At 43.8% G+C, this 57,671-nt stretch carries 46 protein-coding genes and 2 pseudogenes (1 of these 48 running past the window's edge); 22 read left to right on the forward strand and 26 right to left on the reverse strand.

The genetic code is table 11. The annotated features are described in order from the left end of the window. The 4 genes and pseudogenes from AACR75_RS02870 to AACR75_RS02885 all read left to right on the forward strand — a co-directional run. On the forward strand, positions 1–1,065 hold a 1,065-nt coding region (locus tag AACR75_RS02870), incomplete at its 5' end, for a fructose-specific PTS transporter subunit EIIC (RefSeq protein WP_047688603.1). A gap of 141 nt (positions 1,066–1,206) precedes the next feature. Then, on the forward strand, positions 1,207–1,584 hold the full coding sequence (locus AACR75_RS02875; RefSeq protein WP_231564175.1) for a hypothetical protein: 378 nt from the start codon (positions 1,207–1,209) through the stop codon (positions 1,582–1,584). Positions 1,585–1,637: 53 nt separating this feature from the next. Next, complete coding sequence (locus AACR75_RS02880) at positions 1,638–2,321, forward strand: DedA family protein (RefSeq protein ID WP_026028609.1); 684 nt, start codon at positions 1,638–1,640, stop codon at positions 2,319–2,321. Positions 2,322–2,726: 405 nt separating this feature from the next. Continuing rightward, a pseudogene (locus tag AACR75_RS02885) lies at positions 2,727–5,144 on the forward strand (M16 family metallopeptidase); the annotation flags it as partial. A 75-nt stretch (positions 5,145–5,219) separates the two neighbouring features. Here the strand turns inward: AACR75_RS02885 and AACR75_RS02890 are convergent. From AACR75_RS02890 to AACR75_RS02905, 4 genes are all read right to left on the reverse strand, one after another. Beyond that, entirely contained in the window at positions 5,220–6,314 is a 1,095-nt protein-coding gene (locus AACR75_RS02890; protein WP_231564176.1) for a S1 family peptidase, read from the reverse strand. Between the two features lie 128 nt (positions 6,315–6,442). After that, complete coding sequence (locus tag AACR75_RS02895) at positions 6,443–7,429, reverse strand: trypsin-like serine protease (RefSeq protein WP_017050015.1); 987 nt, start codon at positions 7,427–7,429, stop codon at positions 6,443–6,445. A 77-nt stretch (positions 7,430–7,506) separates the two neighbouring features. Continuing rightward, on the reverse strand, positions 7,507–8,640 hold the full coding sequence (gene gcvT / locus AACR75_RS02900) for a glycine cleavage system aminomethyltransferase GcvT (RefSeq protein ID WP_197056790.1): 1,134 nt from the start codon (positions 8,638–8,640) through the stop codon (positions 7,507–7,509). Between the two features lie 291 nt (positions 8,641–8,931). Beyond that, a complete protein-coding gene (locus AACR75_RS02905; RefSeq protein WP_047688609.1) occupies positions 8,932–9,555 on the reverse strand; it encodes a helix-turn-helix domain-containing protein in 624 nt (207 codons plus the stop codon). Between the two features lie 392 nt (positions 9,556–9,947). On the opposite strand from AACR75_RS02905, the gene AACR75_RS02910 reads away from it, so the two are divergent. The 3 genes from AACR75_RS02910 to gcvP all read left to right on the forward strand — a co-directional run bounded on the left by AACR75_RS02910 (position 9,948) and on the right by gcvP (position 14,654). Continuing rightward, positions 9,948–11,255, forward strand: coding sequence for a serine hydroxymethyltransferase (locus tag AACR75_RS02910; RefSeq protein WP_017043957.1), 1,308 nt, complete (start codon positions 9,948–9,950; stop codon positions 11,253–11,255). Positions 11,256–11,312: 57 nt separating this feature from the next. Further along, positions 11,313–11,693 (forward strand): glycine cleavage system protein GcvH, encoded by a 381-nt coding sequence (gene gcvH / locus AACR75_RS02915; RefSeq protein WP_013868476.1) that lies wholly within the window; start codon positions 11,313–11,315, stop codon positions 11,691–11,693. 81 nt (positions 11,694–11,774) lie between these two features. Then, complete coding sequence (gene gcvP, locus AACR75_RS02920) at positions 11,775–14,654, forward strand: aminomethyl-transferring glycine dehydrogenase (protein WP_047688611.1); 2,880 nt, start codon at positions 11,775–11,777, stop codon at positions 14,652–14,654. Positions 14,655–15,081: 427 nt separating this feature from the next. On the opposite strand, the gene trpS is transcribed toward gcvP, so the two are convergent. Together trpS and soxR are read right to left on the reverse strand one after the other, a co-directional pair. Beyond that, positions 15,082–16,104 carry a tryptophan--tRNA ligase gene (gene trpS / locus AACR75_RS02925; protein ID WP_047688613.1) on the reverse strand — a complete coding sequence of 341 codons (1,023 nt, stop codon included), beginning with the start codon at positions 16,102–16,104 and terminating at the stop codon, positions 15,082–15,084. 296 nt (positions 16,105–16,400) lie between these two features. Further along, on the reverse strand, positions 16,401–16,838 hold the full coding sequence (gene soxR / locus AACR75_RS02930; protein ID WP_047688832.1) for a redox-sensitive transcriptional activator SoxR: 438 nt from the start codon (positions 16,836–16,838) through the stop codon (positions 16,401–16,403). A 100-nt stretch (positions 16,839–16,938) separates the two neighbouring features. Between soxR and AACR75_RS02935 the strand changes: the two genes are divergently transcribed. Beyond that, the gene (locus AACR75_RS02935; RefSeq protein WP_047688616.1) at positions 16,939–17,355 is read left to right on the forward strand and encodes a RidA family protein; all 417 of its coding nucleotides are present in this window, start codon (positions 16,939–16,941) and stop codon (positions 17,353–17,355) included. A 67-nt stretch (positions 17,356–17,422) separates the two neighbouring features. Next, entirely contained in the window at positions 17,423–18,322 is a 900-nt protein-coding gene (locus tag AACR75_RS02940; RefSeq protein ID WP_047688618.1) for a DMT family transporter, read from the forward strand. Positions 18,323–18,437: 115 nt separating this feature from the next. Here the strand turns inward: AACR75_RS02940 and AACR75_RS02945 are convergent, their stop codons facing one another. Further along, complete coding sequence (locus tag AACR75_RS02945; protein ID WP_047688620.1) at positions 18,438–19,340, reverse strand: DMT family transporter; 903 nt, start codon at positions 19,338–19,340, stop codon at positions 18,438–18,440. A gap of 113 nt (positions 19,341–19,453) precedes the next feature. Here AACR75_RS02945 and AACR75_RS02950 point away from each other — a divergent pair, with 113 nt between their 5' ends. The 3 genes from AACR75_RS02950 to AACR75_RS02960 all read left to right on the forward strand — a co-directional run bounded on the left by AACR75_RS02950 (position 19,454) and on the right by AACR75_RS02960 (position 22,252). Then, entirely contained in the window at positions 19,454–19,945 is a 492-nt protein-coding gene (locus tag AACR75_RS02950) for a MarR family winged helix-turn-helix transcriptional regulator (RefSeq protein ID WP_017045337.1), read from the forward strand. A 487-nt stretch (positions 19,946–20,432) separates the two neighbouring features. After that, positions 20,433–21,155: a ParB-like protein gene (locus tag AACR75_RS02955; RefSeq protein ID WP_047688624.1), complete on the forward strand. Its 723-nt coding sequence runs from the start codon at positions 20,433–20,435 to the stop codon at positions 21,153–21,155. A gap of 266 nt (positions 21,156–21,421) precedes the next feature. Next, complete coding sequence (locus tag AACR75_RS02960) at positions 21,422–22,252, forward strand: TerC family protein (RefSeq protein ID WP_047688625.1); 831 nt, start codon at positions 21,422–21,424, stop codon at positions 22,250–22,252. A gap of 67 nt (positions 22,253–22,319) precedes the next feature. Here the strand turns inward: AACR75_RS02960 and AACR75_RS02965 are convergent, their stop codons facing one another. Continuing rightward, positions 22,320–24,020 carry a methyl-accepting chemotaxis protein gene (locus AACR75_RS02965; protein WP_047688627.1) on the reverse strand — a complete coding sequence of 567 codons (1,701 nt, stop codon included), beginning with the start codon at positions 24,018–24,020 and terminating at the stop codon, positions 22,320–22,322. Between the two features lie 548 nt (positions 24,021–24,568). On the opposite strand from AACR75_RS02965, the gene AACR75_RS02970 reads away from it, so the two are divergent. Genes AACR75_RS02970 through rsgA form a run of 3 tightly spaced genes read left to right on the forward strand, consistent with a single transcriptional unit; the run spans position 24,569 to position 27,056 of the window. Beyond that, a complete protein-coding gene (locus AACR75_RS02970; RefSeq protein ID WP_047688629.1) occupies positions 24,569–25,747 on the forward strand; it encodes a MerR family transcriptional regulator in 1,179 nt (392 codons plus the stop codon). 10 nt (positions 25,748–25,757) lie between these two features. Next, positions 25,758–26,009: a hypothetical protein gene (locus AACR75_RS02975; protein ID WP_047688632.1), complete on the forward strand. Its 252-nt coding sequence runs from the start codon at positions 25,758–25,760 to the stop codon at positions 26,007–26,009. 9 nt (positions 26,010–26,018) lie between these two features. Then, positions 26,019–27,056, forward strand: a complete 1,038-nt coding sequence (gene rsgA / locus AACR75_RS02980) for a ribosome small subunit-dependent GTPase A (RefSeq protein WP_047688634.1) — start codon at positions 26,019–26,021, stop codon at positions 27,054–27,056. Between the two features lie 462 nt (positions 27,057–27,518). Here the strand turns inward: rsgA and AACR75_RS02985 are convergent, their stop codons facing one another. From AACR75_RS02985 to pnuC, 4 genes are all read right to left on the reverse strand, one after another. Continuing rightward, positions 27,519–27,650 (reverse strand): hypothetical protein, encoded by a 132-nt coding sequence (locus AACR75_RS02985; RefSeq protein ID WP_269413153.1) that lies wholly within the window; start codon positions 27,648–27,650, stop codon positions 27,519–27,521. A 36-nt stretch (positions 27,651–27,686) separates the two neighbouring features. Continuing rightward, positions 27,687–28,367 carry a Crp/Fnr family transcriptional regulator gene (locus tag AACR75_RS02990; RefSeq protein WP_047688636.1) on the reverse strand — a complete coding sequence of 227 codons (681 nt, stop codon included), beginning with the start codon at positions 28,365–28,367 and terminating at the stop codon, positions 27,687–27,689. A 115-nt stretch (positions 28,368–28,482) separates the two neighbouring features. Next, the gene (locus AACR75_RS02995; protein ID WP_047688639.1) at positions 28,483–29,214 is read right to left on the reverse strand and encodes a nucleoside phosphorylase; all 732 of its coding nucleotides are present in this window, start codon (positions 29,212–29,214) and stop codon (positions 28,483–28,485) included. Then, positions 29,211–29,951: a nicotinamide riboside transporter PnuC gene (pnuC, locus tag AACR75_RS03000; protein ID WP_047688642.1), complete on the reverse strand. Its 741-nt coding sequence runs from the start codon at positions 29,949–29,951 to the stop codon at positions 29,211–29,213. Before pnuC ends, AACR75_RS02995 begins: the two co-directional genes overlap by 4 nt. A gap of 469 nt (positions 29,952–30,420) precedes the next feature. On the opposite strand from pnuC, the gene AACR75_RS03005 reads away from it, so the two are divergent. Both AACR75_RS03005 and tyrS read left to right on the forward strand, forming a co-directional pair. Continuing rightward, positions 30,421–31,221 (forward strand): response regulator transcription factor, encoded by an 801-nt coding sequence (locus AACR75_RS03005; protein WP_047688647.1) that lies wholly within the window; start codon positions 30,421–30,423, stop codon positions 31,219–31,221. A gap of 92 nt (positions 31,222–31,313) precedes the next feature. After that, positions 31,314–32,563 (forward strand): annotated as a pseudogene (gene tyrS / locus AACR75_RS03010) (tyrosine--tRNA ligase). 308 nt (positions 32,564–32,871) lie between these two features. On the opposite strand, the gene AACR75_RS03015 reads toward tyrS, so the two are convergent. The 8 genes from AACR75_RS03015 to AACR75_RS03050 form a co-directional block, all read right to left on the reverse strand. Beyond that, positions 32,872–34,065, reverse strand: coding sequence for an acetate/propionate family kinase (locus AACR75_RS03015; RefSeq protein WP_026028183.1), 1,194 nt, complete (start codon positions 34,063–34,065; stop codon positions 32,872–32,874). A gap of 329 nt (positions 34,066–34,394) precedes the next feature. Next, positions 34,395–35,156 carry an iron chelate ABC transporter ATP-binding protein VctC gene (gene vctC / locus AACR75_RS03020; protein ID WP_047688650.1) on the reverse strand — a complete coding sequence of 254 codons (762 nt, stop codon included), beginning with the start codon at positions 35,154–35,156 and terminating at the stop codon, positions 34,395–34,397. 6 nt (positions 35,157–35,162) lie between these two features. Continuing rightward, on the reverse strand, positions 35,163–36,113 hold the full coding sequence (vctG, locus tag AACR75_RS03025; RefSeq protein ID WP_047688834.1) for an iron chelate uptake ABC transporter permease subunit VctG: 951 nt from the start codon (positions 36,111–36,113) through the stop codon (positions 35,163–35,165). A gap of 22 nt (positions 36,114–36,135) precedes the next feature. Beyond that, positions 36,136–37,071, reverse strand: a complete 936-nt coding sequence (gene vctD, locus AACR75_RS03030; RefSeq protein ID WP_047688653.1) for an iron chelate uptake ABC transporter permease subunit VctD — start codon at positions 37,069–37,071, stop codon at positions 36,136–36,138. 27 nt (positions 37,072–37,098) lie between these two features. Beyond that, positions 37,099–38,010: a siderophore ABC transporter substrate-binding protein gene (locus AACR75_RS03035; protein WP_026028180.1), complete on the reverse strand. Its 912-nt coding sequence runs from the start codon at positions 38,008–38,010 to the stop codon at positions 37,099–37,101. Positions 38,011–38,205: 195 nt separating this feature from the next. Then, a complete protein-coding gene (locus AACR75_RS03040; protein WP_047688656.1) occupies positions 38,206–39,387 on the reverse strand; it encodes a DUF3103 domain-containing protein in 1,182 nt (393 codons plus the stop codon). A 239-nt stretch (positions 39,388–39,626) separates the two neighbouring features. Next, the gene (locus AACR75_RS03045; RefSeq protein ID WP_052190329.1) at positions 39,627–42,071 is read right to left on the reverse strand and encodes a M9 family metallopeptidase; all 2,445 of its coding nucleotides are present in this window, start codon (positions 42,069–42,071) and stop codon (positions 39,627–39,629) included. 189 nt (positions 42,072–42,260) lie between these two features. Beyond that, positions 42,261–43,022, reverse strand: a complete 762-nt coding sequence (locus tag AACR75_RS03050; RefSeq protein ID WP_047688658.1) for a class II glutamine amidotransferase — start codon at positions 43,020–43,022, stop codon at positions 42,261–42,263. Positions 43,023–43,528: 506 nt separating this feature from the next. Here AACR75_RS03050 and AACR75_RS03055 point away from each other — a divergent pair. Next, positions 43,529–43,774, forward strand: a complete 246-nt coding sequence (locus tag AACR75_RS03055) for a hypothetical protein (protein ID WP_017043657.1) — start codon at positions 43,529–43,531, stop codon at positions 43,772–43,774. A 199-nt stretch (positions 43,775–43,973) separates the two neighbouring features. After that, entirely contained in the window at positions 43,974–46,730 is a 2,757-nt protein-coding gene (locus AACR75_RS03060) for an immune inhibitor A domain-containing protein (RefSeq protein ID WP_047688660.1), read from the forward strand. Between the two features lie 73 nt (positions 46,731–46,803). Here the strand turns inward: AACR75_RS03060 and AACR75_RS03065 are convergent, their stop codons facing one another. The 3 genes from AACR75_RS03065 to AACR75_RS03075 form a co-directional block, all read right to left on the reverse strand. Beyond that, the gene (locus AACR75_RS03065; protein WP_047688663.1) at positions 46,804–47,664 is read right to left on the reverse strand and encodes a lipase secretion chaperone; all 861 of its coding nucleotides are present in this window, start codon (positions 47,662–47,664) and stop codon (positions 46,804–46,806) included. A 69-nt stretch (positions 47,665–47,733) separates the two neighbouring features. After that, positions 47,734–48,675 (reverse strand): lipase family alpha/beta hydrolase, encoded by a 942-nt coding sequence (locus AACR75_RS03070; protein WP_017049996.1) that lies wholly within the window; start codon positions 48,673–48,675, stop codon positions 47,734–47,736. A gap of 265 nt (positions 48,676–48,940) precedes the next feature. Continuing rightward, positions 48,941–51,163 carry a leukocidin family pore-forming toxin gene (locus AACR75_RS03075; protein WP_047688665.1) on the reverse strand — a complete coding sequence of 741 codons (2,223 nt, stop codon included), beginning with the start codon at positions 51,161–51,163 and terminating at the stop codon, positions 48,941–48,943. Positions 51,164–51,667: 504 nt separating this feature from the next. Here AACR75_RS03075 and AACR75_RS03080 point away from each other — a divergent pair. Then, a complete protein-coding gene (locus tag AACR75_RS03080) occupies positions 51,668–52,918 on the forward strand; it encodes an SGNH/GDSL hydrolase family protein (RefSeq protein WP_017048200.1) in 1,251 nt (416 codons plus the stop codon). A gap of 39 nt (positions 52,919–52,957) precedes the next feature. Here the strand turns inward: AACR75_RS03080 and AACR75_RS03085 are convergent, their stop codons facing one another. Further along, positions 52,958–53,413, reverse strand: coding sequence for an Lrp/AsnC family transcriptional regulator (locus AACR75_RS03085; protein ID WP_026027548.1), 456 nt, complete (start codon positions 53,411–53,413; stop codon positions 52,958–52,960). A 149-nt stretch (positions 53,414–53,562) separates the two neighbouring features. On the opposite strand from AACR75_RS03085, the gene AACR75_RS03090 reads away from it, so the two are divergent. Beyond that, on the forward strand, positions 53,563–54,516 hold the full coding sequence (locus AACR75_RS03090; RefSeq protein WP_026028600.1) for a DMT family transporter: 954 nt from the start codon (positions 53,563–53,565) through the stop codon (positions 54,514–54,516). On the opposite strand, the gene yegD is transcribed toward AACR75_RS03090, so the two are convergent. Continuing rightward, positions 54,507–55,859, reverse strand: a complete 1,353-nt coding sequence (gene yegD, locus AACR75_RS03095) for a molecular chaperone (protein WP_017045097.1) — start codon at positions 55,857–55,859, stop codon at positions 54,507–54,509. The genes AACR75_RS03090 and yegD overlap by 10 nt on opposite strands. 107 nt (positions 55,860–55,966) lie before the next feature. Further along, entirely contained in the window at positions 55,967–56,224 is a 258-nt protein-coding gene (locus tag AACR75_RS03100; RefSeq protein WP_017045096.1) for a hypothetical protein, read from the reverse strand. A 346-nt stretch (positions 56,225–56,570) separates the two neighbouring features. On the opposite strand from AACR75_RS03100, the gene emrD reads away from it, so the two are divergent. Beyond that, positions 56,571–57,671: the 5' portion of a multidrug efflux MFS transporter EmrD gene (gene emrD / locus AACR75_RS03105; protein WP_013868437.1), read on the forward strand. 105 nt of this gene lie beyond the right edge of the window; only the first 1,101 of its 1,206 coding nucleotides appear in the window; it begins with the start codon at positions 56,571–56,573; the stop codon falls past the right edge of the window.

Here is a 57,671-nt window from a genome sequence, read left to right on the forward strand (position 1 = left end):
TCAGCGTCTAATAATAATCAAACCGAAGAGAAAAAAGGGGTGTACAAGCACCTGATGACTGGGGTATCTCACATGCTTCCTGTCGTAGTCGCGGGTGGTTTGATCATCGCACTCTCTTTTGTGTTTGGTATTGAAGCGTTTAAAGAGCAAGGCACATTGGCGGCAGCGCTGATGACCATTGGTGGCGGTTCAGCCTTTGCATTAATGATCCCTGTCATGGCGGGTTTTATTGCGTTCTCGATTGCTGACCGTCCGGGGCTTGCTCCTGGTTTGATTGGCGGGATGCTGGCAAGCTCTACCGGAGCCGGTTTTCTTGGCGGTATTGTGGCCGGTTTCATTGCAGGTTACGCCGCTAAATTCATTGCAGATAAAGTCTCCTTACCTCAATCGATGGAAGCGCTAAAACCAATCCTCATCATTCCATTTGTGGCGAGTCTCTTTACTGGCTTGGTGATGATTTACATCGTCGGTGGCCCTGTATCGAGCATCATGGCTGCAATGACTGAGTTCTTAAACAACATGGGCTCAGCCAACGCCGTACTTCTGGGTGTAATCCTAGGCGCGATGATGTGCTTTGACTTAGGTGGGCCGATTAATAAAGCAGCGTATACCTTTGGTGTTGGTCTACTTGCTTCGCAAACTTACGCACCAATGGCCGCTATTATGGCTGCGGGTATGGTGCCAGCGTTAGGTATGGGCCTTGCGACTTTCCTTGCCAGAGACAAATTCGAAGCCGGTGAACGTGAAGCGGGTAAAGCCTCATTTGTACTAGGTTTATGCTTTATCTCTGAAGGGGCAATTCCATTTGCAGCGAAAGATCCAATGCGCGTTATCCCAGCTTGTATGGCAGGCGGCGCGTTAACGGGTGCACTGTCTATGTTGTTTGGCGCGAAATTAATGGCTCCGCACGGCGGCTTATTTGTCCTACTGATACCAAATGCGATTACACCTGTACTGATGTACCTAATCGCGATTGCGGCTGGTACGGCGGTGACTGGCTTTGGTTACGCCTTCCTTAAAAACCGCGCAAAAGCGAGCGAGAGCTCAACCGCGGCAGCAATATAATTTGCATCATTAATATCTAACCATCATGAGTGAGCAGCAGCGGTGCTCACTTTTTCACGCTTTTCCAGGGCTAAAATTCCTTTACACGCACCGCTGACACGCCGCATACTCACCCTCAGTTTAAGTAGCCTCGCGATAGTTATGATCCACTCATTGATGTTTGCCTTCTTGTTTAGCTTATTGAGCCTGTTCTCCTCGCTCAACCTCAATGCTACACAAAGCTTTTCGGCGAGTGAGTCTACGACAATCCAGCATGTTCGTTTTTCCAGTCATCTATTTTTTGTTGATCGTGATGCAGCGATATTAACCACAAGGCATGAAACGCCACGAGTCAGTGGGCTTCGGTTAATCTCAGATGACGACGAAAAGACGAGCGCAGAAACTACCCTACTTTCTTACATTCTCAGTACCACTGCGTTTGTCGTCATTTGTTCTCTGTATATAGGTCAATCAACTCACGTTTTTGTGCGTAAAGCACTGCAATTTTCCAACCTGTATTCACGCTTCGCCCACGCTTAACACCTTTTTCAATCGGACCAATTATTACTATTTACTGATTGAGGAAGCTTGTTATGAATACTTTTTTGTCTATTTTCTCTGCCTTATGGCATCAAGATCTGTTTGCGCTACAACAGGTCGATCTGTCGTTACTTTACCTCTGCATTGGGTTACTTATCTTCGTTGAAAGTGCATTTATTCCAGCAGCGCCACTGCCTTGCGATAGTGTGATTGTACTGTGTGGTAGCCTTGCGGCCGTTGGGGTACTCAACCTTTATGCCATTATTGGCGTGCTGGTTTTTGCTGGTTGGCTGGGCAGTGCGATCGCCTTTTATCAAGGCCACCAACTTAAAGAGTGGCGATTAGTCTCAACTTGGCTCAACAAAGTCTCAGAAAAACAGTGGCGCACTACCGATAACTTGATCCAAAGGTATGGGCTACTGGCCATGTTCATGGGGCGCTTTCTGCCGGTAGTTCGTTCTTTGCTGCCTATGGTAATGGGGCTGCGTAATGCAGTAACACCAACACGCTTCCTGCTCGTCTCACCACTGAGCGCGCTGGCGTGGATTCTGTTTTTGGTCGGCTCAGGCTTAGGTATTTCTCTTTTGCCCGATAAGCTTGCCAAAATAGCCAATCATGCGTTGATATTAGCACCACTGATGACACTGTTGATCGCTATCTCAACGGTACTGGTGGGTTGGTTAATGCGTAAACGTTCACTGCAAAAAGCCCCTCGTATCAGTGAAGAAAGCCAGTAGATCACCGAACTAATCTCTCAGCAGTGTGAAGCTAATGCTTCCACTGTTGAAGAAATTAGCCAGCCTCTCTGTTTTATGGTGTTAGCTGACGTGTTAGAGATATCCAATACAAAGGTGGGTAAACTATTCAAAACCTAACACTACCGTTACACAATGTAATTAATAACATTCATTGTTACGAAAAAATTGAAACTTCTTTCTCAAAACCTGAGTTGACAGTCACATTCCCCAAAATAATTCAAACCTCATGACGTATATTGCCACCAAATACATGTCGAGGTTGTTATGAAAATATATCGTCTACTATTCGTTAGTTGCTTATTTCTGTTGGGATGTGCTTCAAATCAAGCATTCACTCCGATCAAAGAAGATCCCTATTGGGCGAGCGCCGAGCTGGCCAATGGCATGAAATACCACATTTATCCCAATCAAAAAGAACCCATTTCCATCCGCTTGATTGTTCACGCAGCCGCATTTCAAGAAAACAATCAGCAACAGGGCTACGCTCATTTTCTTGAGCATATGGCTTTTAATGGCAGCGCTCATTATGCCGGAAATGATGCGATCAAAACCTTTGAGCAATCGGGGGTCAGTTTTGGCCCTGACATCAATGCTTATACTGCTTATCAAGAAACGGTTTACAAACTGGATTTACCCGATAACCAAGCGGTAGAGCCAGCTCTGGTCTGGTTTAGAGATATTGCCGATGGTATAGAGCTTACTCCTACATCGGTTGAAAATGAAAAACGCGTGATCATGGGCGAGTTTCGTTTTTCACGTAAAGAGGAGAAGAGCTACGCTCAAAACGTTTATGAGCACATGATTGCTAATACTTTATATGCGCAGCATGATCCCTTGGGCACCAAAGAGAGCGTGAACCAAGCGACAGCCGAAGGGATTGCCGATTTTTACCGCACTTGGTATCAGCCACAACTCACCGAAATCGTTATCGCTGGCAATATCACATTAGAGCAAGCCACGGCATTGATAGAAAAACATTTCGCGAGCTGGGAAAAAGGCAGCACACCAATGCCGACTAGAAATCACAGCATTACGGCCAATAATACAGATTTTGTGGGTTACATTGGTGCCAATGACTCACCGAACATTAGCCTATTCATCGACCGTGGCGAGCAAAAAATAGCCAGCCGTGAACAACAAGCCCAGTGGTGGCTCGATGATATCGCCCAGCAACTGATACAACAGCGGTTATCCAGCAATTTTAGTGATGCCAACCTTCCGGCACTTTGGATTTATTCCCAAACTATCCCGTTTGAAACCCAGCGCTATTCGTTTGCAGAGGTCGGGTTTCCAGTGGACTCAAGAGAAGCATCGCAAAATCTCTTCTTCTCCACACTTGCTGCACTGCGTGATCATGGTGTGAGTGAGCAAGAGTTTCAGGCGATTTTCCGTCAGTATCAAGAGATGCTAGCGAACTTCGATAACAATTGGCAAAAAGCCACCGCGATAGATTTAGTCGAAGAAAAAACGCTGGCGCGCACGTTGGATCAACCGATCCAGTCACATTTAGACCGACGTTCGACGTTAACCGAATTTATCTCGACCACCAACAGTGCCATGCTCGATAAACACCTTCGCAAATTATTGTCTAGCGACTACCAGATCAATATTGGGCTGGATAAAAGTGAAGACAAAGAATTAGTCGTCGCGACACTGCCAACACTCAAAACCCTGTTTGCCCAAAAAGGACAGCCACCGCTATTGCAAGAGGTCAATCAAGCTTTTGTAACACCTACGCAGATAGGTGCTATTTTGTCGGAATCTCAACCTCAAGAGCCGATGGATATCACCACTTGGACGCTAAGTAACGGTGTTGAAGTGTGGTATCGCAGAGACACTAACGCAGGGGAACAAGTGTATGCCTCTTTGGCAAGCCTTGGTGGTAAAGCAAGCTTAGAGCCCGATTTGCGTAAAGCTTCTGAAGTGCTTATTCCGAGTGCCATACGCGGTGGAATTGGTAACTTTAGCGGCTCTCAGTTGGATAATCACCTGAGAAGACACGGCATCATATTGAATCCCTACATCGACTTTACGTCGCATGGTATCAGCCTTGAATCATCTAAAGATGAGTTAGCCGAAGCGTTTGCGGCCCTTTATACGGCGATGACAGCCATCAACATCGACGACAGCCATCTGCAGTTAACAAAACAAGAGTTTAAGCAAAATCGAGATACTTTTCTTCGCTCACCCATTGGCCAGATGGCGCTCGCCATTAATCGCAATAGCTATCTGCCGGACACCACTCATTGGTTATACGAAGGATCGGACATCAATACGGTGAGTGTTGAACAACTGATGCAAACCCATGATGATCTCTTTAAGAAAAATAGAGGCTTTAAACTCTTTATTACCGCAGACATTAAACCTGCCGAACTGAAACCGCTATTGCGTACCTATGTAGCGTCATTAACCTTCAGCTCTGCACCTGAGGTCGATTATCGCATTGATTATCGCGCAGACTTTCAGCCTCGAATCGACATGGCGATCAACGATGAAAAAAGCAGTGCCTATCTTGCCAGAGTGATCAGTAACGACCCGGAACACAAATCGGCTACTACTATCTTCATGGATGATATGTTGTGGCGTGTGGCAAACCGCCGCATGGTGAGTCAGGTGCGTGAACAGCTAGGGTTGGATTACGCTCCCAATGCTTTTTCGGTTTCAGCCGATAGTGAACCACATAACGATTGGCTATTTAGCGTGGATATTTCATCCAATGATGTCGATATCGCAGAGCAAGCCATTGATAAGCTGATTGACGGTTTATCCGTCGAAATAACGGAAGAGGAAACGCTCACCGCAGCAAAACAGTTGATTGCCGATCTCAAACCACTCAAAGACGACCCCAAGCAGATGAATTGGTTTATTCAACGTTATTCACTGCACGGGTACGGCATCGATGCGTTGTTTAACATAGAGCAAACGGCAAACCGAATCACCGCACAAGAGATGACGTTGAGAGCCAAGCAAATTTTTAATCACCACAACAGACGAACCAAAATTATTATGCGCCCGAAAGCGAAATAACAGCAGTAGAGTCAACCCTAGGATACTCAAACTGCCACCGCTCTCCTCTTGAGGGGCAACAGTTTGAGTATCAATCAGAACACGTACCCCATTTTGAGTGGCAACATAATATTTAGGCGCCTCTGCCCCTGTAAGAACGCGCTGAATCCAGCTCTGATAATCATAAAGCTCCGTAAATACCGAGGTGATCGGTTGGTTAGTATCGCCACATAGTGAAGGCCCAAAGCTGGTTAAACCAATTTGAATGTATTGCGAGCCATTAAACCAATAGACAGGCCCACCGGAATCGCCAGAACAGGTGGAGTTTTTATATGCACCGCTTACCGCACCATCAAAACAGATCTGCTTTGAGGTCAGTGCCGAGCCATAAAAAGCGCTACAGACGGCATTACTAACAAAAGTGAGGGTCGTTTCTTGCAACTGCTTATTAGCATTCGGGACATTACCCGCCACGTAGCCATTCCCAATCGCTTTGTAATTATTGCCAGCAGGGTAATCATTATTTAACTGAGTATTGAGTAGCGCAGAATAGTCCGCCACATTGAGCGGTGTTTCGAGCTTGATAATCGCAATGTCATCACGCCAGAGTGCGCTGGACGAATTGATGTAAGTACTGGGGTAATAAAAAGCCGCCGCGCGCGATATCTGGATATTCCCGTAGGGGAAATCGGCCACATTATCCAACTGAGGCACTACCACTGTGTAAAGCATGGTATCTTTTTTACCGTAGATACAATGAGCTGCCGTCAAAATAAACTGTGAATTGATAATACTCGCCCCACAAAAACTGTTGGTACTATACTGAGCGCTGCTTTGATATAAAAGGCTAGCAAAAGAAGGGTAAGTGGCACTGCTGGTATCCGAACCATTCACAATGTAAGGCTGGAAATCAACCGCATAAGCATTTGCTGATAGCATCGCACTGAACAGTATCCATTTGTACATCCATCACCTCGTCACTCATCTAGAAAGATACGCGTGTATCACTTTCAAGTTTAGCGCCCTAAGTGGAACCTGCTCAAAAAAGGCAATAAAAAAGCGACCTAAACAGGTCGCTCGAAATCAATAAGGGTTCAACGTCTACGAATGAAAGGAATAAACATCAACAGTAAAGACCACCAGCCGAATGAACCGCCACTGTCAGAAGGTGGGTTTAAATAAGCTTGGCGTTTCGTTTCTGTTGCGACAAATTTTGGTGGTTCAGAACCAAGCAGAACACTCTCAATCCAAGTAGAATAGTCAAGGATTTCTGTAAATACAGACGTTGAACCAATTAGCGGATTAGGGTCTCCACACTTGGTAGTTGGCCCGAAGCTGGTTATACCAACTTGGATATAGTTACCGCCAATATGCCAAAATAACGGCCCCCCAGAATCGCCCTGACAGGTTGCATTTTCAAGCCCCGTAGAACCTATCACTCCTTCCATACATAAATTAGTGTCCGTGGTGGAAGTGTAATTGCAATATACATTAGGCACATAGGTTAAATTAGTTTTCTGTAGATACGTTTTAGTATCAATATTAGAAGAGGTATTACCATGCCCAACGGCAATAAAGGTTTCACTTGATGAACGATAAGTACTATCAGAATTTGCGGTAGGCCGCGTTAAGTAGTCAGCAGACGACACCATTGTCAAAGGTGTTTCAAGCTTGAGGATCGCAATATCATCCAATAAAGTGGTGTTGTTATAAGTTGATGGGTAATAGATCTCCGCCACTCGCGCTTTTTCTAATATGTTGTATGGAAAGTTTGTTTCAATTTGCAGCTTAGGTACAACAGAGGTGAAAAGCTGATTTGCACTATTACCATAAACACAGTGCGCAGCCGTCAATACGTATTGGTTATTGAGCAACGAAGCACCGCAATAGCTTCCTCTTCCATACGAACCGTTATAATCAATTTGATCAAAAAACAAGCTCGCTATAGAAGGAAACTCCGTCACGCTTGCATCCGTACCGTTTACTATGTAGGGCTGAGCATCAACGGCGAACACATTGCCAGAGACGGCGAGCGAAGATAAAAGTACTACCCATTTGTTCATCATGTCATTCCTTATCACTTTGAACCCAGATAGTACTTAATCCGTTATCGATATGAAACATCTTTAAATGCGCTTTTATTACATTTTATGATGCTTTAGCCGCGATAATAACGCTGAGCCACAAACGGCATTTTCTCAACCACCATAGGCAGCATTTTTCCGCGCACATCAGCAAAAATTTCTGTGCCTATCGCTGATAAATCAGCTCGGATATAGGCCATAGACACGGGCTTGCCAGCCGTCGGTCCCGCTGTACCACTGGTCACTACGCCTATATGCTGGCCATCGGCATCAAATAGCTCAGTGCCTTCACGTACTGGCGCTTTAGTTAAACCCACTAAACCTACACGTTTACGTGCAACATCTTTGCTTTCGATCTGCCCAAGAATAATGTCGGCACCCGGAAAACCACCCGCACGCTCACCTTCAGCACGACGCACTTTGCTTATCGCCCATAACAAGCTCGCTTCAACTGGCGTTGTGGTGGTATCAAGATCATGCCCGTAAAGACATAAACCACACTCTAAACGCAGTGAATCGCGCGCGCCCAGACCAATCCATTCCACTTCTTCATAAGAGGTCAGTTTACGCGCCAATGCTTCGGCCTGCTCTGCTGGTACAGAAATTTCATAACCATCTTCACCGGTATAACCACTTCTGCTGACAATGCATTGAGCACCGTCGATGTCCATTAGCTGAATATCCATAAAGTGCATCGTCATCACTTGTGGTTGCAGGCGAGCTAACACTTCAGCGGCTTTTGGCCCTTGCAGCGCTAACAGCGCGCGATCGTCAATGACTTCGAGCTCAACACCTTGTGGCAAATGTGCTTGTAGATGAGCAATATCTTGTGCTTTACAAGCCGCATTAACCACAACAAACAGATGATCATCAAGGTTAGCAACCATCAAGTCATCCATGATGCCACCTTGTGCATTGGTGAAAAAGGCGTAACGCTGCTTGCCTGCTGGTAAGTCAATAATATCGACCGGAACCAATGACTCCAATGCTTGCGCGGCATTGGCTCCATGCAAACGAAGTTGGCCCATATGCGAAACATCAAACAAACCAGCCGCCTCGCGAGTATGCAAATGCTCTTTCTTTACCCCTAATGGGTACTGAACGGGCATGTCATAGCTAGCAAATGGCACCATTTTCGCTCCAACTTCGATGTGCAGCGTATGTAAAGGAGTAGTGAGTAATGTTTGATTTGCATGTTCTTGAGTCATTTTTATCTCCATTTCAGCCGACCCAGCAGGGAATTCACCACCAAATTTTGGCTATTATGTCCAAAGAAGAGGAAACCATGTTTCCAATAGTGAACAAGAATGCGCCCGTTCGGACGGATTAACAAGTTCAAAACAAGATGAATTGTCAAAATTAACAACCCAATCACAATTAAAAGTCGCGAGATGCTTAGCATCGCCTGAGCTAAAAGTGATTAAAAGCACACTACAGAGGGCAAAGCCAACAAATAGCAAACGATTGCTGTCACTATAAGAAACTTCGCGTTTTCACACTCATTTTGCCGTAACCCACAAAATCAATGCATCCTCTTCGCTGGCAGAGACCAGCATGTGCCCCATGTTAGCGTCGTAATAAACGCTATCACCTTCCGCCAATCGAACCGGTTCATAAAATTCGCTATAGAACAAAACTTCACCCGTGAGGATCAACAAAAACTCCTCACCATCGTGACGAACCCAGTCACTGTACTCTTCAAATGCACGAGCTCGCACTCGGCTTTTAAACGGCATCATCTTCTTATTAGAGAGCTGCGTGGCGAGCAATTCATGCTCGTAAGTTGGGGTGGGATGCGGTTTACCCTGACCAATACGAGAAATATCCCTACGACCTGTTGCCACAATTTTCTTTGGTGGCTCAAATAGTTGAGGCATATCTATCTGCAATCCATGAGCGAGTTTTTGCATCGCTTGGTAGGTTGGAGAAATCTGTTCGTTTTCGATTTTACTCAATGTAGATCGAGCTAACCCTGTCCGCTGGCTCGCCTCTTCTAGCGTAATCCCAAGCTTAGAGCGGATCTCTTTAATACGTTGCCCAAGCTTAAGCGGTTCGATCGTTTGTTCACCAGTTTCCTTGGCCAAGGTCAACGATGGGTACTCATCATAAATGTCTTCAGACATGCTTTCCCTCGATTGTTATCTTCCTGATTTCGGCCATCATTGTGGCATAAAGCCAACGCAAGGTTAAAGAGGCTGCACGTAAATAAAGCGTGCTCTTGCTTACAAAAAAAGAAACCATGTTTCCTATAGGAAATTTTTGATTGATTGTTTATAAGTCAAAGAGTATGTTACTGACTTGTTAGATAAAGAGATGCGGTTTACCACTTATTGCGGTTAGGGATTTAACAAGGTTTAAGTGGCTTTTCACCCCGTATTGTTGGGGTTGCAATCCAGTTTAAGGATAACTGACACTCTGCTTTGTTGTCGCCTAACGGCTTAACGATAAGGCAGCCACTAAAAAGGAATGACGGAATGTTTAGCCAATCCGTCGGATTATTGGAAGGTCATCTACCATGAATGCCAACGTGAACAAAAGTTACCCCAACCACTGCCTTGAGAGCTTTTTCTCAACCAACCTTGCTGCCACTGATGATGCTGTCTTTGCGGGTATTCAAGCCGAATACGTGCGCCAAAATGAACAAATTGAGCTGATCGCCTCAGAAAACATCGTTTCAAAAGCCGTTATGCAAGCGCAAGGTACTTGTCTCACCAATAAATATGCAGAAGGCTACCCCGGCCGTCGCTATTACGGTGGTTGCGAACACGTTGATACCGTCGAAACCATTGCGATTGAACGTGCAAAATCCCTATTCCATTGTCAATACGCCAACGTGCAGCCGCATTCAGGCGCACAAGCTAATGGCGCGGTGATGCTGGCTTTACTGCAACCGGGTGACACGATTTTAGGTATGTCTCTGGATGCCGGAGGCCACCTCACTCATGGCGCTCGGCCTGCCCTCTCTGGTAAGTGGTTTAATGCAATTCAATATGGTGTCGATAGCACGACCTTAGAAATCAATTATGATGATGTACGCAGCCTCGCGTTAGAGCATCAACCAAAAATGATCATTGCGGGCGGCTCTGCCATTCCTCGCGTGATTGATTTTGCCAAATTCCGAGCCATTGCTGATGAAGTGGGCGCGCTCTTAATGGTCGATATGGCGCATATTGCCGGATTAGTCGCCACTGGTGCTCACCCAAGCCCATTGCCGCATGCCCACGTTGTCACGACCACCACACATAAAACCTTGCGCGGCCCACGAGGCGGTATGGTTTTGACCAACAGTGAAGAGATCAGCAAAAAAATTAACTCGGCGGTTTTTCCCGGCCTGCAAGGTGGCCCGTTAATGCACGTAATTGCGGCCAAAGCGGTAGCACTAGGCGAAGCGTTAGGCCCTGAGTTTCATCGTTATATTGATTCGGTGATCGATAACGCAAAAGTTCTCGCCGAAGTATTGCAAACTCGCGGTTGTGACATTGTGACTGGCGGGACTGACACTCATCTCATGCTTGTTGATCTTCGCCCTAAAGGGCTGAAGGGGAATATCGCCGAACAAGCATTAGAGCGTGCAGGAATCACATGTAACAAAAATGGCATCCCATTTGATACCGAGAAGCCTATGATTACTTCGGGTATTCGTTTAGGTACGCCAGCTGGAACCAGCCGTGGTTTTGGTCGTGAAGAATTCAAACTCATCGGTGAGTGGATTGGCGATGTTCTCGATGGCCTTGTTGTGAGCCCAGAAGGAAACAGTGATGTTGAGCAACGTGTGCGCAAACAAGTTAAAGCGCTGTGCCAACGCTTCCCACTCTACCAATAGCCTTTTTAAATTAAACACAAGTTCAAATCAATACGATACTTTTTTGGAGATAAAGCAATGGACAATACACTGAAGTTTGCAGATAGCCACGAGTGGGTGCGCGACAACGGTGACGGCACAGTGACCATCGGTATTTCTGAGCATGCGCAAGAGATGCTTGGTGACGTCGTGTTTGTTGACCTACCTGAAGTAGATACAGAAATTGATGCTGGAGACAGTTTTTCTCTGGTTGAATCTGTCAAAGCCGCTTCAGATATTTACGCACCGATTACAGGTGTCATCGTTGAAATCAACGAAGAGTTAGAAGATAGCCCAGAACTCATCAACGAAGAACCGTATGAAGGTGGCTGGATTGTGAAAGTGAAGATGTCTGATGCTTCTGAACTCGACAATCTAAAAAATGCAGAAGAGTACCAAAACTCTATCGAAGAAGATTAATTAGCCCATCACGGATCAAAGCTGCCCAGCATGGGCGGCTTTTTTTTAAGGTCGCACACGATCTTTGAAAAGGTAAAGGAAATGACTGAATTACTTCACAGCCCACTGCTTAGCCAGTTAAGTACCGAAAATGAGTTTGTTGCACGCCACAACGGACCCAACTCAGCCGATCAACAAAAAATGCTCAACGCGATTAACGCCGAAAGCTTAGCCGCGTTAATCGAACAAACCGTTCCTGCGCAAATTCGTTTAGAAAGCCCAATGTCCCTTGCTGCGCCTAAAAGCGAAGCCGATATGCTCAGCTCGATGAAAGTATTTGCCAATCAAAACCAGATTAAACGCACGTTCATTGGTCAAGGTTACTACAACACCTTCACGCCGAACGTCATTTTGCGTAACGTACTGGAAAATCCGGGCTGGTATACGGCTTACACGCCCTACCAGCCAGAAATCTCTCAAGGTCGTTTGGAGTCGCTGCTTAACTACCAACAAATGGTGATGGATTTAACAGCAATGGATATTGCCAACGCGTCGCTGCTCGATGAAGCAACGGCCGCTGGCGAAGCAATGACACTGTGTAAACGCGCAGGAAAAAGCAAAAGTAACGTCTTTTTTGTGGCGGACGATGTTCATCCACAAACCATTGAAGTAGTAAAAACTCGCGCTGAATTTATCGGTTTTGAGGTACAAATCGGCGCACTCGACTCATTGCCTGAACAAGATGTGTTTGGCGCGCTGCTGCAATACCCAAGCACCACAGGTGAAGTGCGTGATTTAAGCGACCTGATTGCTAAAGCGCAAGCCAATAAAATCTTGGTTACTGTTGCCACGGATTTACTGGCCAGCACCTTGCTGAAACCAGCAGGTGAAATGGGCGCGGATGTCGTGATTGGCTCGGCTCAACGTTTCGGTGTCCCTATGGGTTACGGCGGCCCACACGCCGCCTTTATGGCCACGCGTGAAGCGCACAAACGCACTATGCCCGGCCGCGTGATCGGCGTGTCGATTGACGCCAAAGGTAACCCAGCACTGCGCATGGCAATGCAAACTCGCGAGCAGCACATTCGCCGCGAAAAAGCGACCTCGAACATCTGTACCGCGCAAGCCCTGCTGGCTAATATGGCCTCGTTTTATGCGGTCTATCATGGCGCAGAAGGGTTGCGCACCATTGCGCGCCGTACTCATCATATGACAGCAATTCTAGCGGCAGGCTTAACTCAAGCGGGCTACGAATTGGTGCACAACAGCTTCTTTGACACGATTACCTTAAAGAGTGCCGCTCAAACTCAAGCGCTCTACGCAAAAGCGCAACAAGCCGACATCAACTTACGCCGCTTTGATGACCAATTGGGCATCAGTTTGGATGAAACCACCACCACAGCTGATCTTAAAGCCCTGTTTGCGGTTTTCGATATTAAGCAATCGGTAAGCGCGCTGTCGGCAGAAATCGCCGCCAACGAATTTGCAGCGATTCCAGAACAGTGCCGTCGTCAATCTCGCTTCCTAACGCATCCTGTGTTCAACACCTATCACAGCGAAACGCAAATGATGCGTTATTTGAAAAAACTTGAGAATAAAGACTTTTCATTAACTCACGGCATGATCCCGCTTGGCAGTTGCACCATGAAACTGAACGCCGCAGCCGAGATGATCCCTGTCACTTGGCCAGAATTTGGTTCAATCCACCCATTTGCACCGAAAGAGCAAGCCGCAGGTTACGCTGCTCTCGCTAAGGATTTAAAAGAAAAGCTCTGTGAAATCACAGGCTATGATGCCTTCTCGCTACAACCAAATTCTGGTGCTTCTGGCGAATATGCAGGACTTGTAGCGATTCAGCGCTACCACAAAAGCCGTGGTGAAGAGCACCGTAACGTCTGCTTAATTCCGAGCTCAGCACACGGCACCAACCCTGCAACCGCTTCAATGGTTTCGATGAAGGTGGTGGTCGTGAAATGTGATAATAACGGCAACGTTGATATCGCAGACCTCGCAGACAAAATTGAGAAGCATAAAGAGAACCTCTCTAGCATCATGATCACTTATCCTTCAACGCACGGCGTTTACGAAGAACAAGTTAAAGAAGTGTGTAACATGGTTCACGCCGCAGGCGGCCAAGTTTACCTTGATGGTGCCAACATGAACGCGCAAGTTGGTTTGACCAATCCAGGCTTTATTGGCTCTGATGTTTCTCACCTCAACCTGCACAAAACATTCTGTATTCCACATGGCGGCGGCGGCCCAGGTATGGGGCCGATTGGTGTAAAATCTCACCTAGCGCCTTTCCTACCGGGACATATTGAAGGGGGAGTTGAAGGCAGCGATCACGCAGTATCTGCGGCCGATTTAGGCAGCGCTTCTATTTTACCTATCTCATGGGCTTATATTGCCATGATGGGTGCAGAAGGCTTAACCACGGCTACTCAAGTCGCTATTTTAAATGCTAACTATGTGATGGAAAGACTGCGCCCACACTACCCTATTCTTTACCGTGGTAGTAACGGCCGCGTAGCGCACGAATGCATTATTGACATTCGTCCGCTTAAAGAAGCGACCGGTATCAGCGAAGAAGATATTGCTAAACGTTTGATGGATTATGGCTTCCACGCACCGACGATGTCATTCCCTGTTGCTGGCACCTTGATGATTGAACCAACCGAATCGGAAGACTTAGCCGAATTGGATCGCTTCTGCGAGGCGATGATTGCGATTCGCGCCGAAATGGAGAAAGTTCAATCAGGCGAATGGCCATTAGCCGACAACCCGTTAGTGAATGCGCCGCATACACAATCGGATCTCGCAAGTGATGCATGGGCTCACCCATATTCTCGTGAAACGGCTTGCTTCCCATCCGCTCATACTAAGGCATCAAAATACTGGCCAACCGTGAGCCGTGTCGATAACGTATACGGTGACCGTAACCTTGTCTGCTCATGCCCAAGTATCGATAACTACCAAGAGTAGGTGCTAACGTTGATAGCTCGTCGTCACAATTTATGATCATCTTTTAGGTTGTGACTGACTTTATTATCAATATTAAATAATAAAGGCGAACTGAGAAGTTCGCCTTTTTGTTAGGCTGTAAAACGATTTTTGGACAAAGGTAAGTTACGAAGTGCCCACAGTGAAGGTTCTGGACAAAACTGTTTTAGCAAACTTCATCCATTATCATAAATGACATACACCCAACGCTCACGAAACTAATTCCCTCTTATCGTGGAGAACCACACTTAATACGACTTCAGGTCGTACGGACAGAAATGGGGTTACCGACACGAACTATTTCCACTAAATTCGCATAATTTAAACTATAAAGAATATAGGAAATAGCTTCAACCTCGAGAGTTTCACCTAATGATCTTCTTGAAGTTGGCTATTGAAAACAAATTATTCAGAAAATATTTAGTCCAAAGATATCTTTAACATCAAAAAGTACTTCCGTTGTTTTATCTCTAGAGATTTTGCTTCCCTTCACTAAAATATCAACCAGTTGAGCCTTATCACTTAAAAACTCAGCTCTTCTTTCCCTTATTGGTCTGAGCATATCTTGTAAGCATTCCTCTAATACTTTTTTTGTTGTTCCATCTCCAAGTCCGCCACGTTGATAATGTTCTTTTAGTTGGTTGATATGATTTTGATCAGGGTGAAATGCATCGAGGTAAGTAAATACGATATTGCCTTGAATAGCACCAGGATCTTCGATTCTTAGGTGGTTAGGATCGGTATACATAGACTTTACTGCAGCAGAGATCTCTTTTTCAGTAGCGCCAAGATTAATGGTATTTCCCATCGTCTTAGACATCTTATTTTTACCATCTGTGCTAGGTAAACGTGATGCGTTGCTTAACAAGGGTCTACACTCGTTCAAAACGATTCGTCCTGCTAATAAATTAATCTTTCTAACTATCTCATTAGTTTGTTCAAGCATTGGCAACTGGTCATCCCCAACTGGAACCAATGTTGCGTTAAAGCCAGTAATATCAGCTGCTTGAGATACAGGGTAGATTAAAAAACCAGCCGGAATTGATCGTTCAAAGCCTTTGCTTTGTATTTCACTTTTGACCGTTGGGTTTCGCTCTAATCGACTGATTGTCACAAGATTGCTGTAGTACATAGTCAATTCAGCAAGAGCAGGGAGTTGTGATTGAAGACAAATTGTAGTTTTACAGGGATCGATACCAACAGCGAGATAATCCGCGACGACATTAAGAATATTAGATGATACTTTCTTCGGATTGTGAGCATTATCAGTAAGACCTTGCATATCAGCAACAAGAACTGTTTGCTCGTGAATATCTTGTAAAGCGACCCGTTGTTTTAAAGAGCCGACATAATGCCCCAGGTGCAATGGGCCAGTAGCTCTATCGCCAGTTAAAATTACTTCCGATTTTTCAGTGTATTGACTTGTATTCATTCATATATCTCCTAGTAAAAATAGATCGCTACTGGAGATACAAAAGAAATTACAGTCTCAGCTACCTTCCAGCAGCTTAAGAATGTAAAAATTCCGCGCCGCTCTAAATAGAGCGCCACCAGAAAAATAATGACGAAGGCGTTGAAATGTTTTTCATTTTTGCAACTTATCAACAATTCTTTTGAAAATCAACTTTATAGAAGAGCGGTTTCTTATCGATAAACTTAGGTAAACACAGTTATCAGAGAAGGAAATTGAAACGCTTTAATAAAAGTAGTGGGTTGCCTAATGTATAATCAAATGATTCTCTGCGCCCCTTGCCCTTGCTGATTAAGATTGTCTTCTGGATTAATTAGGTGACATTTCTTCATACTCAGGCAGCCACATCCGATACATCCTGAAAGATTGTCTTTTAATAATTGGATTTTTGCTATTTTATGGTCGAGGTCTTGCTGCCATTTATTTGCAACTCTCTCCCAATCTCGCTTTGTGGCCGCTTGATTCATTGGTAAGGTGCTTAACTCTTTTGCTATTTCTTCTAATGTAAACCCTACAGATTGAGCCACTTGAACGAGTGCAATTCTACGTAGCATCGAAGGTAAATAACGGCGTTGATTACCATTGGTTCGAAAGGAAGCAATTAAACCTTTAGCTTCATAAAAGCGTAAAGCCGATGCTGCTACACCACTACGTTCGGCTAGATGTCCAATAGTTAGATAATCATTTCTGCTCACAGTTATTTCAACTTTTGTCAAATTATCGCTTTACTTCAAGTTAACTTGAACTTTTATACTCCTGCTTACTTTTGAATTCAACGTATAAAAGGTCATTATTATGCTAAAACTAAAGCCAGTCTTCCATAATCCACCAGAGATTTTTAATCCAACACCATTTGGTTTTTGTCATACAGTGAAGGCACCAAGCAAAGGAGAGCTAGTTTACATTTCGGGCCAAAGTGGTGGTGAAGGTATTGAACATAAGCTTAGTAGTGATTTTCTTCATCAGACTTGCATTTTATTATCAAACCTAGAGATTGCGCTTAATGCCCATGAGCTTAGTTTTGAGGATGTTCTAAAGATCACTGTCCTTATTGTTGATCATGATAGTGAAAAGCTGAATATTTGGAGTAAAGAGATGCAAGAACGTTGGCCGTTAGATACGTTGCCCGCAAGCACCTTAATTCCAGTACCTAAGTTAGCTCTTGACGGCATGCTAATTGAGGTTGATGTTATTGCATTTAAGTCAGCTTGACTATAGCACTATATTTAAGAGCTCTTTTTTGACACCGAAAGCTTATTGATTGTATTGGGATTTTACTATGCTTAAAAACTACTTAACTCTGCTCGCCATTGGGCTGATTTGGGGATCACAATTTATTTTTCAAGAGAATGCACTAGAGGCATTCAATCCAGTATGGATAGGTACATTGCGTGCAATATTCGGTGCAATCACTTTGTTTATTATCTGTCGGGTCATGCGAATTAGTAGTGATAGTAAACAGTGGCTACTTTATGCTGTCATTGGTTTACTTGAAGCAACGATTCCTTTCATTCTTATACCTTTTGCTCAAAAAGAGTTGAGCAGTTCAGTAACAGCGATATTAATGGGTACACTACCTTTTTATGCACTGCTTCTTGCTCCTGTGTTTATAAAGAATGCTAGGATTAGTAAAGGTAATCTGCTAAGTGTCATCGTGGGTTTTAGTGGTTTAGTTGTCCTTTTTTACCCAGATTTAATGTCAACATCTTCGAGAGTTAGTCTCATTAGCATCCTAGCAGTATTATTTGCTGCGATATGCTTTGCTATTGCTTTGCTCCTGCTCAACCGAGTTAAAGAAGAACATCCCCTGATAGTGGCAAGAAATGTTCTTTTTATGGGGAGTATTCAATTAATTATAATTTCTCTCACCACAACGATGACACTGACACAAAAATCGCCACCTTTGAGCGCCTTTACTGCTGTGATCTATCTTGGTGTGATGTGTGCGGGAGTGGTTTATTATCTCTACATGATGAGTATCAAGAACGCAGGCGCTGTTTTTACTTCGATGACTAATTATCTTGTGCCTGCGATAGGCGTATTAATCTCCGCGCTGGTTACTAATGATAGTATTCAGACTACATCATGGCTGGCTCTTGGGATCATTTTATCTGCTCTTCTAATGAATCAAATGGCTGCAAAGCATGACCAGAAAATGCAGTCAGAGCCTTTGGAATAGATATAGAGCCGTGAATAAAAAATGGACCATAATAATTCACAGTCAATAGAGGGGCAGACTGAGCGCTAGTAATGATCCATTACAATGTGGTTCTTATATAATTGTAATCTTCATATTAGTTCCTTTTTAAAAGTAAATTATTAGCTTTATCAGATGACGAATTTGTACGAGGGGCTGCCAAAGCGATAGCAACTAGGACAAACATTGCCCCTAATAATTGAAGCCAAGTTAAGGTTTGATCGAGAATGAGATAAGCCAACACACATGCAGATACGCTACTGAGAAAACCGAGAAAAGAAACGGTAACCGGTGGCAGCTTTTCTATTCCTCGAAACCATAAGGAGTAGCCTAAAATTGCGCCTATTACACTCAGATACAGATATCCAATATAATTTGACAAACTTAAATGTTCAGGAAGCCCTTCAACCCATAAGGCCACTGGCAGCAGCATGAATCCACCAAAAAGCAGTTGCCAACCGGTGAAACTCAATAAAGTTATCTCTCTAGGTCTTTCCCATTTTTTTGTTAATACAACCCCAGAAGCCATACTTAATGTACCAATAAAAGCAACAACAACTCCTAATAAATTGATCTGTACAGCACTGTTGATGACCAGCAAGACAATACCTGAGATTCCAACCACACTAGCCCAAATTTGACGCGATGATAGCTCTGATTTTAGCCACTTCCAGCTTAGTAGGAGTACGAACATAGGCTGGATAGACATCACTATCGACGCCATCCCCCCAGGTAGATAAGTCGCAGCAAAGAATAGACAGTAGAAAAACAAGCCAATATTTAAAAAGCCAAGTAACGCAAGACGGCTCAGCCACTTGCTATCAGGTAACGTCTTGCTAATTAAGACTAGAAACAAACCTGCCGGCAAAGCTCGAATTGTTGATGCGAGCAACGGCGACTCCGCTGGCAACAACTCAGTGGTAACAATATAAGTACTTCCCCAGACAATCGGCGCTATAGCGGTTAAACCGATTGTCCTTATCTGATGTAATCCTTTCATAATGATTCCTTAAAATTAAAAATATCTCTTGTGAAAGATACTTTCTTTAAAGTAATAGATGTTTAACTTACGATCAAGTATCTTTTTAGTAAGATATTTATAGGAGAGATAAAATGTCATTGGATAATGTCGATTCCATTTTGATTCAGTGGAAAAGTGTCAGACCCGATCTGGACTGTTCTTCTATGGGAGTCATTGGACGTTTACGTCGAACCAGTAATGTCTGGAAGAATAAAATGGATAAGGTGTTTAAAGAACATGGGTTAAGCAGCATCGAGTTCGATATTTTAGCAACGATGCGTCGAAGCGATCCTTCCGGTATTACACCAACAGAGTTATATAAGACACTCATGCTTTCTTCAGGCGCTGTAAGTACGCGTTTAGATCAGTTAGTAAAAAAAGGATTGGTAGGGCGTATTTATAGCGAACACGACCGGCGAAGCTGCAAAGTCACTTTGACCTCAAAAGGTGTTAAGTGTGTTGATACTGCGTTAAACGATCATGTTGAAAACATGGATAAAATGCTGAATGTATTGACTAAAAAAGAACAAGATCAACTTGCCGATTTACTACGCAAGGTATTGATTTATGAGGAAAACGAATAAAGAGAATTTTGGGGGTTGTAGTGGATATCACATGTTTCAGCAAACTATATCGCTCATCATAACTAGCATACTCTCAACGCTCACGAAACTAATCCCCTCCCCTTCAAGGGGAGGGGTGTTTCTTGGTTGGTTGCTAGCAGCACCCCCTCCTAACCTCCCCCTGAAAGGGGGAGGAACATAATGGGGCAAAAGTGTGTTGACGGCTCGCTAATCACTCTACTCTGAAACACACTCCAAATGGTAAACGTTAATGCATTCATTCAAAGTTATAACTTTACGACCTCACTGTAACCCTTTGATTTTTATCAAACTACATACCGACTGATAAATTCTCCAACACCTTATCGATGTTTTCTGTACCGTTAGGCTTCAAACTCCTACAATGCAAGGCAGAGGGTCGGTGAAGGCTAAACTTTCACTTTTACATATTGAATACTCAACAATGCATTTGATTGCATTGGTACCGTCATCATTCAAAAGGAATAGTATGTTGAGCAAAGGATGGATATTGCTTGCCGCCGCAATCATCAGTCAGGGAGCATGGGCACTCGCTCCTTGCGGGACAGACAGTGGCATAGGGGACTGGTGCAGCCTGGATATTAATCAGCTACACCCCACTCAGGCCGGGGTTGGTCAACAACAAGTTGATAAAACACAAGCCAAACTGGCGACAAAAAGCCCAGCACAACTTAAAAAGTACATGAAAAAGAAAAAGATTCCGGTAATCGTAGATGCTGATGGCCAGTATTGGTTGGTTGACCGACATCATCTGACTAAGGCGCTTTGGCAGCAAGGTGTGAAAGAGGTGACCGTCCACATCCTTGCTCACCTCGACAACAAGGAGAATTTTTGGCAAGACATGCAAGGCAACCACTGGACATGGCTGCGCGATGAAAAAGGAGCCCCGCTAACTCCCGATCAATTACCTGTACACATAAGTAAGCTACCCGACTACCCCTACCGCTCTTTGGCAGGTGAACTACAAGATGCCGGTTATTACAGCAAGCATGAACAGGTTTATTTTGTTGAGTTTGCTTGGGCTAGCTGGCTTGGGGAGCAAATGAATTGGGTGCCGGTCAATGCGAGTACGCTCCCAGAACGACTCGAACAAGCTGCACAACTGGCATGTAGCTCAGCCGCTAAGGCTCTGCCTGGTTACCCCGGAGAACAGTGTTCAACTATGCGCCACCTCATCAACACGGCAAACTAAGGTTCTATCGCAAAGCGAGATTTAAATAAGACTCATCATTTTGAAGATACAATTAGCCTGCGAGCGAACAAATAGCTCGTAGGGCGTTGTTCGATAAGATGAATATGTATTTTGTTACAAATCGCCCTCTTGTCTTGTGGTTCAGTCAATGATTTACTGTCGCTTCCTTAGCAACAGAGGCTTTTATTGACAATGGACGACCCCTTCAGGCGACCAATATTTACTGATCCCCCCCTTCACCGTGCCCCCTTATTTAAGGAGGCCACATGTTAGAACTCTTCCTACTACCCGAAACTTGGGCGATATTTGCCACACTGCTTGCTTTAGAAGTGGTTCTTGGCGTTGATAATGTAGTGTTCATTTCCGTCTTGTGTGAACGGCTCCCCGTTCAGCAGCGGCCGCTTGCGCGTAACTTAGGCATTTTGTTAGCGGTTATCGCTCGGATTGGTTTGGTTTTTTCTATCAGTTGGCTGATGTCGTTAACTGCACCGATAGTCGTTTGGTTTAGCAACGAATTATCTGGACGAGATTTTATCCTCATCTTCGGCGGTGCTTTTCTGTTATTCAAAGCAGCAAAAGAGTTGTGGAACTGGCTAATGCCTGATGAGCATTCACATACAACGACAGTGAGTGCTGGCCTTGCGGTCGTGTTACTGCAAATTGTCGCGGTTGACGCGGTATTTTCCATGGATTCGGTAATCACTGCGGTGGGTCTAACTAACGACATTCCTATCATGGTCGCGGCCATTTTAGCGTCTGCGGTGATCATGATATTAACCGCAGCGCGCATTAACGCCTTAGTCACCCGTTATCCGGGTTTTAAAACGCTGGCATTACTGTTTTTAATGATGCTGGGCGGTTTGTTAATCGCGGAAGGTGTTGAGCTGCACATCAATAAAGGCTACGTCTATTTTGCGATGGCGTTTGGTTTGGCAATGGAGATTTGTCATATTCAATGGGCGAAGAAACAAGCAATCCAGATTAAGCAGCTACGTCCGTTAAAGCTATATACGTCTACGTCAAAGCTAAATACGTCAAAACCATATTCGTTAAAAAGGCCCATGCCTTTGCTAAGGTCAAAGTCCTCAGCACATTGAAGAGATAATTGATATCAGGAGGGCGAACAGCAACGTCGCCCTTTCTTCTATCCGAATACTATTGACGTTAAGCTAATTTACGCACACTAAATTGGCTCATTAACGCTTTTAAATCATTGGCTTGCTGTGATAAATCATTACTAGCGTTAGCGGTTTCTTCTGTGCTCACTAATACTTTGTCGCCTGAATCACGAATACCTAACAAATTTTGGCTGACTTCTTCAGCACTCACGGCTTGTTGCTCGCTGGCGGAGGCGACTTGCAAGTTCGATTGCATCAGTTCGTCTAACGCTCCCGCTATCGAATAGAGCTGAGCTTTTGCACTATCGACGAGTGTTGATGATTCGCTGATCTGCTGGTCATTATCTTCTATCGATTTTGCAGCAATTTGAGCTTTATTCACCAACACTTGGATCAAACTGCTGATTTCATGAGTCGCTTCTTGGCTGCGAGACGCCAAAGCGCGCACTTCATCAGCCACAACCGCAAATCCTCTTCCTTGTTCACCCGCCCTTGCCGCTTCAATTGCAGCGTTGAGTGCCAACAAATTGGTTTGCTCTGAAATCGAATCAACCACTGAAACGAAATTCTGAATTTTATGTGTGCTGTCTTGTAACTCTAAGATCATTTTCTGTGAGTTAGCCGCGTTAATCACCAATTGATGGGAGATTTTTTGTGTCACATCCGTCGTCTCACAAGCCGCTTTAACGCTGTTATCTGCACGAGTAGTCGACTCCGCGGCACCTTCAGCATTACTCGCCACTTCTGTAATCGTTGATGCCATTTGCTCCATTGCAGCCGCAACTTGCTGAGTGCTCTCTTGCTGTACAAGCATCGCTTTACGGTTATTCTCTGCCAACACATTTAATTCCGTCACCAGCCCTGCAATGCTGTTTGCTCTTTGAATCACCTCACCAACGGTTTTACTCAACGAGTCCGCCATGGTGTTCATACTTTGCGTCAACTGGCCGATCTCATCTTTTGACTCTGGCACAATGTGCTGATCAAAATGACCATTTGCCATTTTAGCCGCTATATTTCTCACTTTTAGCACAGAGCGAACAATTTGACGGCTGAGTAACGTCCCCATAACAAGGCCAAGAATTATCGAAACGACAGCTAATGTTATTGTGCCCTGCAATGCTCTGTGTTCTTCATCCTCAGTAATGAGAATAGAGGTTGCTGTTTTTTGCTCTAAATCGCGTAGAAAATGTTCAATTTCGGTATTAAATGACTTTTGCATATTTTCTAGTGCGAGTGCTTGCGGCGCAAGTTGTTCTACTGGCTCATTACTATTTAAGCGCTTGAGTAATTGAAATAATGCCACCTCATACTGGTGATAAGAACGTTCTAACGCTTCAAATGTTTGGTATCGGTTTTGGCTCTCTTGATCAACACCCTTCGCTTGACGATGCTTCTTTGCATCACTAAGTATTTGCTTCGCTTGTGTCAATTCAGACTCCAACACTTTTGCGATGTTTTCTGTCTTCTGAGTAAGGTCTTTCAGCGCTTGTGAGTTGCCTTCGACAGGGATTTTAGCCAGTCGAAAAGCCTTTTCTAACACGATCGAGCTTTCCAACTGTTTGATGGTGATATCCGACGTCAACCGGATTAAAGGAGTACTTTCATCCGCGATTTCTTCAATTTCAAGCGCAATACGATTCATTTTTACAGCGCTAAAGCTTGCAACACCAACAATTAGGCACAGCATTAGCGTAATTAGCGAAATCATTTTTTGGGTAATCGATAAGTCTTTAATCCACTGCATAAATGCGCTCTCCAAACACAATCATTAAAGCCATTCGTTTATATGAATATTGTTATGCTGTTAAAGATAGTTGAGTAAAACCTAAAACACACTATTTCTAATACTAAGTAACTAGAGGTCATATCTGTTCAAGCGAGTAGAAAACTCTGCTTTTACTTATCAGTCAGTGTGTTAAAGACAAAGCCCGAACGCTTGGGTTCAGGCTTTAAGATAGGGAACAAGGTCTACGGCGTTAGATGTGCTCTACACATTCACGAGCAATTACCAGCTCTTCATTGGTTGGGTTTATATTCGTATCGCATCTGCTAACAGGAATTTGGACAATAGGTTGCCAGTGATTTTGCTAATTTATCTATTCATAAATAAGCTCTGGTATTGAAAACTGGCTACTAGCTACCGACTAATATCTCAAAATAATCCGCAGTCCTCACCACCATCCCCTCACTTCTGCCACTGTTGGCGAAAAATTCGAACACGGCCACTTGACCTGTCTACTACTCCATAGTTCATACTCTCGACATACAAACAACATCTAGGTCAAATCTCACATGTATTTGATTTCGGAACTGGCAGCAAAGGCGGGTATATCTCGCACCACCTTACTCTATTACGAGAAGTTAGGGCTGATTAACGGTCAGCGCCTTGACAATGGATACCGCTATTACAGCGAAAACGATTTGCAGCGACTGATGTTGATTCAACAACTTCAAAGCGCAGGACTCTCATTGAAAGAGTGCAAACAATGCTTGGACGCCAAATTAAGCCGAAGCTTATTGGAAAATCGGCTCCAGCAACTCAACCATGAGATTGATAAAAAAATCCACGCTCGTGAGTTGCTACTGGCATTACTTGGGGAACGCCCTCAAAGAGAGTTACACCATTCTCTGAGTCAAAGTGCGCCTAGCGCTTACTTAAACTGGTTAAGTACGCAGGGTTACAGTGAAAAAGAAGCGCTCAGATTAAAGTGGTTATCAAAAGATATGAACGAACACGAGAATTACATGAAAGACTTTATGACGGTCTTTGCAACATTAGAAAGATGGGGGCCAGGGAGTCACAAGGACTCGTTAAAAGCGATTTCGTTGATGTCGCCCCAAACAATGACCGATATTTTAGACATTGGTTGTGGTACGGGCACCTCAACATTACTGCTAGCCGGTAACAGTACCGCGCACATTACCGCCGTGGACAACGAGCCTATTGCCATCGAACAGCTCAATAAAAAAATCCAAAACGCACAGTTACATGAGCGAATTTCTCCTGTTTGTGCCTCCATGACGGAACTGCCTTTTCAGGCAAAGAGTTTTGATGCCATTTGGGCGGAAGGCTGCGTCTATATTATGGGAATGGAGAACGCACTAAAACAATGGAAGCCGCTGTTAAAAGATAATGGCGTGTTGATGGTGAGTGACTTGGTGTGGCTGACTGACTCTCCCGACGAAGAGACAAAACAGTATTGGCTGGCAGACTACCCAGACATTCAATCGATACCTAAACGGCTCGCTCTGTTCAAAAAGCATGGCTACGATGTGATCGAACACTTCTCATTGGGCGTCGATGCATGGCAAAACTACTGGCAACCGCTGCAAGACCGAGTTGAGGAATTACAAGCTGTTATGCCTGCGTCCCAAGCATTGCTGGACATTAACAAAGAGATTTCGATTTATGAGCGATTTGCCGAAAAAGACTTTACCTATCAGTACTTTATTTTAAAACTTGCAAACTAGAGATAGATATATGAAATACGCTTTGTACAAACAAGAACAAGCTCAAGAAATCATTACACTGCTCAATGACACATTTTCGGATTCAGAAGGTAAAGAAGAAGGTGCATTAATTGCGAAACTCGTGGAAGACTTGCTCACTTTACCAACCAAAGATGAGGATCTTTATGTGTTTATTGCACAATCTTTAGTTGGTGGAGTGATCCCTCACGTTGCGGGTAAACCAACATGTTTACCCGCCCTCGACAATCCCTATTATTGGTAGGTGGTGAACATGAACGCTCCTTCATTACTAGAGTTAGGTATGCGACCTTTTTTCCAGCAGCAACTGACTTTAGAAGAGTTAGAGAACGGCTCGCTCGGTCGAATCATCGAACATCATAAATCTGACGTTGTTTTGATGAGTGACAACGGGACGTTGCGATTGAATCTCCCGCCGAAACTCGAAGCGGTATGCGTGGGCGATTGGATTGTGTTCGATCACGAGCGAATACTTCGTGTGCTCGAAAGACAATCCTTATTCCAGCGAAAAGCGGCTGGCAGCACTCTCAAGCGACAGCTAATCGCAGCCAACATTGATTGTGTTTTTATCGTCAGTTCATTCAATGAAGATTTCAGCTTAAATCGCATTGAGCGTTATTTGGCTTTGGCCAATGAAGCGGGTGCTCAAGCGGTGATTGTGCTGACAAAAGCCGATTTATGCCCTGATCCTGATGATATTCGTGAGCAAGTACAAAAGCTTGACCCGCTATTGAGCGTTCACTGTGTTAACGCGTTGGATAGCCAAGACGTTTCTGTATTGGAAAATTACTGTCAGAAAGGCAAGACCATTGCGTTTCTCGGCTCATCGGGTGTCGGGAAATCAACACTGGTCAATAGCTTACTTGGTCGCCATGAAATGGAAACTGGCCATATTCGTGAACAAGACAGCAAAGGTCGCCATACCACTACCCATCGTGCGATTAAATGGTTACCCAGAGGTGGTCTGTTGATGGACATGCCAGGAATGCGAGAGTTACAACTGAGTGATGTCAAAGAAGGGATTCAACTCACTTTTGCAGATATTGAATCACTCGCTTCTCAATGTCGTTTCAGTGACTGCCTGCATGAGAATGAACCGTGTTGTGCGGTCAGAGAAGCAGTAGAAAGAGGAGAACTATCCTCTAGGCGATTAGATAATTACAAAAAGCTATTACGCGAAGAGGCTCACAACAGTGCGACGTTAGCGGAGAAAAGAGCGAAAGACCGTGCGTTTACTAAGATGGTGAACTCCGTTCAGGAGAAAGCTCGCTCAGCTAAAAAGTTTCGATAACCATTTAAAGAATCATCATTAATCACAAACCATTGGCTCTGTTGATCATCTAATCAAAGTACTTCTCTATACAGAAAAATATTACTTTTAGTAAGGCAAAATCGTATTAACAAAGTGTGAATGAGTATTTACCCTAACCAGTAACGGGACATCAACAACCCAGCACTAACCTCGCTAACTTAGATGCAAAAAAATGAATTGCAGAAGTCAATAGAATTAGTAATGGGTGTGTCGCCGTGCACATCCTTAGCTATGGTCTATCCAACATATGAGCACAAAAAAGCGAGCACCAAAATCGCTTTTATCTATTTGATTTTAAATGTAATTATAGCAACTCAACCGACTGTTAGGCGATCGCGAATTCTTCGTTAGTTGGGTTTCCATTAGTATCGTATCCGCTAACAGGGATTTGGACGTAACTTTGTCAGGACTTCTTCTAATTTAGCGATCCTGAAATAACTTTTAGTATCCCAAAATGTAGAGCGGCACCAGTGCCGAAAATGAAAGGTTTTGGACAGTTTCGCGCATATCAAATATGTCGGGCATGCCAACAATTTGCATATTAATGCTATAGATATGTATATCTACTTTCATAAGGGCATATCCATCAAAACTTAAGGTATCGTTGGCCTATTGTTCGGCTAAAAAATCCTTTAAAGCCTCGATATCAATAATTTTCAAATAACCTTCGTCTTTTACGATTAGTTTTTTATCAATCAAGACCTTAATCGCCCTACGATAAACACGACCCGATGTACCAAATCTTTCAGCCTCTTGAGAGAATGTGCTAAAGGCGTCAAGTACTACACTGTTTTTATTCCTCAGCAAAAGATCATTGGCAATGTTATGAGTGATGGAATGTAGGAGACGATTGGTGTAAATATCCATTGAGTCTTGGTAGTCAAACGATAAAGCCGATGCAAAAAACATCGTAAACTCCGGGCGTTGGATCAGGAGCTTTTCAAGCTTTTGGGCAGAAAGAAAATCTATATCCATCCCTTCATCATCAGCAATGATATTCCACTGACAGGGCGTTTTAGTAAAAAATTCCATTTCGCCCAGAACTTGATGATCACAATCTACTTTACCTAGCTGAAATCGACGCCCGTTTGAGGCAATGATATTTACCGAAATTCGACCTCGGGGAACAATAGCAAGCAAATCCATTTCTTGCCCTTGTTCAAGAATGGCATCTCCTTTATGAAAATACCTCGACTCAGTGATGCACTCGGAGATGGCTTCTTTAAACTCATCAAAGTGCTTGTCAAGATACAAAGAAAATCGATTCAAAGTGTACGGTTGTAGTTGCATTCTTTCATTCCACTTAACGATATCTGACGACTATACTATAGGCGCTTCATCGCGCGGATAATTCAAAAAAATGCAAGAAAGGGAGCATTAATTAACTGCTCCCGAATTGATCTATCTAGGATTGTTCGCTAAGAGCGTTCAATGCGGCCTTGAAGCCAGCGACTTCACCTTTCATCATTGAATCATTTGAGTCAACATACTCATTAATCCCCTCTTTTACATCCTGCTCATATAAAACAACATTGTTTAATATTGAGGCGACTTTAAGCCCTCTCAGTCTACCGACTGTAAGTAGTGCCGATGTCTCCATATCTGCACCTAACACACCTTTATTGTTCCAGTACCGACAAATATCATTTTCTTCATCAGTATAAAAACTATCGTTGGAACGAATAATCCCACTATGGAATCGATGCCCAGTACTACTTAGGTTTTTTCTCAGGCTTATAATGATATCTATGTCCGAAATTGCTGGATACTCACTACTCACGTATGCTTTGGAGCCTCCTTCATTTCGAACTGCGGCTTCAACGAGTATTAAGTCCCCTAATGCAATATTTGGTTGCAAAGCCCCCGCTGAACCTACTCGGATAATGTACTTTGCTCCACAGCTTCGAAGCTCCTCCAAAGCAATAATCATCGATGGAGCCCCAATGCCAGTACTACAGATAGTGAATTTTTGTCCTTTGTAGGTACCATTAATTAGACGATACTCCCGGTTTTCTGCTACCAGCACAGAATCTTCCAGCAGCGATGCAATTCGATTGACTCGGTCAGGCTCCCCACAGACTATAACTTTTTCAGAGACCTGTGTGCTATCAACACAAATATGAGGCTGTTTATTCATGCAGTAACCTTTTTTTGAGTCACAGAACTTTGCTTATTCTTTTCTGCTGTTCTAATCCACTGACGTGTACCATTGGCTGCAATGAATAGCAAAATTGCATACTCGATAGATAGCGCGTACACGCCCTGAGCTGCATAGATACCTATGCTAATAACGTTTACGACAACCCATAGAATCCAGTTTTCTACATACTTACGTGTCATTAGCACCTGAGCAATAACAGACAACACAGTCATTATTGCATCCCAGAATGGAAAAGCGTCAGGTTCTAATACTGGTTCTGCGATGCCAGCGCCAAATAGGTTCATAAAACTCACAGAGATGCTTGCCAACGCGAAAAAGAACGGGTCAATGAAAAGCGTAAGCAGCCCGATCGCTAGCACTGAAGTACCAGCAAGAAACACCAGTTTCTGTTTATCTAGCCACCTTACTTCTAGCATATCCCCATCGGATGAAGTTGGTCTCGTCCATGCGTACCAGCCATATATGTTCATGCAGAAGAAAAACAGTTGAAGAAGCAAAATGCCGTATAGCTGAATCTGGTAAAAAATGATTGCAAAAAGAGTTACATTTACCAGTCCAAATGCGTAGTTGATTGTTTTCTCCTTGCTCGCATGCCAAATGCAAAGCAGACCAAATATAGTTCCTACTGCTTCAATCCAAGACATGGCATAGCCACCTCCAATTGGAAAGTTAATAAGCGTGTTATTTATATCAAAGAATTCTAAAAAAAACATAATGTCGTTCCGTGGTTGCTCTAAGTTGAGGTTAATCTTAATGTTGGTTCGTGTTGCGAGCAGAGGACATATGTCCCCCTAACACAGTGTATGGTTCAAAATTTTAAAAGATTATTGAGAAATAGAACAATGAGTTCAGATTTGATAGCTGATTGGCTACTAGCCACAATGTGGATTCAATCACTACAGAATGAACAACCCACTTAACGAATAGCTATGCAGTGTGCGCGTAAAGGAAGTACTATTCAAAGTGAAAGCTTTTGGGAGAAACCGTGCATCGATGCTGCGCAGTCTGTCATTAGTAAAGGTCGGGCTCTTTTCTGGCTTGGATTATCAGCGTTCTTTTGCGCAAGCTTAAAAAGGAGCATAAATTTGTTAGCCAGAGGCGAGTTGAATAAGCTCATCTTTGAGCAACTTAACTTAAGTAGTTACGTTATGCTGTAGGCCTTTATTGTTCATCTTATACGTTATGACTAAATCGCAATTTAACAATCTACTCGCTGACTCTATTTCTTCTCTGAAATCACCGAGTTTTACGCCTAATCTAATGGCTTTCATCGCTTCTCTAGTGAATTATGACTGTGCGGTAATTCTCGGCCTGCGTACAGATAAACATCCCATTTATCTTTATGATTCCATTAAAAATAATCGAGAATTACTTTTTGACCGTTACCTCACTTCTGCATTTCAAGATGACCCATTCTACAAAATGCTCGCTATTAATGAGCAGCAAGGCGTTTTTTCATTAAAAGACGTAGCCAAACGGGATATGGATTATCAAACATACTGTAATCAGTTTTATCTACAAACCGGCTGGAAAGATGAGTTAAGTATTCTTATTAAAGTTGAAGCAACTCGCTGGGTCCTTATCTATTTAGGCTGCACCCATGAAGACAATTTATTTTCGCCATTAAATGTAAAAACGTTAAAATCATACTTCTCAGTCATTCAATCGCTATGTCAACAACACTGGAAGCAAACTGAATTCCTTCTTGCGGAACCTGTCTTTTCTCCGGAATCCTACTCAGTAAAAAAACGAAAGTTCATAGAAGATGGCCTGCACTCTTTTGGCAAAGATTTACTTTCAACTAGAGAGAAACAAATAGCCCGTTTAATATTGCAAGGACTTGATACCAAAGAAATAGCAAAACAGTTGGACATTACAGAAGGAACGGTAAAAAATCACCGAAAGCGTATCTATGCTCAACTGAGGGTATCGTCACTCAGTGAACTGTTTCAAATCTTCCTCAACCATATTATTACCCACTAAATGAACTCATTATCCCTTTAAGGATATATCTCGCATAAGGTTCTATTCGTAATCTGTACATCACATTATTCATTACAGAGAATACGTGATAGATGACATTCATTCAGGAACTACAAACGCGCGGATTAATTGCTCAAACCAGTGATTTAGACCAAATACAGCAACAACTGAACCAGCCACAAACAGTTTACTGCGGTTTCGATCCTACCGCTGGTAGCCTTCATATTGGGCACTTAGTTCCTCTAATTATGCTCAAGCGTTTTCAAGATGCCGGACATCAAGCATTAGCGCTTATTGGTGGCGCAACGGGTATGATTGGCGACCCAAGTTTCAAAGCTGTAGAGCGCAGTTTGAATACTGAAGAAACGGTAGCCAGTTGGGTCAAAGATCTCACTACTCAAATCGAGCAGTTGCTAGCTCCTCATTTAAGCAAGCCCATGACTATCGTCAACAACGCAGAATGGATGAGAGATATTAATGTCATCGATTTTTTCCGTGATGTCGGTAAGCATTTTTCAGTCAACAATATGATCAGCCGTGAGTCGGTAAAACAACGATTGCAAAGGCCTGAACAGGGCATTTCATTTACAGAATTTAGTTATAGTTTACTCCAGTCCTATGATTTTTCGGTGCTTAATCGAAACCATGGTTGTTGCTTACAAATTGGTGGTAATGACCAATGGGGAAATATTGTCAGCGGTATTGATTTAACACGTCGTCAGAATGGAGAACAAGTGTTTGGTTTGACCCTACCTTTGATAACGAAATCTGACGGTACTAAATTTGGTAAAACAGAAGGAGGAGCCGTTTGGCTTGACCCTGAAAAACATCACCGTATATGTTTTATCAGTTTTGGTTATCCACTGAGGATACCGATGTTTATAACCTTCTTCGATACTACACATTCTTAACCTGTGAAGAAATCGATCAGATAGAATGGCAGGATAAGTCAAGCAACGGTAAACCCGAGGCACAAAAGATTCTGGCGCAGAATATGACTCGTTTTGTTCATGGTGAATCAGGGCTACTCAGCGCAGAGCGTATTACACAAGCATTATTCGCAAATAGCCTTGAGAAGCTGAGTTATAGTGAACTCAAACAATTAGAGCTAGATGGTATTCCAAGCATCGAAAGCACTCAGCAAGACATTGTAGAATTGTTGGTCGAATCAGGGTTAGCGAAATCAAAACGCATCGCCAGAGAGCTAATTGAAGACAATGCGATTAGTGTAAATGGTGAAAAAATAACACCAGATAATTCACTGCTAGGTTTCCCATTGTTTGATCAATACTGGTTGATTAAGCGCGGTAAGAAGCATTTTGGCTTAGTCAAACGCAAATAAATGAGAAAGAAGTGAAAAAATAAAGGCAATGCGGTTCGGCTCTGTCGTATGAGAGTTGAACGCATTACTTTAAGTATTACAGTGTTTGACTTAGGTAAAAATTAATTAGACGGATCCTGAAAAGGAATGGGGTATAAACAAGTCAACACGAACCTTGTTGATTTGAGGGCACAAAATGAATTGTAGAAGGCAATTTAGTAAGCCATGGGTGTGTCGCCATGCACATCCTTAGCGATGGTCTATCCAACATATGAGTACAAAAAAAGCGAGCACCAAACTCGCTTTTATCTATTTGATTTTAAATGTAATTATAGCAACTCAACCGACTGTTGAGCGATCACGAATTCTTCGTTAGTTGGTACCACAAGCGCTACTGCATTTAGCATGTCTGATTTTGCGATAATGCCAGCATTACCGAATCGAGCTTGCTCGTTGCCTTGCTCATCTTCCACAAAACCAAGAATTTTCAGGTTGCGTAGAATTTCACGACGAATAGGCAATGCGTTTTCGCCAATACCACCGGTGAAAATAATACCGTCGAGCGAATCAAGCGCTGCAAGGTATGACGCGATGTATTTCGCCACACGGTAGGTGAAGACTTGGAAGGCCAATGTAGCGCCTTCATGACCTTGCTCCATGGCTTCTAGAATGCCACGTGCATCGCTGGTTAAACCAGAAACACCCAAGAAACCAGAGGCTTTGTTCAATGAATTAAACACTTGTTCTTGTGTCCAGCCCTTCTTCAATAGAAATTCAATGATGCCGGGGTCAAGGTCACCACAGCGAGTGCCCATCATCAAACCAGAAAGCGGTGTAAAACCCATACTGGTATCGACACTCTGGCCATCTTTAATTGCGCACACTGACGCACCATTACCAAGGTGAACAGAAATAAAGCTGCTTTCTTCAACTGGCTTGTTGATCATTTTTGCCGCTTCACGGCTCACAAAATAATGGCTGGTTCCGTGGAAACCATAGCGGCGAATACCAAACTCAGTGTATAGCTCTTTTGCAATCGCACCTGTGTAGGCTTTTGCTGGCATGGTTTGGTGGAAAGCGGTATCAAAAACAGCAAACTGCGGTAACTCAGGAAACGCTAGCATTGCCGCGCGCATACCAATCGCGTGTGCTTTATTATGTAACGGTGCTAAATCACTAAGCGCTTCAACTTCGTTGACGATTTTTTCGTCTAACTTAACGGTCTTAGTAAACTTCTCGCCACCATGTACTACGCGGTGCCCAATCGCAACGACGTCATCAATCAAGCCGTAGCTTTTCACGAGCTCAACCAGTTTTGCAACCGCCAACAGGTGGTGATTCGCTTCACCTTGAATCGCACAATTGGCTTTTTCTCCGTTAAACTTCCAGCTCATACGGGCATCATCAAGCCCAAAGCATTCACCTAGACCACTCAGTACGGCATCCCCCGTATTTGAATCAATCACCGCAAACTTCAGTGATGAGCTGCCAGAGTTAATAACCAAAACAAACGAGTTCGACATGGGGTAAGTTTCCTGTTTTAGACTAAGTGTTGAAGTATACAACTTCTTGGTTTACGTGACCCTCATTATTCAATAATTTTTTAATCTTTCAACTTTGTTTTAGTTTCAGCATCATGCCAAACGATTTTTTCTTGATCTGAGGCAAGTTATTATTTCTTTTGAAGTGAGAAATATATCAATATTTAAGTCCATCCTGTAGCGCGCAGTAAATGTCTGCGCTTCCACCATTTTGCGTTGGCAACATTAGGCAGTAAAAAGGGGGCTTACGGTGAATCGAAAGCGTTCTGTTCAGTACTCGTAACGTTACGCACACCGGCAGTTAAACCGCATCAATGGGTGTAATACATACAAATACGCTTGCTTTCTATTTCTAATACGTTGAACGGCGTTTCATAGATATCGCTCAAAACCGACGATTGAATCACCTCTTGTACTGTGCCAGTTGCTACTACTTGGCCTCGTTTCAGCGCAATGATGGAATCGGAGTAACAGGATGCAAAATTGATGTCGTGAATCACCACGACCACCGCTTTATTCAACTCATGTGCTAAACGCTGAATAGTGGCCATGATCTGCAATGAGTGTTTGATATCGAGGTTGTTCAATGGCTCATCGAGAAAGATGTAATCGGTATCTTGGGCGATCACCATGGCAATAAAAGCCAGCTGGCGTTGGCCGCCACTCAGTTCGTCTAGGTATTTATCTTCTATCGCTTTCAGATCAAGATATTCGATCGATTGTTCAATCATCGCATGATCGCTAGCCGTTAACTTGCCTTGCGAATAAGGAAAACGGCCAAAAGCCACCAGCTCTTTCACGGTAAAACGCATGGTCAGAGTATTGGCTTGACGCAGAACCGACAGCTTTTTAGCCAACGCTTTAGTATCCCACTCAACCAGCTCTTTGCTTTCAATCCAAACTTTACCGCTATCACGGCTGACCAAACGGCTGGCCATCGACAGTAAGGTACTTTTCCCTGCGCCATTAGGGCCAATAATTGAAGTGACCTTGCCTTTTTCAAACTGCGCACAGGCCTTATCCACAACGGCTTGTTGGCCAAACACTTTAGTCAGTTTATCTAGCTGAATCATATGAAATTAAACCATTTTATTACGTAAAAGGAGGGAGAGAAAATAGAGACCTCCGATGAAATTGATCACCACACTCAGCGTTGTTTCAAACTGGAATACTTTTTCAACCACCCATTGACCTGAAAGCAATGCACACACCGCCATCGCGGAACAACCAATCAATAAGGTTCGGTGTTGGTATGAACGAAACCACTCGCGCGTTAAGTTGGTGACCAATAAGCCAAAGAACATCACGGGCCCAACTAAAGCTGTAGAAATAGCAATTAATACCGCACTAAGCATCAATACATGGTGCGTCACTCGGCGTACATCCACCCCTAAACTGACCGCGTTATCGTTATCCAACCATAAAACATCCAACACGCGATGCAGGCGAAACAGGCCAAAGCAAACCAGCAGTAGTAATGGTGTTACCCAATACACAAGTTCCACTTTCACGTTGTTGAAGCTCGCAAACATATTGGGCTGTACCGATGAAAAATCATTCGGATCCATCAGCATGATCAAAAAGGAGGAAATGCTGGAAAACAGTTGCCCCAGAATGACTCCTAATAGCAACAACACCATTAAGTTGCTCTGCTGCTTACGAAAATAAAAAGCGAACAACAAACTAGAAAACAGCAACATGGCAGCAACGGACAACGAAAAATTGAGATAAGCATTAAGCGCGTAGCTACTTAGGCCACCAAAAAGAGTCACCACTAACACCTGCACAAACAAGTAGAGTGAATCAAACCCCATAATGCTGGGCGTTAAAATTCGGTTGTGGGTAATGGTTTGAAATGCTAGAGAAGACTGCGCAATGGCAATGCCCGCTAACACCATCGCCAATACTTTGGGTACACGACGAGAAAGAAAATAGTGATAGTTGCCGGCGTTCAATCCAACACCAATAAATAACCCAGCAAAAAGCAGAGAAGCCAAAACCAGTAACCACAGTTTGCTATGATCACGCAAAGTGATGCTCGCACATACAGACTTACCCATGGCGTTGTCCTCGCAACAGCAACACAATAAATACACTGCCACCGAGAATACTGATGATCATCGAAATCGGCACTTCATAGGGGAAAATAATCAAACGGCCGCCCAAATCACATAGCAGCACCAATAACGCACCGAAAATGGCCGTACGAGGGATATTTTTACGTAAGTTGTCGCCGTAATAGTGGCTGACTAAATTAGGCACAATCAACCCTAAAAAAGGCAGTTGACCGACAATCATCACAACCGTCGCAGACATCATCGACACTAAACAAACGCCAATCACCAGCACTTGCTGATAGTTAAGCCCTAAGTTCACAGCAAAATCTTTACCCATGCCGACGGCCGAAATTCGCGCCGCATACAAATAGCTAAAGAGGGCAACCGGAATCGCAATATAGAGCAGTTCGAAATCCCCTTTCAGCAAATTGGCAAAATTGGCTACCGTCCAGCTAGAAAGGTTTTGTATCGCATCGTATTTGTAAGCGATGAAGGAGGCGGCGGATTCCACCACATTACCAAAAATAATGCCGATCAAAGGGACAAAAATGGCATTTTTAAACTGCACGCGCTGAATCAGTTGGACAAACAGCAAAGTGCCCGCAATCGAAACCGAGAAAATAAGCCACAAGCTTTCACCGTGACCAAAAAAGACTAAGCTCAACACATAGCCCAGCATGGCGCATTCAATGGTACCGGAGGTAGAAGGCGCGGCAAATCGGTTTTGACTGATTTGCTGCATAATAAGACCCGCGATACTGAGCCCTGCCCCTGCTAAAACAATCGCCAACAAACGTGGCAACCGACTGGTAAAGAGCAGTTGCCAAGCATGGGCATCCCCTTGCAGTAATGCCATTAGTGATAGATTGCCTACCCCCACAAACAGTGAAGATAGGCTGACTACCAACAAAGCAAGCAATAACTTTTTCAAAGCTAACCTCAGCTTGTTTGTGGCAAATTAGTGAATGTGTACAGCATTTCTAACGTCGCTGATCATCTGCTCTGTAGCAGTCACACCAGAAATGGATAGGTACCAAGCATTAAGGTCTAAAAACGCCATGCTTTTATTTTTGTAGGCCGCCGTCGCTTTGATCAGGTCATTTTCAAACTCTTGGCGAGTGTGACTTTGCCCTTTGTTGACCAACGTATCACGATCAATGATCAATAAGGTTTTAGGATCATGTTCGCGAATAAATTCATAAGAGATTAGATCGCCATGGCGTGTCGCTTTGATGCTATCGACGGTCGTTTTGAATCCAAAATCTTTATACACCGCCGAGAAACGTGATTCAGGCCCAAAAGCGGTAATGTTACCGCCAGAGCTCATCACTGTGAGCGCATCGATTTGGTTGTTCTGATTAAAGCTACGAAGTGCTTGAAACTGCTTATCTAAATCTTCAATTTTGGCTTCCACTTGGTCTTCAATAGCAAATACTTTGCCTAGATTACGCCACTGCTGTTGTGTACTCTGCCAGTAGCCTTGGCTTGCATCGGCTGCAAAAACGATAGTTGGTGCAATTTTAGATAGCTCGTCATAACTGGTTGCGGCGCGCGGCCCAATCACAATCACATCCGGTTTTTGCATATAAATGGTTTCGAAATCAGGCTCAAATAAAGAACCGGCAGGTGCGTATGTATCGCTGTTGTACTTCGCTAAATAATTCGGCAGTTCAGTCACTTTCGATACCGCGACAGGTTCAATACCAAAGCGATCTAACGTATCTAACGCACCCAAACCAATGACAACCACACGTTGCGGATTTTGCTCGATCGTCGTGGTACCGAGTTGATGCTCCACAGAAACGGTTTTAGCACTGAGAGTAAAAGAGGTAAGCAAGCCAAGTGCTGCCAAACTAAACAACGATTTCATATAGGTTCCCATTCAAAATAACTGCGACAGATTTTGATAAGCATTCGCATTAAGTTCGGGTAATATAATCGTTGACCGTCGTTCAAGCAACCCTATTCACATCAAAATCGGCCATGATGATCAGAAGCAGCAAGAATGATGAAAAAGCGAGCGATAATAAGAGATTCGCGCTCGCTTTCTAGGGGGAGAGAAATGTTATGGACGTGTCGGGTTAATCGTCAAAGGCTCAAAAGTGGCCACTGCGTTACCACTCGCTCCAGGATGATCAACATAGCTGGTGTCTTGCATCAAGGTGTAAAAGACATCGACATAATCGTCGTCGTTGACCAGTAAACCATCGGGAATCGCATCAATGATCTTGCCCGTGATTTGCGGAATAATCGCATACGCCTGCACTTCTGGATCAGGGATAAGCTTCAGCACTTCTTCCGCTACTTTGACGAGTAATTTAGCCAGCTCCTTATAGTCGGTACCATCATCTTGCTCCATCAAGATAAGATCGGCTGCGCCCCAACGGTAACGAGACCATTGGATCATCACTTGATTTGGGAAGTAATCTTGCTTGTCGTAATCCAAATAAGGCATTTCAACTAAGTCAATGGTCGGCTCATCTCGGCTTGGATTGATGCCTGTAACAATCGCATAAATTTCAGCCGCTCCAGAGATCCACGGTTCTTTGTCATCCGCTAAACGAATTTTTTTCAGTACTGTGGTGGAAATAGGCTCAGCGCGATTATCGCTGCTGCGGGCCATCGCTTGCGCGGCGACGCTACCACTTTCTACTGTGGTCAATGTGGTCGATTGACCCAATGCGTTCATCTGTGCACGCATTGCTTGTAAGCCTGCGCGCAATTCCACTTCGCTATTACTATCAACCACGAAAACGGGTACATCTGGCATTTGATATACATCCAGTTGATGCACCTGTCCGTACACATCAAACGCTTCAATATATTGCCAAGACGCATCATTACCTTTGGGCTCAAAAGCAAACAACGGGCTTTGCCCTTCTTGCCATTCTTTAATCATCGACGCATCGGCAATACGCAGTTGCAGCAATTGCTCAGTAAAATCCTCAATGCCTTTCATTGAACGAATTTGCGCGTCTGCTACAACCATCTGTTGACTAAAATCGGAATCAGGCTGCTCTTCAAACAAAGTGGAAACAGAAATGGATAGGTTTTGCGCGCTGATTTCAGTTTTAAGTGTGGTTTCAAGCTCGGCGTAACTTTCACTCAGTTGCAGTGCTAACGCTCTTTTTTGCTGTGCAATCGCATCAGCATTGGATTGGCTGGTGCTACTGGTTGTCGCTTCTTCTGAGTTGCACCCCATAATAGTGGCCACAAGCAGTAATGAAACGGGTGTTATATATCTCATAATGAACCCTTAATATTTTTAATCACAACATAGAGCAATAACTCTACATAAAAACACAATATCACCGAATGCTATTCTTTCAAGAAATAAATAGAGTGTTAATTTATATTCTTCCCACAAGATCAAATTATTATTAAGTAAAGATTAAATTAAAAAATGTTAATATAGCTATTACTTTTCTGGCTAATTATATGATTTTAATAAAAAGAAGTGCTTTTACACTTCTTTTTATTCATTAGTTATTCATAAGTTGCATAGAGCTCGACTTGGCTATTGGCTTGCTGTGCATTAAGCATGAAATGGACATAGCCCGCTTGTGTCACTGGCAGTTCGATATACTCATAACTATCAGAGCGCTTAGACGCTTGGTCAAAATGAGTCAATGTAGGCCAGTGCTCGCTTTCTGCATAAAGATCAACATTGTGGGCTGCCATCTTATCAATAGGCTGGAGCCAAACTTTGACACTGCTCATTCCCTCTGGTACATAAATCGCTGCATAGCGAGTTTGATGAATACCCAACGTCATTGGCTGACGATTTTCGAGAACAACAGGTGCTAAATCATCACTAGGCTTTTGCGTATTATCGGTAATGGCGTAACTTACTTTCGTATTTAATTCAACACGCTGGTAAGCTTCTCTACCCGTAATACTAAAATAATAGCGACCCGGTAAAACGGTACCATTGGCTTGTTTTTCTAGTGCAATTGTTTCATTACTATGCAGTTCAAAATTTGTTATTTGATAATCATAATAATGCGCAATTTTTTCATAACTTAAATAAAGATCGGCGTCACCATCACCGCTAATATTAATCGACAATTCACTGACATTATCTGGAACATCAATATAATAGAGTTGTTCACTGTACTGCTCACCCGACAAGGTAACACTTTGCCCTAACGCTAAATGATTCATCGTGTCTTCTGGTTGAATTGGCGGCACAGTCGGATCGTCTGGATTACCACTGTCCGTTGTCAAAGTGTCTAACCAAGTTGAAAATTCGCTGTCTAGGCTTTTGCCGATCCGTTTCACTTGCTCAGCCCATGCTTTGAAATCGCCACTACGTGATAGCGCTAGCAGTTGATCCACTTCATTGGGATGGTTTTCCAGCATAAAACGAACCGCTAAATAGCCCCAGCGATAAATTTGATTGGTGTCATTTTGATAAGTAGTGGCTAGCACTTGCGTGAGGCTCAGTTTTTTCTCAGCAATTAAGTCTACCGCCGCTTGGTAGCCTTTTTTATAGTGCATGTATTCAGCGAAGCCTTCCAACCACCACACGATATGGCCTTCACTTAAATTGAGAGAAAATGAACCGTATTGATTGTAGCGTCCGTCCAAATAATGCACATATTCATGCTCTAAATTGAGAATAGACAACGCCTCATCCTGCGCATATCGGTAAGCGACAAAGCGCGCTGTGTTGTTGGCATCAGCCGGGTTGCCTTCAAGGTATTGCCCGCCGTTGTTGGTAGTATTGCCAAACAAGAAGTTGGAATAACTGACATAACTTTCGTTGCTATCAAATACCACCACTTCCACTTGTTGATTAAGATCATCGGCCACGGGCGTGAAACCGGTATTCACGACGGTATGGAAGTCGGCTTCTTTCTCATTCAAAATGCCACACGCTTGCTCTGCTTGCTGAGGTGTTAAGCCTTGCGAGCGGATAATAGCAGGCCCATCACATTGATGGCGATTTGGCATGATACGCTGTTCAAGTTGCTGCTTAGCTTGCGTTAAATTAAGCGCTTCCAATGTCTCTGGCGCGTAGTAAGAAAGCATTTCAACCGCAGCAATCCAGAGTTTATCGCTACGTCCACCCAGCGGGTAACGTTCCAATACTTTTTCTAAAATCGCAATGACTCGAGTTTTGGTGTTTGGGTAAGGGCTAACCAGTAAGCGCCCCGTTTCACGCACCGCATTGTACAAAATGAAATCGGCATCGGTTCCTAACGCCCAATCATGCTCAGTGGCAAAACGGTACAGTGTCTCCAAATATTCTGGATGGGCTTCAATATGTTGATAAAAATCATCACGCGAAGCATGGCCGCTCATGGATCGAAATAAGTTATTTAAACCATCAACAAACTGCACATCTTGCGCCGTTTGTGGGTTAAAGGCGTCCAATAGCACGATGAAATTCGCCATCGTTGAAGGTAGGCGTTTCACGTTATCGACCATTAACGTTAAGCTCGACATGGCCGCCACTTGTTCACGACCTAAGCTCAAACTATAAGGCGATAACATAAACTGGTTAATCGTATCCGCAATCGCATTACTCAATTGGTCCGAATAATCACCAAAATCTTGTTTTACACCATAGCGCACATAATACGCAGCACGGATAAACTCCCCCAAATTAGCAATAGATTTGGCTTGCGCTTCCGTTCCTTGATATTGCGAAACCTCTAACGCCAGCGCTCGGTTAATGCTGTCTATACTATTTTCACTGTATAGACCCAAGATGGCTTTACTATCGGTATAAAACCACGAGTTATAACAGTCTGGTTGTGCATTTTTAATCGCTAAAATGGGCTCTTGTGCTTGGGTGATATCATTAAACTGGCAGGCATCTAATGCATAAGAAAAAGACGGTAATCCTGCTAACGATAATGCCAATAGCAAAGCATTAGGGTTGGGACGAGGGGAATGAATAGATGGAACAGGAGCAATAAGCATAGTAACGACTCTCTATAGATCATAGAAATGAATGAGTCGCGATTTATATCAGAATCACATCAACAAAATGAAACTTGATGCACAGAAACCAGGATCTTACTTCAAAAAAGAATTGCTCTCATGAGAGAGCAATCGATTAACCAATAGATCTTATATATCAATACATTACTAATTGTTTTCCACCACTAACTAAGTGATCGGATACACAGTACATTGAGTGCCAATCACATGAGTAATGGTTTGCGGCTCAATCATTTGCCAACCACTTTCACTGTCAAGGGGTTCTGACGCAACCACCATATTATCGCCTTCGCTTTTACTAAACACGGTCGGCGGATTACCATCAGAGCTATAACGCACTAACCAAAAATCTTGCCCATCAGAGATACAAATCGAAGCTTTAAAAGGTGTGACTATCTGTTTCTCCGCCAAAGCCTGCGCAATTTGACCAATCGTGATCGTAATGGCTTGTACTGGCTGACTGCGTAACCCATTACTCATCATCAATAAAAAAATCAATTCACTATCCGTTGTCCCAACACGCTTGATGTATAGCGATTCTGGTAGCTGCCGTTCTAAGGCGAATTTCACTTTTTCAAACTCACCAATTTGCCCGTTATGTAAAAACATCCAGTGATCCAAAATAAACGGATGACAGTTAGAACGGGAAACCTGCGTTCCGGTGGACGAACGCACATGCGCCATAAAACGGTGAGAACGAATATGATGCGTTAAGGATCGCAGGTTTTCATCTCCCCAAGCGGGTAAGACTTCATGAAACTGCCCGGGTGTAGTGCGTTCGGTATACCAACCCAGCCCAAACCCATCAGCGTTGACACGGGTGACCGCTTTACGCGCTTCTAAACTTTGGTGCACGAGAGAGTGTTCCGGTTGATAAACCAGTTGATCGAGGTAGATAGGAGTTCCTTGGTAGGCGAGCCAGCGGCACATAATGCAAACATTCCAAAATAATCAGTCACTGATTTCAATAAAGCACGTTTGCTCAATGGCTGCAAGGTGTCCAGGCAACGATACCTTTGCCACTTGGCTCATCAACGCCACAAGTTAATGACTCTTAAATGCAGGCTTAAATGATGAATTATTTATTGAACTAAAATCATCTTTTAGCAAAGTTCATATTATTAAAAATACTAAACCTATTATTAGTCATTGTTGGTTTTAACCCAACATTCACTTTCGATTGAATTCTAACTTATCACTTTATTTATCTAAAGAATTTCATCTTCATCACTAAGAATAAAATACAAATCCATCAATTATTAATTCTAAATTTAAGAATAAAGAACCGACATATTTATCAATTAAAAACAAACCAAATGTTAACTAGTTATGTTTAAAATATGATGTTATTTCAAAACAACAATTATTTACACTTGCTATGCGTATGACTGATATATAGATTGTTACGAATAATTCACACATTATATGGATATACTGTGAAACATTTAATTTATTTTTTATTAATTAGTTACTCATCAATTAGCCTTGCTCAATCTTCAGTTGATGATGAACGGTTGCTCGCCTCATTAATCGAACGAGGTGTGATATGTGAAGGGCTGACATCAGAACAGCAACAACAAGCACTTGCCCTTTATCTACAAAGAAAACACCACAAAGAAAAGTCTCTCAATTCGACAACTCATCAAGAAGAAGCGTGTATTTCTCCGCCGAAGAGCGACTAAATCACCCGTTCAATCTTCACTGAATAACACTCAGAAAACTTGCCTAGATAAGAATATACCAGCCACTCATTGCGTCCATGAATTCTATTTTATGGCGATGAAAGCCATTTATTCTCTATAGCGCTCAGTCGTATGGAAATCAGTTCAGTGAAATTGTTAATACCATAAATAAATACAGAAAGAAAAATAAGGAAAGCAGATGAAACACATAAGGAAAACCTTGCTTGCGTCAGCAATGGTAACACTATTTAACGTCAGTGCTTATGCGCACACCCCGATTGATTTAGGGGTAGTCAATGAAGATAAACTCATTGAAATGTTAGTGCGTAACGGTGTTGTGGATGGCAGTGCTACCGATGCAATCAAGCGCGATGCCTTGGATCGTTATTTAGAGCAAAAAATCAAATCGGGCTTCCACGGTGATGCGCAATTTGGTAAGCAAGCTCTTGAGCAACGCGCACGGGTATTAAAGACCATTGAAAAACAAAAAGGCCACCAAAAAGCCAGCGTTTTTGCTCTCGATATCAGCACCAAACGCACCGATAAGGTATTAGCGCTTTTAATTGATTTTCCCGATTTACCTTGGAACGATAACCGCCTGACCAAAGAGCATACTGAAATGCTCTATGCCAGCTACAATCCACCTCACTATCAAGATCTGCTTTTTTCCGATGCGGGCTATGCAGGCCCTAATGGAGAAAATTTCATCTCGATGCGTCAGTATTATGAAAGCGAGTCTGGGCAAAGCTACAGTGTGGCCGGGCAAGCCGCAGGTTGGTATCGCGCGTCTAAAAACGCCGCGTTTTACGGGGGCAACTCTGCAACAACAGACAAAGATATGAATGCGCAAGAGTTGGTGCGCGAAGCACTGAACCAACTGGCGCAAGACCCTAGTATTAATCTGGCCGATTACGATATTGAAGATCGTTACGATTACAATGGTAATGGCAACTTCCGCGAACCGGACGGCGTAATCGATCACTTGATGGTGTTCCATGCATCCGTTGGTGAAGAAGCCGGCGGCGGTGTGCTTGGACCTGACGCCATATGGTCCCACCGTTATAATCTCGGCCAACCTTATGTCCTTCAAGGCACAAAAAGTACGCTTCCAGATCGCTTTAACGGCCAATATGCCGCCTTTGATTACACCATGCAACCGATTGATGCGGCCGCTGGGGTTTGCGCACACGAGTATGGCCACGATTTAGGTTTGCCTGACGAATACGATACCCAATACACAGGTAAAGGTGAGCCAGTTTCTTATTGGTCCATCATGTCTTCTGGCAGTTGGGCCGGAAAAATTGGCGGAACACAACCGACGGCATTCAGCTCTTGGTCTAAACAGTTCTTACAAAAAGCGGTCGGTGGTCGTTGGATCAATGACGATCAAATTTCGATTGCAGAGTTAGAGAAAAATCCTCGCGTATTTACCCTATTCCAAACCACTGACAATGCTCGACCAAATATGGTGAAGATTGATTTACCACTGAAACGTGTTGATGGAGTGAAGCCTTATCAAGGTTCGTCCGCTTTTTATTCAAACCGAGGCGATGATCTGAAAAATAGCATGTCTCGTAAGCTTTCTATCCCTACAGGTGAACAAGCTACGCTGAATTTTAAAGCATGGTATCAGATTGAAAAAGACTACGACTTTGCACGCGTACTGATCAATGGTAAAGCGATTGCTGGTAACATCACCACCATGGATGACCCGTACAATACAGGGCTTGTACCTGCTATTGCTGGTCAGTCGGATGGCTGGGTTGATGCGATATTTGACGTCTCCCAGTGGGCAGGCCAAGAAGTGACACTCAGCTTTGACTATGTCACTGATGGCGGCTTAGCCATGGAAGGTCTTTACCTTGATAACCTACAGTTAGAGGTCGACGGGCAGCAAACCCTTATTGATGATGCCGAAGGAACATCCACCTTCGCCTTTAAAGGTTACACCACCAACAATGGCTTCCATGAAGCGCCACACTATTATTTACTGCAATGGCGTAGCCACAATGACGTCGACCAAGGCTTAGCCAATATCAAACGCATGGGCCAGTTGATGACTTTCGAACCCGGCCTACTAGTTTGGTATGTGGATGAATCTTACACGGATAACTGGGTAGGTAACCACCCAGGTGAAGGTTGGTTAGGTGTCGTCGATGCGGATCAAAACGCATTGGTTTGGTCAAAAACTGGTGAGGCCGCACAAACGCGCTTCCAAGTTCGAGATGCAACCTTCTCATTGCAAGATCAAACACCTCTACGTTTAGTCGCTGCCGATGGTGATGTGCTCGAAGACACAAGCTTAATCGGTAATGGTAATTTCTCTGATGGCGCGGATTACAGCTCACCATTAGTACCAGATGCTGGGCGTAAGTTAACGGAATTTGGCTTGATGATCGACATCCTCAACCAAGGCCAAGACAATGAGTACGGCGTAATTCGCTTATCAAAAGTCAGCGAACAAAACCAAGCTCCTGTCGCCAACTTTGAGCTTAAAACCGACGGTTTATCTGTCAGTGCTCTCAACTACAGCCATGATGAAGATGGCGAGCTAGTCAGTTACGCATGGGATTTTGGTAACGGCCAAATGAGCAGCGAAATGGCGCCAAGCTGGAGCTACACCAAAGCAGGGCAATACACCGTAAGCCTAACCGTAACGGATGATAAAGGCGCAACCAACACCACTACGCGCACAATACAGGTTGAAGTGCCTAACGCATTACCGAAAGCCAGTGCTAAGTACATCCACCTTGGACGCTGGGTAACAATGTGGTCAACCAGCAGCGATAGCGATGGGCGAATTGTCGATACGGAATGGACCCTGCCGAATGGAAAAATAAAACGTGGCAAACTCTTCACCGCCATTTTCCCAAGCTCTGGAAAACATGAAGTGAAAATTAAAGTGATGGATGACAAAGGTGCAACAGTGACTAACACCATTGTGGTGAATTTGTAACCACCCATTCTATTTTCTCTTAGAGAACTTGAGCGCGGCTTCGGTCGCGCTCTTCTTTATTGGATAAACAGAATTAAAGCGATTGATCACTTAACCTTTCCAACGCCTCGACGCGTTTGAGTTGTTTGACCTCAAACGTTTGGGTACGCAGTTGCGTAATTTTCTGATTTTTTTCATCTTGGCTCAAGCGCGTATTTTCAAGCACCGCCGAACGCTGTTGTAGATAGTTTTCGAGATGCTGAGAAAACTGCTCTCGTTGTTCACTAAGCTGCGTTAACCGCTGTGCTCCTTGTTCGCCAACCAACTCGTTCCAAGCTAAGTATTGCTCTTGCGTGGACAAATGGCGACTCGCGTTGAGTGCTGGCAGTAGTTGTACATTGCGTTCACTGCGCTGAATGTATTCTGGCTGCTGCGCTAATAACGTTTGCCACTGCAACTGCTCATCATATGAATCGACTGCTTGAGCTTTAATGCGCAGCTTTTCTAATGCTAAATTTCGCAACGCATTCTCTTCACCAAACAGCATACTTTGCTGATCAACGTTAAAAAATTGACTTTGTATTTTCAGTAACTGCTGATTGATCTCAGCTAAGGTAGCAAGATCGAGATTGGCGATGGAAGCATTAGCCTCTAACTCAGCTAATGCTTGTTTGTATTGGATAAACTGTTCAAAAAGCATTGGATCGATCACCACGCCCTCATCCTGCTCAGCATGCTGGGCAATGCGCAGCTCAACCTCAGGTAATGAACTCTCTCCTAATGTAGAGATAAAATAGTGAATTAAATCAAGACTCGATGCGCTGTCTATCTCCGTATCTTGTTGAGATGACGTTTGTAACGCGCTCTGTGGTGATACTGGCTTTTGCAGAAAAAGCACCGCACCGATGCTCCCCAAGATGATCACGATAAAACCAAATAGTGCGGGCTTTTTCATAGCCAATCCTTATAAAGTTTGATGTTACAAAACTTGAAGTTATAAACCTCGAAACTATAGACCTCGAAGTTATAAACCTTGAAGCTTCAATCGATTAGCGTGCTGGCGATACAAGGTAACGGGGTCAGTTTCAAAAAGGTGGTGTATCCCAAGCAAGCCGTTGATTTCATCTAAGTGGTTCATTTGGTAATCATCGCGGATCACCTTACCCAAGTGAGTACTGCATACGCCGACTAAACCATCATTAGGGCCATTAAAGACAAGCCCAGTCAACATCATCGCAGCATCAGTTGGGTCAAGGAGGTTGGTAAAGGTCGAAGATCCTGTCCACGAATAGTAATAAACACCATTGTCAGCCAGTAATTCACCATCACCACATTCACTGCTTGGAACGCCTTCTGGGTAGTGTTGATTAAACGCTAGCGAACCTTGGGTAGTTAAAGCTTCTAAGGAGGCTAAAGGATCTTGATCCAGGTTACTTCCCCCAGAAAGAAGGCCAACCAAACCCGCCAATCCTTGCGCCATTTTGACGGCAATCGCTTCAGAAATGGAGCCCTCTTTGATGTGCCCACGCACTAAATCTGCCACGATTGAGCCTTTATTCACGCCACCAATGCTAGTCACAGACGCCACAAGATCGGGCCGAACTGATGCAACATAGCGAGCCGTTGGTCCGCCATGACTATGGCCAATCAAGTTAACTTTTTGAGCGCCCGTGGCAGCTAAAAGCGACTCCACTTGTTGCAATAGTTGTTCACCTCTTAGCTCAGAGCTGTTGGTTGCAGAGACTTGAGCCACGTAGACCTCTGCACCATCTTTCGTCAGTGATTGCGGAATGCCGTAGAAATAATCGACTCCGGCCAGCGTATCAAAACCAAATAAGCCATGAACTAACACAATAGGGTACTGGGTTTGGGTATAGCCTGTCTTACTTAACGCCACCGTGCTGGTTGCCGCCAGCGCCGTGGTACTCAGCAGACAAAAAACAGCAATAATAATCGTTCTTTTCAAAGTAAATTCCTTTTTATTGTAGTGTCTGGTTTAGGCACGGCATACATCTAGCCTACCGTTACCACACCAGAGATTAGACCTCTGAGGAGCACCCTAACTTTAGAAGAAAAGCACTTTATTTCATGTCGGCTTACCAGCTTCGTGAATGAACTAAAAAAAACAACAGATAAAATTAACATCGTATTAACAAAAAGAGCACTCACGTTTTAGCTAATTAAGCCAAAAGCATGAGCGCTCTTTACTACTCAATCATGAACTGATTGCGCTATTTTATAATAAATTGAATACCATCGGCTAACCAACCTTCAGACCAAACCTTGACTTGCCGAATTGCCGATCCGGCTGGCAGCTCAAACACTTCATCGTGGGTACTGATTGCGTAGTCTTTTGACCCCACTACTTTGGTTGAACCATCATCAAGCTTAAAAGTCATACGGAGTAAATGGCTGCCACCGTACTTGAACTCACCGGAAGTAACGGTTATTTGCGTAACGCGTTTCAGATCAATTTCAGTCAAACTACCACTTTCACCGCCTTGCATCGCATTGGCTTGCGTACCAATTGCATCAATCGCAGCACCATGGCGAATATACAGTGTCCCCGATTGACCAACATATTGTAAGGCCAATGAACCCGATGTAAACCCAAATACGGCCGATTCACTATCTGAATGAAATACGTTGGTGTAAGCGGTAATGGTGCGCACACTTACCTGATCATTGCCATCAGCATACAAACCTAACTCACCGCTGGTTTTATCATGACCAAGTAACTCATGAGAGAAAACATTACTCAGCTTATCGCTGTTTTCTATCCATTCCCAACGCTGACTTAAACTCGAACTACAGGTTTGTAATTGACCCAGTGATTGTCCATCCAAACATTGATGGATGTCGTTTGCACTCACATAGCGACCTAACTGATCATAAATAAAAGATTGTGAGTTTTTGGTTTCATCACAGCTTGAGGCAGAGAGCGCGCCATTATCAGCCACATCAACGCAACGATTATTAAAGCTGCCCAATTGCAAATTCACTGGACGACCGCCCGTGAATACTGGGTGCTCCCAATCGACAGTAAAGCTAGCACTTTTGCTCACTCTGCGGCGCGTCGTATTTTCAAAACCATGGTAGGACTGATGCGCACCTACAACATAATAATGCTTATAAGCACCGTTATAAATGGGACGAATATTGACCGAAGAATCAATGGTAAATTCCGTTGTCCCTGTTGCATTAGGAGCGGCTTTATAGATCACATCCATTTTGGGTACGAAGCTCGCGTAACCAATCGGGTTAATGCGGTTGGTATCCACAGGATAAGTATTGACCCACAGCGCATCCGTAGAGCGATTCATCATCGATTCGGCAGTCGCGTATTGGCTACGATTCCATTTAAAGCTGACGTTTTGTGCATTATTGGTGCTACGTTCAACACGATAATCGTGCGTTTTAAAGGTTAACCAACGGCTTTGGTTGTAGCTGGCATTGGCTTCTAGCTTGCCTTTAGGTCCATCAGCACTAACCTCTACACCACCACTCACTCCTAGCTGGAAGCCGGATACCTCTTTGACTTCATACTCCGCATTGAGGTTTTCTCTCGGGAACGTTTTTAAGATCTGCGCTTTGTTGTTCGAAGAGTTAAATACAAATTGGTAGTCTTGAGCGATGGCATCAGTCGACCAGTCTCGGAAATAAGCATCTAATGTCACGTAATCAGCACCTGATTGACGATAATCAAGACGGTCATTGAGATGGATCCCCGCACCCGTTGTATCATCATCTAAGCTGATGCGAACAATTTTCGCGTCCGGTGTCGCAGAGCCAATGGTGCCATATTGTAATGAACGCTCTAAATTAACTCTATAGATCAAAGAGATATTCGGGTTATCGCAAAACACTCGCGTACCTCGATCCCAAAGATGTGAGTTATTAAACGTACATTCATTATCAGTAATAGGCCGATTGACATTCAAATAAAACGCGACGTGTGGCAAAGAGTTCGTTTCCGAACCACTATTTGACACCATACTGGCCGTACTACGGCGCTGACGAGAATGGGCAATTGGGGCGGCTTCCAGTAGACGAATGTTGGCATCATTCTCGTCATCTAACGGTGTGAACAACAATTCTCCTTTGTGTTCACTGATGATCAAAAAGTCACTGGCAAACGTTAAGCCCAGTTTTTTCCTGAGCAATGCTTTCGCCTCTGTCTTTTGCGACTCACCTTCAATCGTACTGAAATCGACAAAATAGCGCATATGTTGGTTCAGTACATCGTCACGCATCTGCATTAGTGTCGGGGGCTCAACCTCTCCTTGTAACCAATAGCTCGCATTGAAGTAATTGATTTGGCTGTCATCCTGAAGCTCACTGAACATTTCAATGGCCAAACCTTGCGGCTGATTCACGTCAGCTTGAGCGGTGTTCCATACCAAACCTGACATAATGGCAATAGCGCTAAGTGCTTTTCTTCTGTTTATTAACATATAAACCTCGTAAGCATTTTATTGTTATCACGGTATTTAAAAGAAAATAAATACCCATTTTTATTTTTTCAGGCCACAAAATAAAAGGGTATTGGTTTTTTGGAACCTTTGTGGCGAATTATTAATAGATCTTAAAATAACAAACACAAAGAGAAATGATTTTTAATGTGGCTTAAAATCACAATAAAACTGTTTGATTTTTACACACATTGACTGGCTCTAATTTTATTGATATTTTTATTAAGTCACTAAGATTTAACATTAGGATAAATTAATAAAGTAAAACCTTATTGTTATTTATCTAAATTAGGATTTATAAAAAACCCTTCGTATTTTCTTCACTGACAGTTCATTGTTTGATCTTAATACCAAATAATGTTCGACATAGTCGTTTATTGATTGACGCTTAACACCATAAATCCAAAATAGGTCTGACCAGTTTGTTAATTTCACTTTTGCACTTATTCTTTATTAGATACGTGCCTAAACCAATAAGAAAAAAATATGAAACTAATGACGTTATTGATGACCGCAATATTGCCACTCTCCATGGCGATTGCAGAAAATACGGATACCACCTCAGAACCAGTTACCGCTTATGGCGTAATGAATACGCAAAATAAGCAAACCTACACTTATGTACGCTGTTGGTATCGGCCCGCTGGCAATCATGATGACCCAGCAACAGATTGGGAGTGGGCATTGGATGAACAAGGAAATGACTACACCATTAGTGGTTACTGGTGGTCGTCTGTGCGCTTTAAAAATATGTTTTATACCGACACCTCACAATATGAAATAAAACAGCGTTGTGAAGAGACGCTCGGCGTCAGTCACGATTCTGCAGATATTACTTATTTCGCAGCAGACAATAGGTTCTCATACAATCATTCGATCTGGACTAACGATAAACAAAATGCCAAACCCGTCATTAATAAAATGGTGACCATAGGTGACAGCCTTTCGGATACAGGAAATATATTCAATGCGTCACAATGGAAATTTCCCAATCCTAACTCTTGGTTTTTAGGACACTTTTCCAATGGTTTGGTGTGGACAGAGTATTTAGCAAAAATGCACAATTTACCTGTATATAACTGGGCGATTGGCGGTGCCGCAGGGCGTAATCAATATATCGCGCTGACGGGTGTGAACGATCAAGTCCGCTCTTATCTAAATTACATGACAATGGCCAAAAACTACCAGCCAGAAAATACGCTCTTTACCCTTGAATTTGGCTTAAATGACTTTATGAATTACAACCGTGAAGTATATGAAGTCAAAGCAGATTTTAGCAGCGCGATGATTCGTCTTGTGGATTCAGGGGCCAAAAATATTATTCTACTCACCCTGCCCGATGCAACCAAAGCCCCGCAGTTCAAATATTCAACAGCAGAAGAGATAGCGAAAGTCAGCGCTAAGATCACCACTTTCAATGCGTTTATTCAGCAACAAGCACTGTATTATCAGATGCAAGGGGTAAATATCATCCTGTTTGATGCTCATAGCTTGTTTGAAAAACTCACAGCCAATCCACAGCAATACGGCTTTGAAAATGCGACCGATGCATGCCTCAACATCAATCGCAATTCAGCTTTAGATTACTTATACCGTCATAGCTTAACCAATGATTGCGCTTACCATAGCTCTGACAAATACGTATTTTGGGGCGTGACGCACCCTACCACGGCCATCCATCAATTGATTGCCAACGAAATCAGTAAAAACTCTCTCGCGTCATTTCAATTTAAATAAGCACGTCTGACCTTGAAGACAGCACGCAAAGTGCTGTCTCTAAACCCAAATAGGCATCGCGGTAGCGGCTTTCACTTGACGCATGGCGAGGTGGGTATGCATATCTTTTACATTGTTGAGCCGCTGTAACTGACGCGTAAATGCTTCATACCCTGATAAATTGGCACTAACGACTTCCAACAAGTAATCATACGCACCTGAAACCACATGGCAGCTGATCACCTCTTCCATCTCTTTGATTGCCTCTTCAAAACTATCAATGGAAGCGGCTTGATGATTATTCAGGCTAACTTCAACAAAAACCGTCATACCAACTCCGACAGCTTGCCGGCTTAAGCGAGCTTGATAGCCATCAATGATCCCGCTCTCCTCTAATCGTTTCAAGCGTCTTGCGCAGGGAGAAGGTGATAATCCAACCTTTTCTGCAAGCTCTGCGGTGCTTAAGCGTCCCTCTGTTTGTAATAAGGTCAACATGCGGCGGTCTATTCTATCCATTACTCGATCCTTGATGAAATCCACTAACATTTTGCTAATTTATAGCGGATAAGTGCTAAACCATCTAGCAATAAGGGTGAACTTGCCGGATAAAAGTAAGCCGAACCATAGATAATGGTGAGAAACCATCCATTGATGTGAATGAAATTATGATTTATGGCTACCTCGCGATAGGCACCACACTGTTATTATGGTCCGGCTTTTTCCTCTCTTTAAAGGCAGGGGCGAGCGGCCTATTAACCCCTGCGGATATTGCATTAACGCGCTTTTTACTGCCCGCTTTGTTGCTCTCTCCATTGGTTTGGAGAACTCGACATCAATTGCAAAATGTACCTATACGTTACTTAATTGGTCTATTTATTGGCTGTGGATTGCCCTATTTACTAATGACAAGCCATGCGATGCACTACGTTCCGGTTTCTGATGGTAGCGCGCTTGTTCCGGGCGTGCTGCCGCTGTTTGTCTCGGGTATCGCGGTGTTGCTGTTTAAACAGCCGTTAAGTCGCCATCGAATAGCTGGGCTGACTTTAGTGGTGGCAGGGGTTGGTATTTTCCTCTATTCAAGTGCCACTGATTTTGAGTCAAACCGTTTGACCGGGCATTTGATGTTTTTAACCGGCAGCCTGATGTGGGCGATGTTTACAATTTGTGCGCGGGTAGCAAATTTGCATGCGCTCGTCAGCGCGGGATGGGTTGCTTTACTTTCTACTATTTTATTGGCCGTTCTAATCGCTTTAGGCATCGTCGATAGCTACTTAGCCACACACTCTTTTGCACACTGGCCGTGGAAAGAACTGGCGGGACACACACTGCTGCAAGGTGTCGGGGCGGGGCTCATTGCAGCATTTACCTATTTATATGCAGTTTCAACACTCGGCGCAGAACGCTCCGCGGCCTTTGGCTCTGCAACACCAGTCGTGGCAACCTTGTTGGCGATTCCCGTTTTTGGTGAGATGCCAACGCCTTTGACTTGGATCGGATTAGGGTTGATAAGCTTAGGTAGCTTGGTTGCCAGTAATGTTTTAATGAAACACGATCATTCGCAATATTACCGGCCCCCTACGCATCAAAAACGAAGCGCTAAGCGCTCATATCAGCGATAGCAAATCTCTGCCCAACGAGCCAAACCAGCAGTCACTGAACCAAAGTAGTTACCGCTGACAACGGGTACGTGGGGAAGTTGCTGCTCTACCGCTTGGCGTAATATTGGAGAACGAGCAGATCCGCCCGTCATAAAGATAACATCCGGCTTTACGCCACCTTGTTCAACCGCTTCTTTGACCAATTCCACCATTTTCGCTTTAGGGGATTCAATGGCGTCGATCATTTGCTCACGCTCAATTTGCACTTCGATCTGCTCAGAAAGAAGATCGAGCACCACCTGACATTGCGTAAGATCAGATAGAGCAATTTTTGCCTCTTCTGCACGGCGTACAATTTGATAGCCGAGCGTTTCAAAATAGACTTTCAGCAAACGCGCCAACTTTTCTGGTTGCTGCGCCTCTTTGTGTAGCAATTTCAATGCTGCCAAGTTTTGCTGAGCATAGAAGTCACGTTGCGCTTCCACGTTGTTAATTGCAATCGGGTTCCAAAACTGCGTGATCGGCATATCAATGCCAGAAATGGCTTTACTTCCTAATCCAAAAGAAGACATCAACTGTTTGAAAGCAATATAGATATCAAGATCATTGCCTCCGACCCGTTGGCCACTATGCGCAAGCAAACTCGCGGTGCGGTCGTCACGCCCTCGCCAACTCGGCCCCATTTTTAGCAATGAACAGTCGGTGGTTCCACCACCGATATCAACCACCAGTACGGTTTGATCTTGCACCAGAGTCGCTTCATATTCTAAACCCGCCGCAACGGGTTCAAACTGAAAACTGATGTGCTGAAAACCGGCGCGTTTCGCCGCACGTTGTAAAATAGATTCCGCTTGTCGATTGGCCTCTTCACCACCTCGGCCATGAAAGTTAATAGGACGACCAATCACAGTATCTTGGATGGTGCGCTGAAGGTGCTGCTCTGCATTATGCTTAATATTGACCATCATGGCGCACACCAAGTCTTCGAAAAAACTGACCTGCACATCACGTAAACCTGCCGCGCCTAGAAATGATTTAGGGGATTTAACGTAATAAATATCGCGCGGATCCTGCAGATAGAGATCGAGCGCCGCTTGGCCAAAGGCAATGTCTTGCGCGGCAAGTTCAATACTCTCTTCTCTATTCACATTGATCGCGCGGCGAAGTACTTGCTCACCAATTTTATCGCTTGGCGTAATATTGTGATGACGGAACAGATGCTCAGAAATGGACTCTCGCGTCGGGGCGCATATTGTCGAAGGAATGTAGTGGCTTTTACCTTCTATGGGTAACAATGTTGGCTGCCCATCTTGCATCATCGCGACAGAACAGTTCGCCGTTCCATAGTCAAAACCAATAAACATCGCTACCTCCTAGCATCAGAAAAAGGCCGGCGATCCTACCTTATGATTTTCACAAATACTATCCCCAAACTACTTGGAATGTCTGGCGAGAAAAGACATGGATTGGTTTACACAAGCCAAGAGACGAAAAAAGACAGCAGCAGGCAGCCCACATAAGCCATTTTAATCACCTTGATATGTCGATAGTGGATAAGACAAGGTGACAAGATAAACAACGGGATCAGGACAAAAATGGGGTTCATACTGAATAGCCAGCTTAACAATACAACAGAAAGTGCATAGTAGAAGAGCCATGAATTTGGAACCGACAACTTTTTGCCAAGTCCCACTATAAATAATAATGCAGCAAGTAAAGGTAACATCATTAATTACACCTTTTATGATATTAATTCTCATTTGCATTAAATATTAGTCACTGTTCAGCACAAAAGCAATAGAAAAACTAGGTACATTATCAGACACCAAGAGCCATACTCAACACAGGCATTGGAACCGTCTTTCATTTCTCTTTAACCACCCGAATAATGATTAGTTTTTCTAATTCAAATCATAGATTTTTATCTTGCTCAACTTCACACTTTTAGATTGATAAAAGCGCCTAGCCTCACTAATATCTCGCGCCGAAAGAGCGATACTTTTAACGCTGGCCATTAGTTTCATTATTCATATTAATTATATTTCGTAGTTGCACTATTGTGCAGGAGATAGACCATGTCCGCATCGTTTCCGTTAGTGAAACTCACATTTTTAATTGCGATTTTGACCGCTGTCGGCCAAATGACACAAACGATGTACGTCCCGTCCATTGGCCATATGGCGGGAGAATTTTTAGTTTCTCCTGCATCACTGCAGGCGGTCATGGCATGTTATTTAATCCCTTATGGACTATCACAATTTGTCTATGGTCCATTGTCAGACCGTCTAGGACGCAAACCGATTATTATCGCTGGGTTGCTGATTTATATTGCAGGATCACTACTCGCATTATTTGCTCACCAATACGATTGGTTTTTGGTTGGTAGTTTTATTCAAGGGCTTGGCATTGGGTGTGGTGGCGCAATGTCTCGAACCCTTACCCGAGACTGTTTTTCAGGAGCAGAATTGCATAAGGCCAATAGCCTTATCAGCATGTGCGTTATTTTTTCGCCACTCATTGCTCCTGTTCTTGGTGGGTACTTAACAGAAAGTTTTGGCTGGCGCTCTAGTTACTTATTTTTATCCCTATTCGCGATTGCCGTGGTGATCACTATGATGACGAGTATGGTAGAAACATTGCCTAAAGCGGCTCGCAGACACGAATCGGTTGCAAACAGCTATCGCTATGTGCTGAGTGACAAACGTTTCCAAGGGTATTTAATTTGTCTCGTGGCGACTTTCTCTGGCGTCGCGGTGTTTGAAGCCGCTGCAGGTGTATTACTTGGTGGCGTTTTGCAACTGCCTGCCACCACCGTCAGCTTATTGTTTGTCTTACCGATCCCTGGTTATTTAGTTGGTGCGGCGCTATCGAGTGTTATTGCGTTGAACTTCAACGAAAAAAGCGCCTTGTATGTGGGCTTGGTAGCGATAGCATTAGGTTCATTGGTGGTGTTTGTTCCTGGAGTGTTGGGGCAAACCAGCGCATTGACCCTAATTGGTGGTGCCACTGTCTATTTTCTCGGTGCAGGCATTCTCTTTCCCGCAGCGACCACTGGAGCGTTAACACCACTGCCTTACCATGCAGGAACAGGAGGTGCTGTGTTAGGCGGTATGCAAAACCTTGGGGCTGGTTTAGCCACCCTTTTAGCGTCGGCTATTCCAGCTCATGACCAGATG

The organism is Vibrio sp. ZOR0018 (assembly GCF_963865925.1).
Classification (GTDB): domain Bacteria; phylum Pseudomonadota; class Gammaproteobacteria; order Enterobacterales; family Vibrionaceae; genus Vibrio; species Vibrio anguillarum.

Bases quoted from the DNA above. Each gene is read 5' to 3' on its own strand.
- AACR75_RS02875 (WP_231564175.1), top strand. From the start codon at position 1,207: ATGATCCACTCATTGATGTTTGCCTTCTTGTTTAGCTTATTGAGCCTG.
- AACR75_RS02880 (WP_026028609.1), top strand. From the start codon at position 1,638: ATGAATACTTTTTTGTCTATTTTCTCTGCCTTATGGCATCAAGATCTG.
- AACR75_RS02890 (WP_231564176.1), bottom strand. From the start codon at position 6,314: ATGTACAAATGGATACTGTTCAGTGCGATGCTATCAGCAAATGCTTAT.
- gcvT (WP_197056790.1), bottom strand. From the start codon at position 8,640: ATGACTCAAGAACATGCAAATCAAACATTACTCACTACTCCTTTACAT.
- AACR75_RS02905 (WP_047688609.1), bottom strand. From the start codon at position 9,555: ATGTCTGAAGACATTTATGATGAGTACCCATCGTTGACCTTGGCCAAG.
- AACR75_RS02910 (WP_017043957.1), top strand. From the start codon at position 9,948: ATGAATGCCAACGTGAACAAAAGTTACCCCAACCACTGCCTTGAGAGC.
- gcvH (WP_013868476.1), top strand. From the start codon at position 11,313: ATGGACAATACACTGAAGTTTGCAGATAGCCACGAGTGGGTGCGCGAC.
- gcvP (WP_047688611.1), top strand. From the start codon at position 11,775: ATGACTGAATTACTTCACAGCCCACTGCTTAGCCAGTTAAGTACCGAA.
- trpS (WP_047688613.1), bottom strand. From the start codon at position 16,104: ATGAATACAAGTCAATACACTGAAAAATCGGAAGTAATTTTAACTGGC.
- AACR75_RS02935 (WP_047688616.1), top strand. From the start codon at position 16,939: ATGCTAAAACTAAAGCCAGTCTTCCATAATCCACCAGAGATTTTTAAT.
- AACR75_RS02940 (WP_047688618.1), top strand. From the start codon at position 17,423: ATGCTTAAAAACTACTTAACTCTGCTCGCCATTGGGCTGATTTGGGGA.
- AACR75_RS02945 (WP_047688620.1), bottom strand. From the start codon at position 19,340: ATGAAAGGATTACATCAGATAAGGACAATCGGTTTAACCGCTATAGCG.
- AACR75_RS02950 (WP_017045337.1), top strand. From the start codon at position 19,454: ATGTCATTGGATAATGTCGATTCCATTTTGATTCAGTGGAAAAGTGTC.
- AACR75_RS02955 (WP_047688624.1), top strand. From the start codon at position 20,433: ATGTTGAGCAAAGGATGGATATTGCTTGCCGCCGCAATCATCAGTCAG.
- AACR75_RS02960 (WP_047688625.1), top strand. From the start codon at position 21,422: ATGTTAGAACTCTTCCTACTACCCGAAACTTGGGCGATATTTGCCACA.
- AACR75_RS02965 (WP_047688627.1), bottom strand. From the start codon at position 24,020: ATGCAGTGGATTAAAGACTTATCGATTACCCAAAAAATGATTTCGCTA.
- AACR75_RS02970 (WP_047688629.1), top strand. From the start codon at position 24,569: ATGTATTTGATTTCGGAACTGGCAGCAAAGGCGGGTATATCTCGCACC.
- AACR75_RS02975 (WP_047688632.1), top strand. From the start codon at position 25,758: ATGAAATACGCTTTGTACAAACAAGAACAAGCTCAAGAAATCATTACA.
- rsgA (WP_047688634.1), top strand. From the start codon at position 26,019: ATGAACGCTCCTTCATTACTAGAGTTAGGTATGCGACCTTTTTTCCAG.
- AACR75_RS02985 (WP_269413153.1), bottom strand. From the start codon at position 27,650: ATGAAAGTAGATATACATATCTATAGCATTAATATGCAAATTGTTGGC.
- AACR75_RS02990 (WP_047688636.1), bottom strand. From the start codon at position 28,367: ATGCAACTACAACCGTACACTTTGAATCGATTTTCTTTGTATCTTGAC.
- AACR75_RS02995 (WP_047688639.1), bottom strand. From the start codon at position 29,214: ATGAATAAACAGCCTCATATTTGTGTTGATAGCACACAGGTCTCTGAA.
- pnuC (WP_047688642.1), bottom strand. From the start codon at position 29,951: ATGTTTTTTTTAGAATTCTTTGATATAAATAACACGCTTATTAACTTT.
- AACR75_RS03005 (WP_047688647.1), top strand. From the start codon at position 30,421: ATGACTAAATCGCAATTTAACAATCTACTCGCTGACTCTATTTCTTCT.
- AACR75_RS03015 (WP_026028183.1), bottom strand. From the start codon at position 34,065: ATGTCGAACTCGTTTGTTTTGGTTATTAACTCTGGCAGCTCATCACTG.
- vctC (WP_047688650.1), bottom strand. From the start codon at position 35,156: ATGATTCAGCTAGATAAACTGACTAAAGTGTTTGGCCAACAAGCCGTT.
- AACR75_RS03035 (WP_026028180.1), bottom strand. From the start codon at position 38,010: ATGAAATCGTTGTTTAGTTTGGCAGCACTTGGCTTGCTTACCTCTTTT.
- AACR75_RS03040 (WP_047688656.1), bottom strand. From the start codon at position 39,387: ATGAGATATATAACACCCGTTTCATTACTGCTTGTGGCCACTATTATG.
- AACR75_RS03045 (WP_052190329.1), bottom strand. From the start codon at position 42,071: ATGCTTATTGCTCCTGTTCCATCTATTCATTCCCCTCGTCCCAACCCT.
- AACR75_RS03050 (WP_047688658.1), bottom strand. From the start codon at position 43,022: ATGTGCCGCTGGCTCGCCTACCAAGGAACTCCTATCTACCTCGATCAA.
- AACR75_RS03060 (WP_047688660.1), top strand. From the start codon at position 43,974: ATGAAACACATAAGGAAAACCTTGCTTGCGTCAGCAATGGTAACACTA.
- AACR75_RS03065 (WP_047688663.1), bottom strand. From the start codon at position 47,664: ATGAAAAAGCCCGCACTATTTGGTTTTATCGTGATCATCTTGGGGAGC.
- AACR75_RS03075 (WP_047688665.1), bottom strand. From the start codon at position 51,163: ATGTTAATAAACAGAAGAAAAGCACTTAGCGCTATTGCCATTATGTCA.
- AACR75_RS03080 (WP_017048200.1), top strand. From the start codon at position 51,668: ATGAAACTAATGACGTTATTGATGACCGCAATATTGCCACTCTCCATG.
- AACR75_RS03085 (WP_026027548.1), bottom strand. From the start codon at position 53,413: ATGGATAGAATAGACCGCCGCATGTTGACCTTATTACAAACAGAGGGA.
- AACR75_RS03090 (WP_026028600.1), top strand. From the start codon at position 53,563: ATGATTTATGGCTACCTCGCGATAGGCACCACACTGTTATTATGGTCC.
- yegD (WP_017045097.1), bottom strand. From the start codon at position 55,859: ATGTTTATTGGTTTTGACTATGGAACGGCGAACTGTTCTGTCGCGATG.
- AACR75_RS03100 (WP_017045096.1), bottom strand. From the start codon at position 56,224: ATGATGTTACCTTTACTTGCTGCATTATTATTTATAGTGGGACTTGGC.